This window comes from Gemmatimonadota bacterium (assembly GCA_026706845.1).
In the GTDB taxonomy this organism is placed as follows: Bacteria; Latescibacterota; UBA2968; order UBA2968; family UBA2968; genus VXRD01.
Genome location: JAPOXY010000020.1, coordinates 1 through 57,671, shown reverse-complemented (window position 1 = coordinate 57,671; position 57,671 = coordinate 1). Strand labels below are relative to the sequence as shown.

General features: G+C 53.2%; 41 protein-coding genes (1 of these 41 running past the window's edge). 30 read left to right on the top strand and 11 right to left on the bottom strand.

Annotated features, from left to right (window positions below):
- The 7 genes from OXG87_01830 to OXG87_01800 all read left to right on the top strand — a co-directional run.
- Positions 1-438: the 3' portion of a phytanoyl-CoA dioxygenase family protein gene (locus OXG87_01830; protein ID MCY3868264.1), read on the top strand. 381 nt of this gene lie to the left of the window's left edge; 438 of the gene's 819 nt are visible here — the last part of the coding sequence; its start codon lies beyond the left edge, outside the window; the stop codon is at positions 436-438.
- The gene (locus tag OXG87_01825; GenBank protein ID MCY3868263.1) at positions 431-1,279 is read left to right on the top strand and encodes a phytanoyl-CoA dioxygenase family protein; all 849 of its coding nucleotides are present in this window, start codon (positions 431-433) and stop codon (positions 1,277-1,279) included. Before OXG87_01830 ends, OXG87_01825 begins: the two co-directional genes overlap by 8 nt.
- 45 nt (positions 1,280-1,324) lie before the next feature.
- Positions 1,325-2,524, top strand: a complete 1,200-nt coding sequence (locus OXG87_01820; protein MCY3868262.1) for a Gfo/Idh/MocA family oxidoreductase — start codon at positions 1,325-1,327, stop codon at positions 2,522-2,524.
- 18 nt (positions 2,525-2,542) lie between these two features.
- Positions 2,543-3,604: an oligogalacturonate lyase family protein gene (locus OXG87_01815; protein ID MCY3868261.1), complete on the top strand. Its 1,062-nt coding sequence runs from the start codon at positions 2,543-2,545 to the stop codon at positions 3,602-3,604.
- Between the two features lie 111 nt (positions 3,605-3,715).
- Positions 3,716-5,458 (top strand): phytanoyl-CoA dioxygenase family protein, encoded by a 1,743-nt coding sequence (locus OXG87_01810; GenBank protein ID MCY3868260.1) that lies wholly within the window; start codon positions 3,716-3,718, stop codon positions 5,456-5,458.
- Positions 5,459-5,476: 18 nt separating this feature from the next.
- The gene (locus tag OXG87_01805) at positions 5,477-7,897 is read left to right on the top strand and encodes a tetratricopeptide repeat protein (protein ID MCY3868259.1); all 2,421 of its coding nucleotides are present in this window, start codon (positions 5,477-5,479) and stop codon (positions 7,895-7,897) included.
- Positions 7,898-7,904: 7 nt separating this feature from the next.
- Positions 7,905-10,520 (top strand): GWxTD domain-containing protein, encoded by a 2,616-nt coding sequence (locus tag OXG87_01800; protein ID MCY3868258.1) that lies wholly within the window; start codon positions 7,905-7,907, stop codon positions 10,518-10,520.
- Between the two features lie 55 nt (positions 10,521-10,575).
- Here OXG87_01800 and OXG87_01795 read toward each other — a convergent pair whose 3' ends face one another.
- Positions 10,576-11,268: a dockerin type I domain-containing protein gene (locus OXG87_01795; GenBank protein ID MCY3868257.1), complete on the bottom strand. Its 693-nt coding sequence runs from the start codon at positions 11,266-11,268 to the stop codon at positions 10,576-10,578.
- A 309-nt stretch (positions 11,269-11,577) separates the two neighbouring features.
- Between OXG87_01795 and OXG87_01790 the strand changes: the two genes are divergently transcribed.
- The 4 genes from OXG87_01790 to OXG87_01775 all read left to right on the top strand — a co-directional run bounded on the left by OXG87_01790 (position 11,578) and on the right by OXG87_01775 (position 19,340).
- Positions 11,578-12,321, top strand: a complete 744-nt coding sequence (locus tag OXG87_01790) for a hypothetical protein (protein ID MCY3868256.1) — start codon at positions 11,578-11,580, stop codon at positions 12,319-12,321.
- Between the two features lie 37 nt (positions 12,322-12,358).
- Complete coding sequence (locus OXG87_01785) at positions 12,359-15,706, top strand: carboxypeptidase regulatory-like domain-containing protein (GenBank protein MCY3868255.1); 3,348 nt, start codon at positions 12,359-12,361, stop codon at positions 15,704-15,706.
- A gap of 63 nt (positions 15,707-15,769) precedes the next feature.
- Positions 15,770-18,268, top strand: a complete 2,499-nt coding sequence (locus OXG87_01780; protein ID MCY3868254.1) for a hypothetical protein — start codon at positions 15,770-15,772, stop codon at positions 18,266-18,268.
- Positions 18,269-18,326: 58 nt separating this feature from the next.
- Positions 18,327-19,340 carry a PorV/PorQ family protein gene (locus tag OXG87_01775; protein MCY3868253.1) on the top strand — a complete coding sequence of 338 codons (1,014 nt, stop codon included), beginning with the start codon at positions 18,327-18,329 and terminating at the stop codon, positions 19,338-19,340.
- A 41-nt stretch (positions 19,341-19,381) separates the two neighbouring features.
- On the opposite strand, the gene OXG87_01770 is transcribed toward OXG87_01775, so the two are convergent.
- Positions 19,382-21,214 (bottom strand): ammonia-forming cytochrome c nitrite reductase subunit c552, encoded by a 1,833-nt coding sequence (locus tag OXG87_01770; protein MCY3868252.1) that lies wholly within the window; start codon positions 21,212-21,214, stop codon positions 19,382-19,384.
- Positions 21,215-21,287: 73 nt separating this feature from the next.
- Here OXG87_01770 and OXG87_01765 point away from each other — a divergent pair, with 73 nt between their 5' ends.
- Genes OXG87_01765 through OXG87_01745 form a run of 5 tightly spaced genes read left to right on the top strand, consistent with a single transcriptional unit; the run spans position 21,288 to position 27,852 of the window.
- Positions 21,288-21,704, top strand: coding sequence for a hypothetical protein (locus OXG87_01765; protein ID MCY3868251.1), 417 nt, complete (start codon positions 21,288-21,290; stop codon positions 21,702-21,704).
- Entirely contained in the window at positions 21,683-22,852 is a 1,170-nt protein-coding gene (locus tag OXG87_01760; GenBank protein ID MCY3868250.1) for an ABC transporter permease, read from the top strand. Before OXG87_01765 ends, OXG87_01760 begins: the two co-directional genes overlap by 22 nt.
- Before the next feature lies 1 nt (position 22,853).
- Complete coding sequence (locus OXG87_01755) at positions 22,854-23,507, top strand: ABC transporter ATP-binding protein (protein ID MCY3868249.1); 654 nt, start codon at positions 22,854-22,856, stop codon at positions 23,505-23,507.
- 1 nt (position 23,508) lies between these two features.
- Positions 23,509-25,881 (top strand): FG-GAP-like repeat-containing protein, encoded by a 2,373-nt coding sequence (locus OXG87_01750; protein ID MCY3868248.1) that lies wholly within the window; start codon positions 23,509-23,511, stop codon positions 25,879-25,881.
- Between the two features lie 18 nt (positions 25,882-25,899).
- Positions 25,900-27,852 carry a hypothetical protein gene (locus OXG87_01745; protein ID MCY3868247.1) on the top strand — a complete coding sequence of 651 codons (1,953 nt, stop codon included), beginning with the start codon at positions 25,900-25,902 and terminating at the stop codon, positions 27,850-27,852.
- Positions 27,853-27,854: 2 nt separating this feature from the next.
- Here OXG87_01745 and OXG87_01740 read toward each other — a convergent pair whose 3' ends face one another.
- Together OXG87_01740 and OXG87_01735 are read right to left on the bottom strand one after the other, a co-directional pair.
- A complete protein-coding gene (locus tag OXG87_01740) occupies positions 27,855-29,471 on the bottom strand; it encodes a CRTAC1 family protein (protein ID MCY3868246.1) in 1,617 nt (538 codons plus the stop codon).
- Positions 29,468-31,486: a tetratricopeptide repeat protein gene (locus OXG87_01735; GenBank protein MCY3868245.1), complete on the bottom strand. Its 2,019-nt coding sequence runs from the start codon at positions 31,484-31,486 to the stop codon at positions 29,468-29,470. The genes OXG87_01740 and OXG87_01735 overlap by 4 nt, the downstream gene beginning before the upstream one ends.
- Positions 31,487-31,672: 186 nt before the next feature.
- Between OXG87_01735 and OXG87_01730 the strand changes: the two genes are divergently transcribed.
- From OXG87_01730 to OXG87_01715, 4 genes are read left to right on the top strand one after another with little or no spacing between them, the layout of a single operon-like run.
- Positions 31,673-34,090 carry a GWxTD domain-containing protein gene (locus tag OXG87_01730; protein ID MCY3868244.1) on the top strand — a complete coding sequence of 806 codons (2,418 nt, stop codon included), beginning with the start codon at positions 31,673-31,675 and terminating at the stop codon, positions 34,088-34,090.
- Complete coding sequence (locus tag OXG87_01725) at positions 34,087-34,968, top strand: UbiA family prenyltransferase (GenBank protein ID MCY3868243.1); 882 nt, start codon at positions 34,087-34,089, stop codon at positions 34,966-34,968. Before OXG87_01730 ends, OXG87_01725 begins: the two co-directional genes overlap by 4 nt.
- A gap of 14 nt (positions 34,969-34,982) precedes the next feature.
- Positions 34,983-35,942: a fatty acid desaturase gene (locus OXG87_01720; GenBank protein MCY3868242.1), complete on the top strand. Its 960-nt coding sequence runs from the start codon at positions 34,983-34,985 to the stop codon at positions 35,940-35,942.
- Positions 35,943-35,955: 13 nt separating this feature from the next.
- Positions 35,956-37,506, top strand: a complete 1,551-nt coding sequence (locus OXG87_01715) for a tetratricopeptide repeat protein (GenBank protein ID MCY3868241.1) — start codon at positions 35,956-35,958, stop codon at positions 37,504-37,506.
- A gap of 1 nt (position 37,507) precedes the next feature.
- Here OXG87_01715 and OXG87_01710 read toward each other — a convergent pair whose 3' ends face one another.
- Complete coding sequence (locus OXG87_01710; protein ID MCY3868240.1) at positions 37,508-38,500, bottom strand: hypothetical protein; 993 nt, start codon at positions 38,498-38,500, stop codon at positions 37,508-37,510.
- A 101-nt stretch (positions 38,501-38,601) separates the two neighbouring features.
- Here OXG87_01710 and OXG87_01705 point away from each other — a divergent pair, with 101 nt between their 5' ends.
- Genes OXG87_01705 through OXG87_01670 form a run of 8 tightly spaced genes read left to right on the top strand, consistent with a single transcriptional unit; the run spans position 38,602 to position 47,498 of the window.
- Positions 38,602-40,386, top strand: coding sequence for a HEAT repeat domain-containing protein (locus tag OXG87_01705; protein MCY3868239.1), 1,785 nt, complete (start codon positions 38,602-38,604; stop codon positions 40,384-40,386).
- 30 nt (positions 40,387-40,416) lie between these two features.
- Positions 40,417-41,625: a Tm-1-like ATP-binding domain-containing protein gene (locus tag OXG87_01700; GenBank protein ID MCY3868238.1), complete on the top strand. Its 1,209-nt coding sequence runs from the start codon at positions 40,417-40,419 to the stop codon at positions 41,623-41,625.
- A 17-nt stretch (positions 41,626-41,642) separates the two neighbouring features.
- Complete coding sequence (locus tag OXG87_01695) at positions 41,643-42,473, top strand: phosphoenolpyruvate hydrolase family protein (GenBank protein ID MCY3868237.1); 831 nt, start codon at positions 41,643-41,645, stop codon at positions 42,471-42,473.
- 9 nt (positions 42,474-42,482) lie between these two features.
- Positions 42,483-43,514, top strand: coding sequence for a tRNA (guanosine(46)-N7)-methyltransferase TrmB (trmB, locus tag OXG87_01690; protein ID MCY3868236.1), 1,032 nt, complete (start codon positions 42,483-42,485; stop codon positions 43,512-43,514).
- 14 nt (positions 43,515-43,528) lie between these two features.
- A complete protein-coding gene (locus OXG87_01685) occupies positions 43,529-44,479 on the top strand; it encodes a DUF523 and DUF1722 domain-containing protein (GenBank protein MCY3868235.1) in 951 nt (316 codons plus the stop codon).
- Between the two features lie 11 nt (positions 44,480-44,490).
- On the top strand, positions 44,491-45,249 hold the full coding sequence (locus tag OXG87_01680) for an ATP-binding cassette domain-containing protein (GenBank protein MCY3868234.1): 759 nt from the start codon (positions 44,491-44,493) through the stop codon (positions 45,247-45,249).
- Entirely contained in the window at positions 45,246-46,772 is a 1,527-nt protein-coding gene (locus OXG87_01675; GenBank protein ID MCY3868233.1) for an ABC transporter permease subunit, read from the top strand. The genes OXG87_01680 and OXG87_01675 overlap by 4 nt, the downstream gene beginning before the upstream one ends.
- Before the next feature lie 30 nt (positions 46,773-46,802).
- The gene (locus OXG87_01670; GenBank protein MCY3868232.1) at positions 46,803-47,498 is read left to right on the top strand and encodes a thermonuclease family protein; all 696 of its coding nucleotides are present in this window, start codon (positions 46,803-46,805) and stop codon (positions 47,496-47,498) included.
- Between the two features lie 41 nt (positions 47,499-47,539).
- Here the strand turns inward: OXG87_01670 and OXG87_01665 are convergent, their stop codons facing one another.
- The 4 genes from OXG87_01665 to OXG87_01650 all read right to left on the bottom strand — a co-directional run bounded on the left by OXG87_01665 (position 47,540) and on the right by OXG87_01650 (position 52,549).
- Positions 47,540-48,589 carry a D-cysteine desulfhydrase family protein gene (locus OXG87_01665; protein ID MCY3868231.1) on the bottom strand — a complete coding sequence of 350 codons (1,050 nt, stop codon included), beginning with the start codon at positions 48,587-48,589 and terminating at the stop codon, positions 47,540-47,542.
- Between the two features lie 65 nt (positions 48,590-48,654).
- Entirely contained in the window at positions 48,655-50,202 is a 1,548-nt protein-coding gene (locus tag OXG87_01660; GenBank protein MCY3868230.1) for a hypothetical protein, read from the bottom strand.
- Positions 50,203-50,204: 2 nt separating this feature from the next.
- Positions 50,205-51,464: a mandelate racemase/muconate lactonizing enzyme family protein gene (locus tag OXG87_01655; protein ID MCY3868229.1), complete on the bottom strand. Its 1,260-nt coding sequence runs from the start codon at positions 51,462-51,464 to the stop codon at positions 50,205-50,207.
- A gap of 29 nt (positions 51,465-51,493) precedes the next feature.
- Positions 51,494-52,549 carry a Gfo/Idh/MocA family oxidoreductase gene (locus OXG87_01650; GenBank protein MCY3868228.1) on the bottom strand — a complete coding sequence of 352 codons (1,056 nt, stop codon included), beginning with the start codon at positions 52,547-52,549 and terminating at the stop codon, positions 51,494-51,496.
- 134 nt (positions 52,550-52,683) lie between these two features.
- Here OXG87_01650 and OXG87_01645 point away from each other — a divergent pair, with 134 nt between their 5' ends.
- Complete coding sequence (locus OXG87_01645) at positions 52,684-53,622, top strand: aminotransferase class IV (GenBank protein ID MCY3868227.1); 939 nt, start codon at positions 52,684-52,686, stop codon at positions 53,620-53,622.
- A 9-nt stretch (positions 53,623-53,631) separates the two neighbouring features.
- Here OXG87_01645 and OXG87_01640 read toward each other — a convergent pair whose 3' ends face one another.
- The gene (locus OXG87_01640; protein ID MCY3868226.1) at positions 53,632-54,678 is read right to left on the bottom strand and encodes a C45 family autoproteolytic acyltransferase/hydrolase; all 1,047 of its coding nucleotides are present in this window, start codon (positions 54,676-54,678) and stop codon (positions 53,632-53,634) included.
- Positions 54,671-56,224 carry a PcfJ domain-containing protein gene (locus tag OXG87_01635; protein MCY3868225.1) on the bottom strand — a complete coding sequence of 518 codons (1,554 nt, stop codon included), beginning with the start codon at positions 56,222-56,224 and terminating at the stop codon, positions 54,671-54,673. The genes OXG87_01640 and OXG87_01635 overlap by 8 nt, the downstream gene beginning before the upstream one ends.
- 241 nt (positions 56,225-56,465) lie before the next feature.
- On the opposite strand from OXG87_01635, the gene OXG87_01630 reads away from it, so the two are divergent.
- On the top strand, positions 56,466-57,671 hold a 1,206-nt coding region (locus OXG87_01630), incomplete at its 3' end, for an ABC transporter permease (GenBank protein MCY3868224.1).

Below are 57,671 nucleotides of genomic sequence, written 5' to 3'. Positions count from 1 at the left end.
ATAATTTTCCCATTGCCCGATGATATATCCAAGCACAATAAAAAAATCCCGTTACCGTGCTTTGTATTGAACGTCTTATTCCCCCTGAGCCGGGCCGACGCCATCGAATACGGCGTCACAGAAGTGGTCCCCGGCAGCCATTACGCGGGCAGGAGACCGGACAAAACGGAAGCCCCCGAGTTCGATGGACAGGGACCCGTATCCATGATTGCCGACCCGGGAGATCTGTGCATGTTCCACAATCAAGTGTGGCATCGGGGATCGCAAAACAAATCCGACCAGGTCCGCTATGTAGGCTCAGTCGTGTACAGCCAGCGCATCATCGCACAGCGATTATACCCATTTATCGACTATCGAATGCCAGAATACGTCTGGGCAGGAGCCGACGCGCGAATGCAGCGGTTATTGGGCCGGCATGAGAAAGGTGCTTATGGATAATTCGGACCAGCATTTACAGGATTATTTATTCGACTTGCACGGCTATCTGCATCTAAAAAGCGCGGTGTCGAAAAAGGACGTACAGGAGATGAACCAATGGGTAGATGACCATTGGGAATACGTACATGGCAAAAAGCGTCGGGGTACGAGTGATGATTCGGGTGCGTGGATCGGCCATGTGGAAACGCATACCTACCGCGAAAAAGACGGATTGAACTTTCAGAACATCATCGAAGCTGGACCGGTATTCGAGCGATTAATTGATCATCCATCCTGGATTGACCTGGCCAAACGCTACATCAACGACGAAGTAAACGGCATCTCGATCCACGAAAATTTTTTAACCGTACGCGGACCCGGCGGATTTATCTATATCCACAGTGGCGGTCACGCGCCCCGGTGCTATTTCACCTTTCGGCAACACAACACAGGCGCGTGGATGGTGGGCCAGATCAACGTACTGGTCGCATTGACGGATATAGAACCGGGAGATGGACCAACAGTCCTCGTACCCGGCAGCCATAAAAGCACAGAAATACATCCCAAATTGCTTGTAGATGACAAGGGCGTGGTGAGTTCTGGCACAGAACCCGCTGGAACTGCTGTAGGTATGAAAGAAATGTACATGAAAGCGGGCGACGCGTTATTTTTCACAGATTCGGTCGCACATGGATCAGCCGAACGCACGAACAAAGGGTATCGCCGCACCGTAGTCTATCGGTATTCCCCGCGATTCATCCGCACGCGGTTTCACTACGTCCCATCGGACGGATTACTGGCGCGATTGACCTCCGAACAGAGAAAAATTATCCAACCAATACCACCGCGACTACCGCCGTAGGTCCATTTACACACAAACCCTTCAATCCGATGAGAAAGGACCGCCATGGCCGCAAAAGAAAAATTGGGAATCGCCCTCGTGGGCTGCGGTGGCCGTGGGCTGGGGGTGCGACTCCCCGCAATCTTGTTGATGTCGGATGTATTCGAACTCGTCGCAGTATGCGATGTAGATGGGGAAAAAGCGCGAAAAATAGGCGCCGAATACGGTGTACCCGCATATTCTCGGATACAGGACCTGGTCGCACATGAAAAACTGGACATTGCGGCAATAAGCACACCGGCCGACTCACACCACGCCATCGGTGCATATCTGGCTGAACACGGCGTAAACCTGATCGTAGAAACCCCCATTTCACCCACCCTGCAAACCGCAGATGTATTGATCAACGCGGTAGCACGCAACGGCGTAAAACTCGAAATAGCAGAGCAATATTGCCGAGACCCCCTTCACCAGATCAAACGACAGGCCATCGACGCCGGAGCCATTGGAGACGTACTGCGGGTCTTTGCCCTATTTCAAACCGGCGGCTATCACATCGTCAGCAGTGTGCGGATGATGGTAGGCGATGCGGCGCCCATTCGAGTAACGGGATTGGTGATGGATTCGCCAATCCCACGCGTGAATGTGAGTGAAATTCGGCAATTCACCACCGAACACTGGACAATGGACCTCGTCGAGTTTGAAAACGGCGCACTGGCGATAATGTCCTACTCCTCGATGTATCACGGTCGGGCGCTCGGGCGAAAAAGCCAGACATTATTCCAGGTGGATGGCACAACCGGAACAATTGTAGAAAATGAAATACATATCACCACACAAGCACAGCGATTGAGCGGAGGACGAGCCACCGCCTATCCCATCCACACGGAAACCCGAGAAAAAGACGGGGTACAGATACTGGAACGAATGGTAATCGAAACCGATCCCCCGCTGATATGGGAAAATCCCTGGCCCCAATACAAAACATCGCCGGGAAGACTGGCGATTGTAGAAGAAATGGACAGCATTGCCCGAGCGGTTCGGGAAGGCCTGCCCACGCGCTATGACGCGCAAAGAGCGCGACGGGATATCGAAGTCCAGGTCGCAGTAGAAGAATCCGGACGCATAGGGCGAAAACCGGTCGATCTGCCATTGAAAGAACCGACAATACACGAAATAGAACACCTCGAAAAATTTAAACGGAATTATGGATGTGACCCATTTGATGTGGAAGCGTGTGTGGATGTATTCTTCCCAAAGCGATGACCAATGGAGGCATCAGACATGGCAAAAGGACAGACGTATTCTTCGGAAGTAAAAGCATTAAAAGACAAAAAAACGGGCGCGCCGATCCGACAAATGACGGACCACCCCGCAATCAGCCACAACCTGTACTTTTCAAATCCATCCTGGATGCCGGATGGAAAAACCATTGTATTCACCTCATATCGCTCTGGACACCCCAACCTCTTCAAAATGGATGAGAACAGCGGGGAAATGACGCAATTAACCGACGTGGAGGGATTCGGTGGATTTGCCGCCTGTCCTGCCAAAGACGGACACCGGGTATTTTACAACACAGGCGGACAGGTTCGAGCCGTGAATATCGAGACACTGGAAGAATCCATCCTGGCCGATTTTGGCGAAAGCCGCGTGGGTGGATGCAGCCTCTCGGCAGACGGAGAACGGCTGGTAACCCCCTTGCAACACAACGGGCATTCGGCGGTAGTCTCGGTGAACACAGACGGATCGGGACACCGGATCGTCCGCGAACCCCCTCGCGCTGTGGGCCATGTGCAGGTTTGCCCGACTGATCCGGACCTCATCCTGTATTCCAGCGATATCAATCAGCGAATGTGGGAAGTGCGAATCGATGGGAGCAACGAACGCCCCCTATTCAAACACGACAAGACCGTGTGGATTACCCACGAAACATTCCTGGGGCACACCGACGAAGTCATCTTCGTACACTGGCCCTATGCGTTGCGGGGCATTCGGGTGGGTGAAGACAAAGATCGAAAAATCGCCGAATTCAACACCTGGCATCCATCGCCCAGCCCAGATGGATCGCGCATTGTATGCGACACCACATGTCCAGACATCGGGCTACAATTGATCAATCCAGAAACAGGTGAACACAAAACCCTGTGTTACCCCCGCAGTTCCAATGGAGGAACGCAGTGGGCCGAAACAGTGCCCGCGGACGACGACAAAGTCCAGGCCGATACCTATGGACCCCAGTGGTCTCACCCGCACCCATCGTTCAGACCCGATGGAAAACGGGTCATCTACACATCGGATCAAACCGGTAGCAGCCAGATTTACGTCGTCGAAGTGCCAGATTAGACTGTATTTCTCTTGTTTTTTAATATAATTTAACACATGTTTTAGATTAATTAATGATTGGCTTCTCAGCCTTGTCAATAATCCTTATTTCCAACCTGGGGGAGGTTTGAAATGGATCAAGAACTCATGAGCAACGAAGAGAATTACTGTTTTGATATAGCTGGCTACCTTCATGTACCGGGCGTATTGAACCGCGGCGAAGTCGCGCAACTGAACCAGACCATCGACAAAGCCGGTCAACTATCGGGCATGCTGGGATGGGAAGGCGAATTGAAAGAACCATTCCGGGAACTGCTCGTCCATCCGCACCTGGTGTGGTATCTCAATCAAATTGTAGGAATAGGCTTCCGCCTGGACCGGGAACCCGAAATCTTGTGCGATGAGACCTGCGATACCACAGCACCACTAACAGGCGGCAACGAACCGAGAATGCCGGGCATTGCGTATTACCACCAGAACGACCGGCGTTATTGCGAAGGCGTGCGCGTAATCTGGGCACTGGAAGACGTGAACGAGGAGGATGGCGGTTTCGTACTCCTGCCCTGCTCGCACAAAAGTAATGTGGCATCGCCAGAAGACATAACCACGGGCGAAGACGACATGGGCCTGACATACCAGCCCGTTCTGAAGTCGGGTGATCTCCTGATAGTAGCACTATCCTCATTACAGGGAATGCGCCCGTGGCAGGGAGATGGACAGCAGCGACTGCTATCTTATGAATACGTGGGCAGGGGCGTGATCCGATCTGCAGGAACAGGCCCACAGACAGAGGAAGAACCGCACCCGGAATGGCACGACGCTTTAAGTGAAGAACAGCGTGCATCGCTTTACAAGCCCGGTTACAAATCCACGACACCTCCCCCGACCATTGTCACGGATGGAAAGACGGTAAAGATGGACGAATCGCGCGAGGTATTTCATCCATCGATCTACAAACTGGACCCGGACTCGGGGATTGATTACAAAGAATTCTATTTCTGGGACTTGAACGGATATCTGGTACTCCGCGGCGTAATGGACGAAGAATGGCTGGCAGCGGCCAACGAAACCATCGATAAATTTGAAGATCGCATCGTAGTAGGCGAAGAACTCGCGCGAGGATCGAAAAGCCTGGCTGGCACAGGGCGACCTCTCCTCTCTGGATTGCTCGAATTGCCAGAACCGTATAGCGACCCATTCCGGCAAATGATTGCACACCCAGTGGTCGAGCATCGCTTGAACTGGATGGGCGCCAGCGGGGGGCGGTGCGGAGGCGCCACGGCATTCTGCTCGGTCCTGGGCGGCAGCGGACACTCGCTACACAGCAACAACGAACCCCTCTATCCACCGATGGGCTATGTGTTTCAAAACGGGCGCAGTTACGATCAAGCAGTAACCGTGGCCTGGCAGCTGCGAGACGTGGAACCCGGTCTGGGCGGATTCGCCTGCGTACCGGGCAGCCACAAAGCGTTTTATCCCATGCCGCCGGGCATCCGCACCTGCGACGACGATATGGGGCTTGTGGTGCAGCCAGTGATGAAGGCGGGCGACGTGCTCTTTTTTGGGGATGGGGCGACGACCCACGGTGCTCTCGCCTGGAAGAACCCGGTCTCGAGACGGGGCATCCTGATCAAATACACATCCCGGAACTTCCACCGCAGCGGAGGCGACATGGTGCATCCAGAAAGCCGATGGGGCGACCTGATAGCGGGCATGACCGATGCACAAATCGCCGTAATGAGAGGACCGGACCGGGATGTGGGCACAAATAATGTACCCCGTTTACAGGTAGAAAATGGACAGGTAGCGGTATCCTACGAGCGGGGAAGCGCGCTCTACAGCAAAGAAGCGCCCACGGGACCGTTGGCAAAGTAGATACACAGGCGATTGAGCATGTCGAAAATAGGCTGGCATATCGGGTGCATTGCACTCGTCCTGAGTTTTGGAATATTCTGGACTGTTGCACCAATTTGGGCTGATCCTAATGCCGCGGATTCCCTCTATCTCCTGGGTAATCAGGCACTCAAAGCAGGAGAAATAGACCGCGCAAAAACTTTGTTTGAGCAATCTCTACAAGCAAACAAAAAACACGCCCCAACCCACTGTGGATTGGGGCATGTGTATCTGACCCAGGATCAGATTGGCAAAGCCAGAAAAGCCTTTCGAAATGCGGAAAAATACCAGCGAAAAATGCCCGAAGCCTACTTTGGCATGGGCCTCGTCTATGCCCGTGAGAAAGGCCAGTGGGTGCGTGCCATTGATTATTTTTGCCGCGCCCTGGCCGAAAAGCCCGACTATGTAGAAGCCCAGTACCACATTGGCCTGACGCATCTGAATCTCATGAATCGCGACGCCATCAGAGCTTTCGAACAGGTGGTCGAGATGGACCCGGACCATCCAGATGCGTATTATCGCCTGGGCTTTATGTATGAATACGATCTACTAAAAAAAGACGGCGCCATTGAATTTTACGAAAAACAACTGGCGGTCAATCCCGCACACAAAGACGCCATGTGGCGACTGGGACAACTCTACCGCGTCCTATCTCGCACAGACCAGGCCGCGCGCACCCTGTCGCGGCTCATGCAAACTCAGGGCACAAACCAGCGGCAATATATGCTGGAACTCGCCGAAGTTTATCTGGAACGAAAAAATTACGAAAAAACCGAGACCCTTTTCGAAACCTATATAGCTGGCCTGAGCACCAGAGAGCGGACGCCTTATGAAGATATTTCTCTGTTTGCCTCAGAAAAGGAAACAGAGGCACTTCAGCAGGCAAAGGACAGACAAGTACTACTGCAACAATTCTGGAAACGCCGAGACCCCACACCCATTACAGACGTCAACGAGCGGAGAGTCGAACACTTCCGCCGGGTAGCTTATGCGCGGGAGCATTTCGGAGCGGCGGTTTTTCCGTGGGATCGACGGGGCGAAGTCTATGTGCGCTACGGCACGCCATCCCACAAAAGTGCTTCCGCGAATCGGCAACGCGAATCCCATCCCGAAGACTGGGATGTCAAACAGCGGCTATTAGACCGCGTAGATTGGGCAGCCGAAATACTGCTATCGGATTACGCCGCTGATAGCGACAGTGCCAATGTGACCCACCGCGGAGCTGGCGCAGAACAGGCACAACGCCAACTGGAAAGACAGTTCCAAAGACTGTACAGCCGATCATCCGAGCGCAATGAAAAAAGCGAACAGATCCGAAAGCGAGCCGAATCAGCGATGGCCGTGGGGGGACTGGGTGCATTTCTGGGACGCCCCATCTTCCCGATCCAGGATCGCCGGGCGTGGGAATACTGGATCTATCCCGGATTGGGAGAAGGCGTGGAAATCGCGTTTCGCCAGATGCCCGGCGCGCCCGATGGCGTTTTTGACTACGCCGTATTGCCCGCGGAAATGGCGACCAAAATGCGCCACTTGTGGGGACCTCTCGTTCCCGAACAAATTATAAGCCAGGCTCCCAGGGAAATTTACGTACCGGTATTTCTCGCCGAACCACTGCATTACGCGGCCTATCCCGCCACATTTCGAGGACTGGGCGACAGCACACGCGTGGAAATCTACTACGGATTTCCCGCCTCCGCATTGACGCGAGATGGCGGGGATGTTCGGATAAACCGGGGAGCTGTTCTCTACAATGCAAAAGGCGATCCGGTATTCAAAGCAGCAAAACGAGTAGTACTGCGGGTAGATGGAAAAACCGGGATCATTCCCGATGTAATCGCACTGGATGTAAAACCTGGATCGTACTACCTCGCCGTGCAGGCCATCGAAGAGCGGTCTGGACGCACGCAGGTCTATGGCATGCCCTTGCGGGTTCCGTCTTATCGCCACGGCAAACTCTGGCTGAGCGATATCGAAATGGCGGCTTCAATTGAACAGACCACCGGAAAAGGACATTTTGTCAAACAAAATTTGGAAATCATTCCACTGGCCACGCGGCATTATACACAGCGGCATCTGGTCTATCTTTACTACGAAATTTACGGACTGAGCCAGGATGCATTCGGACAGACGGACTACCGGATCTCCTACCGCTTAAAACCGCGTTCCGGTCAGTCGTTTGGCGCAAAAGTACTCGGTGGCCTGGGAAAACTGGTGGGCATAGACCAGAACGAAGAACAAATTGCGATTTCTTATGACCAGACGGGCGATGCCGACAACGTGGTCAACTATCTGGCACTTGACCTGTCCGGTTCCGAGCCGGGAGAATACGTCATTGAGGTCGCTGCAATGGACCGCATAGACGGGCAAAAAGTGACCAAAGCAGCGACCTTTAAATTGGAAACACCCGACGAGATCGAGTGAGGACACCATGAAAAAACGCGTTCGGTTTTTTGCAATTCGATTGATTCCCATATACATCTTTCTGATTGCATGCGGAGCAAAGGCAGAACAGCCCTTCATAACCCTGATGACCCGGTCGGATTCTCTGATGCTGGCTGCCGATGTGCGGATCGAGATGGACAGTGCGCGACACGCAATAGATCTGTTGCAAGAAGCTGTACACCTGGATCCGGAATTGGCCGAAGGCTACGCCCGCCTGGGCACGGCATATCTGGAATCTCGCGAGCGGAAAAAACAATGGAAAAAAGCCAGACAGGCATTTGAAAAGGCACTGAGCTTAAATCCAGATCTCGCAGAAGCACACGACGGACTGGGGCAGATCGCGCTCTACCAGAAGGAAGATATCCGCGGAGCACGGACACATTTTGAAAAAGCAATCGCTCTTGCGCCCCAATCGCAGAAAATACGCTATCACCTCGACCTCGTGCGACTCCTGCAAGAGGATCGGTCTTTGAAACGGGCATCCGAACGGGCACTTGAGCGCGACTCGACGGATGTCGCAGCCTGCAAAATCATGGCGGAACACCACAAAAAAAAGGACGAGTGGGACCGGGTAATCAACCTGTACGAGCGCTGTGTGCAGCAGACCCCCGAAGACCTGGATGTCGCCTATAAATTGGGGATAATTTACGCCATGAACGAGCGCTTCGCCGAATTGAGAGACCTGCTGGTTCATTTGGGCAATGCAGCCGAAACGCGCCATTTTCTGCCTCTAATAGCCCAGGTCTTTCTCTATGAAGGCGATGGCGAACGAGCTGTACGCATCTTTCGCAATTACATCAGGCTTCTCGATGCCGCAGAGGCGGCACTCTACCGGGATATTTCTTTATTAGCCTCCATACCCGAACTGGAATCCCTCTCCAGAGTCACATCGGCTATAGAGCGCGAAGCATTTCTGCGCCGCTTCTGGATTCGGCACGACCTATCGCGCGTATCCGGCGGATTTTTGCGCCAGGCAGAACACTACCGCCGGGTCTGGCACGCGCGCACGCACTTTTCCAAAGCCATATACCCCTGGGATCGACGGGGCGAAGTGTACATCCGTTACGGTGAACCCGATTATCGATCAACATCCGACCGCCTGAATGCCGACATGCCAGCCAAGGCACAGCGCATCAAAGAGCGAATGGCCGTAGATCTCTACGGACCGGACGCAGTGGGCGAATTTTTCACGGGACCGGTATATCCCGTTCGCAGCAACCGGGCTTTCAGCCCTAAAGCGCCCAATCCCCAGGACCTGGGGTTGACCTCGGATGAGATCCAACTCATATTTTTGCTGGAAGACGCTCAGGATGCTGAACGCACCGAATTGTCGGAACGAGTGGAAGCTGCCGACGCGGGCGAAGGCGACCAGGTGACCCGAATAGAGGATCAAGAGCAAACCCTCGCCGCACTGGGCGATGTGAACACGGGCGATCTGAGTTTCTCCCCGTCGCGGGTGCGCCAGGAGCGGTTTGTCGATCAGGCGATGGGCCTATTCATGCCTGTAACCAACCGCGAAGACGCCAGCATAGTACCCTGGGAATCATGGGTATATACCATGGTCGCGGAGGGCCTGGAGGTCACATTTACCGACGAATACTTTCAGAGCAATTTTGAGTTTGCCCCCGTACCCACGCATGTCCCCAACGAATTAAAAGAGCGCTATGTCGCCGTGCGAGACCTCACGGATTTTCTGTACCATTCACCAGAACTGGTACTAAACAAAATGGCCGGACGCATTCCCGACTTTCACGACTTTGCCCGGGATGCCCAACCCCTGGATTTCTGGTATCGCACCGCCAGCTTTAAGGGAAAAGACGGTCGCACACGCCTGGAAATCTACAGCGGCATCCCGCCGGATTCGCTGCTCAAAAAACAGGAGGGCACCTGGGTCATACGCAGCGCGGCACTAACAGATCCCGAAGTGGATCAAACGTACCGGGACGAGCGAAAATTTTTCCTCGATGAAACCTTTTTACAAACCTCTGTCGATACATCCAGCGGATGGCAAAACCTGGTACTGGACATGGCCGCCATAGAAGCACCGCCGGGAACCTATGAACTCGGCCTGCGGGTTCGGGAGGCGGAAACGCGGCGGTTTCAGATCTACCAACAACAGGTGGTATTGGAAGACTATTCCAGAGCCGACTTGAATTTGAGCGACATCGAGTTGGCCTGGTCAATCTCAGATGAGACACCATCAGAAGGTGTTTTTGTCAAACAGGGATTGAACATAATGCCCATGTCGGTATGGGCATTCCCGGAAAAACATCCGGCCTTTCTCTATTTTGAAATCTATCACCTGAGTAAAAATGAATTTGGACAAACGCATTACCGCGTGACCTATGACATCCGATCTAAAGACCAAATGGGCCAGGGTGCCCGCGTACTCGCTGGACTGGGTCGTCTGCTGGGAAAAGCGGAAGGGGAACAGGGCGTGAGCGTAACCTACGACCAGATCGGAAATACCACAGATGGTCTCTCTTATGTGGAACTAAATCTCGACGGGGCTGGAAAAGGCGACCATGAGGTACAGATAACCGTAGAAGATCTGGTAAGCGGCGTACAGGTGAGGAAAAAAACGACCTTTGGGATTCGATAAGAGGGAGATGTTTTACTTATTAAAAAAATAAGTAATATTATATCGAGTTCATAGTCTATGAACCACCAAACGCAGTGACAAAGAGTAAAAAGTCAAACATATCAACGGTCCCGTTGCGATTCATATCCGCCAGCACACTGTATTTGGCATCTCCTGACCGGGTATTAAACGCAGCAACAAATAATAAGAAGTCGGTCATATTGACAATCTCATTACCGTCAAAATCGCCGGGAAAAGGAGGAATTTCCATAAAGGATATCGCCGCGTCGGACGCATCCATATCTTGAATCCCATCCTCGTTTGCCCATGCTGCTGCTCGAATAATCAGAACAATATCTGAAGTTAGCGAATGTGCTGCGGTCAGTGTAATCTGGCCCAAGTAGCCGTTCGCCGGAATCGTTACCGTGGCGAGAGATAGCATAGCTAAAGTCGGATTGCCCGACCTGGCGCGAGCAAAGCGCATATTTTTTTCAGTCCATCCAATTCCATTGATATCGCCGATATAACTGTCAAACGCTTTGCCCGGCAAAGCCAGTTCAACGACATAACCGTGACTCTTTTGCCCTGCAGCATCAGGCGCGAAAATCTGAAATTTGATGGTATCACCCGGTTGTTTCTCTGTCAACTCCTGTAAGTTATTGTTATACGCGGGATTTTCAATCAGCGTATCGACATAAAGCCGTGGAGGGTCAGCCAAAGAAGGAGTTACAAAAACCAATAACGCAAATACGACAAGCACCCAGGGCATGTTCGAATCTCCTGAACTGGTAGTGGGTGCTCTGATTCCCTTTTATTTATATACTGAAATCATAAGCAAATGCAAGCACTTTTACTTATGCTAATTTCCGTTCTGCCAAATGGCAGAATTTTTTGTACCGAAACCGCTTGACATCTGAGTACAGGCGTTTTAAATTTCCGGTGAGCTAATACTTACTATCATTAATTCTATCAGTATTATTTATTTTTAAAGCGTACTTTTATCAGTTATAAGAATAAATAGTGCTTCGCAACAATTATCCCCACTCGCATTGAGTGGGCGTCACAAGGAGGGTCGCGTATGAAACGAGGGATAATTTCCGCAGTTTGTTTGATGTTCTTCGCGCTTCCGGGCAATAGCTATGGCGATGCCCATGGACAGGACACGGGCGTAGTGGGGAAAGTTGGCTTGGGTTTGAGCGGCAACTTCAACTTCCCCGTATTCGGCATGAGTGATCGTTTCCGCGCACAGGAAGCATTCGGACTGTATTTCACCTATGCGCGGGATGCGCGCAATACCTTAGAGGTGGAATTTCACCGCACGCGCTTTGATCCCGGCAAAATTCAAGAAGCGACTTTTTACTGGCCCGAAGACAAGCCGGAGGAGTGGCAGAAAATCACAAGCCCGCTGGCGCGCAATTACATGACCGTCAATGCGTTTACGATCAACGGCCTGTATCATCTGAAAGCGCGAACAGGTGGTTCGGATGGCGTGACCGGAGGTCCTTTCATCGCCTATGGCGGTGGGTTTTACCACTATAAAAATTCGGTATCAGGCCTGATCTTTGCAGGACAACCGAATCTGGGCGGGGGGATCGATACGACATTGGAACTGGCGCCGTTTGACGATACGGATGTGGCTTGGGGGCTCAACGTGGGTTTAGGAGTGGAGGTATTGGCAGGTAGTCGCGCAGCCGTTGATGCACGGGCGCGGTGGAACCTGCTGATCGGGGAATTGCGTCAGCTGGAGTCTTATGGCTTCGCGCGGACCTTTCCACTGCACTATTTCGAGATCGGACTTTCGGTCAAATACTACGTGATGTAAATGTAATAAACAACCCTTTATATAAGGAGGCATAGAGATGATAAGAAAGCTATCAATTTTGTCCGTTTTGCTGGTATGTGCCTTGGGTGTGCAGGATTGGGCACAGGCGGCAACAACGGGTAAGATAGCTGGCAGGGTAATGGATACAAAAGGCGATCCATTGCCCGGTGCCAACGTCGTAATCACGGGAACAAACCGGGGTGCGACCGCAGATGCAGAAGGATATTATATCATCTTGCTGGTTCTGCCGGGAACACACAGCATGGAAGCCTCGCTGGTGGGGTACCAGAAGGTCGTACAGCAAGATGTGAAAGTGGTGGTGGGCTATACCTCCACAGTGGATTTCAGCCTCACCGAGACAGCGCTGGAAGCCGCAGAACTGATCGTAACGGCAGAGCGTCCACCCGTAGAGCCGGACAAGACCGCGAGCAAATACTATGTAACGGCTGACGAGATCGACTTGCAGCCCGTGGTCAAAGATGCTCGGGCGTGGGCGGGCTTGCAGCCGGGCGTACAGAAAGACGGACGGTCAGTGCGGCAGGGCAACTTTCAAATGGACGAAGGCGAACGCCGTGCGGGCTGGTACACGACAACGCCAAAGCCCATTTCACTCACCTATACTGTTGATGGTGTGCGGATGGTGAATAATGACCGCCGCGCGGCAAATATGTTCACGGGTGTGAACCGCGCATCCATCCAGGAAATCTCTGTGGTAACCGGTGTTCCAGAAGCCGAATACGGAAATATGGACGCCGGGATCATCAATATCGTGACGCGAGAGGGTAGCCGGGACTACCACGGATTCTTCGAGTATCGATACACGGTGCCCGGAAAGCGGCATTACGGCTTCAATGCCTATGATCCAATCATTCACCTGAACCAGGGCACGGGCAAGAGCCGCATCCGCCTGGACGATCCGGCATGGTTGCAGGAAAAGGAAAATATTGGTGCCGATGGATTGCCCGGCACAGCGGATGATTCAGGACGTCTGATACATATCCAGCCCGACGATTACACAGATGTATCGGGACATCGCCTCGAGGGATCCATTTCGGGTCCGATTGGGGACAAGACCTCGTTCCACGTGAGCGCGCAGACAAATCGACAACCCGTGCAGCGTCCCGACCCCGCACTTCAGGGCTTGCCCAATTATCAGGTGACAGGTAAGCTGACATTTGGCGTAAAGCCCAATATCAACCTAAAGGTGGGCGGTGTGTATGGAACGAACCAGAATTTCCGCAATACGCGAGAGTCGGCATTATCAGCCGGTCGAGACCTGTATTTGCCCATAGATATAGATGGTGCGGGCAAAGAGATCGAATGGAACTCGATGTTGTACGCGTATTTAACGCATTCCCTATCTTCCCGCACCCTGTACGAGTTGCGTATCTCGCGTGCAGACAGCGAGCAGGACTCATCGGATATTCCTATAGAAACGTTCAATGTGGTTCGGGACCACGACAGGTGGTTTACGGCAACACCGCGTCCGGTTCGGGACTTCCGATTGAATCGTCAGACGCGCAACAATTTGAAATTTGATTTCTCCAGTCAGGTTACAAAGGGAAATTTCTTTAAGGCAGGAGCCGAAGCAACGTGGTTCCAGACCTACCAGTGGGAATTACAGAGTCGTGGAAACCCGGGCAGTTATCGGCTATGGTCGATGTACGACTACTATGCATCGGCTCAGAACCGGTTGGGTGCAGATGGTCAGATGGACTACGTGCCCGCCACGACTGTGAACGGCATCAAACTCCCCGATTTAAGCCGGGCAAGCAGTCTGGACGATCCGGCCTGGAACAGCTACCGGGATTATCCGAGAAAAGCATTCCAACTTGCAGCTTATGCACAGGACAAAATGGAGTTTGAGGGGATGGTCGTAAACGTGGGCGTGCGTCTGGATGCGTATGATCACGGCGGTCAGACGCGCCCCGAACCCGTGTGGTCGGTGCTGCCTCAAAACCGCTGGTTTGCCGATGCAGATGCGTCGTTGGCGCGACAGGGTCAAACGCCCTATCCCAACAATCCACAGTCATTCCCGACATATGATGGTCTAAATATGTTCAAACTGTCGCCGCGCTTTGGGGTGTCTCACCCGATTACCGCGCGGTCTGCGATTCACTTCTCCTATGGCCGGTTCTTCGTCCTCCCGATTTTCTATGCGATGTACGGGCAAACCTGGCAGGTGGCTTCGGGCCGGAGCATAGCCCAAGACCTGAACGCGGACGACAGATACAGTTCTTATGAGTATTACGGCGGCCTGGAAATGGGCTCGACCAAACGCGGATCTACAAATTCGCGTCCGGGCAGTACCGTGAACTACGAAGTGGGCGTGGACTGGAACTTTGTTTCGGACTACACGGCCAACGCGACGATGTTCTACCGCCGCACAGAAGACTATCTCCAGCAGAACAACACGTTTTTGCACGATCCGGTAGAGAAGCAGATCAAGCGCGCGCACTGGTATCAGAATGCGTACAGCGGTGAAACGCGCGGCCTGGAATTGGCTGTGAGCAAGCGGTTCACCAACTTCTTCTCATTCCGCGCGACGTGGAGCTGGTACTGGGAGCAGAACAACTTCTACGGCGGTCGGGAATGGGTAGGGCGCTGGTACGTGGATTCGGACTTCCTGGCCAAAGACGCGTATCGCTTCAAATTTGAAATTGACCCAAACACGGGTGAGCGCATCTGGCAACCCCTGTCGAGTGCCGAAGTCGATGCCATTGGCATGTTTGCCAATCAGCTGGTGCAGCAGCAAATCGACGCCAACCGGGAATTGTGGATCACCGAAAAATTTGCCAATCAGGTGCCGGATGCACAGGTTGGATTCCCCTGGACCGACGAGCGGAATATTGCAGCTACTATATTCACGATAGGGGGCGTGCGCGGTCCTGCCAACATGCGCGATGCCACGGGCGATGGAAGCATCACATTTTTGTTTGCCACGCCCGAAGGATATGGTCCAGAGGTGGGCGGGAGCAAGGTGCTGAGCGATCTGAACGTGAACCTGGTGCTGCGAATCGAGCCGGGCACATTCTTCCGCTATAGCCAGCCCACGCCATCTCCCTCGACTGCCAACAAGTTGATCAGGAACCAGTTGCTGTTCACCAATCCAACGGCATTCCGCACGGATCTGGGCATTCAGAAGGGCTTCCGAATTGGAAAATTGCGTCCGACCCTGTTCTTTGAGGCGACCAATTTGTTCAACGCCAAAAAGCCGCGTTCGATCCGCAGGTGGAATTTCTTCCACGACATACCCAAGTACGGTCTGGCTGAAAACCAGCCCACGCCAGTAGTGGTGCGGGACAACAACCAGATCTGGGATCAGTGGAACAGCTACACGAATCGCACACGGGAAATCTATTTCGGCGTGCGCACGAGTATGTAAACCGGTGGGTCAGAGTACCTGTTCTGGTGCTCTGACCCTGGCGCCTCTATAAGGAGTGAATTTATGTTTAGACAAATAATTGGTAAGGCGCTCGCTGGCATTTTCCTGACTGGACTATTTTCAGCAGGGGTTCAGGCGGTGGATGAGCCAGTGCCAATGAAGCAGATCGACCGGTCAAAGCTGTCGGAATCGTTTCGCAACACAGGTCAGCAGGGCGGGACATTTGCCCTGGGGTCGCAGGGATATGTGGCGCGGGAAAACGGTTCAATGACGTATCCGTATATTTATACGGGGTCTTCGACATCGGGCAGTTTCGGCGGTCGAGACCAGGACTACGACAACTCGAAGGGCCAGGGGGTGTGGATACTCGCGCGGGATGCGAGTGGAAATACCTATGTCACATCCTCGGGACCAGTGTCCAACACCGGAGATGTGGAGCAGGTCGTGCCGGATCTGACGCCTGGATCGGGCAATTTGCGCTTGCGGAACGGGCAAGACCCGCCGATTGTAGCAGCCCGGCTGGGGTATGATACCCAGGATGCCAACGTGTGGTTCAACACGGACCGCGGTGGAATCACCGAGCAGCCCAAACCGATTTCCGAAGAGCCTGTGGAAGTGGATAATTACCGAGAGAACGGGTCCTATACGCTGCCTCAGTTCGATCACTTTCCAGAAGAAATCGTGATTTCGAGATGGCGCAGCAATACGAATATTGAGCCAGACGGGACCGGCATGACAATGACGCGGACAGCGTATGGATGGAGCCACCCGGATTTCGACGATTTTTTCTTTGTCGAACTGGTCGTGGAGAATACCTCAAACCGGTCCTATGAAGAAGTGTATATGGGGTATTTGAACTATTTCAGCGTGAACAAACCCGGGCACTCCTATCGCAAGTGGAACGGCTACTGGTTTTCCGAGCCGGGGCGTCGGCTGGAAGACGACCGGTATCAGTTTACCGAGGCCGCCAATTACGGTGGGAAGTATCAGGGCAAAAAGATATCGTATCAATACGATGGCGATGCGCCCACCAGTTCAAACAACGACAGGGGCGAACCCCGGTTCGGCGCAGAGGCCATTGGCGTGATCGGGATGCGGGCAGAGCAAGAATTGTATTCTCCGCAATACATAGGCTGGGGACCTGTGGATGTGACACCGCCCTTTATCAACGATCCAGACGTCTATGTACCGATTACGGGCACGGCTATGGGGGGCGAGGATATTCCCAGCAGTCAGCCTGCGTATGCACACTGGTGGAAGCGCCGAAGCCGCACCAATATCGAGTTTGAGCCACACGTATCGATTGATACGGTTGAGGATATATGGAAGAAGTTTATCACCCCCGGCAAGCCCTATGACGACAACCCGATTGAGGGTGGCCCAAGCCCCGGTGAGCGAGAGTTGCAGGAGCAATTGCACTCGCAGATGTTCGGTCCCTGGAAGTTGGTACCGGGCGACAAGGCAAAAATCGTGGTGGTTTTTGCCGCGGGTATGGCGTCTGAAAATGCGGGTCCGGGCGGTGAGCCAATGGACTTCCGCATCTGGGCAATGACGCCAGGCGCGCAGTCGCAGGTGCCCGGCGGTGAGGATATTTTGTTCAACCACATCGATCGCGCGCGTCAATTGTACGCAATGGGATTTGACCTGCCCAATCAACCGCCAGATGTGGAATCGCTTGCGCGCGCCGAAACCGATCGTCCTATTTTGCTTCGCAGCAATGCAAATGGCAATGTGGAACTCTCCTGGAGCGACGGTGCCGACGATGCGGTACACCCGGATTATACGGGCGGCGAGGCTCAGGATGTGGCCGGTTACAAAATTTACGGGAACACGGCGCTGATCCAGACAGATCCCGTGCAGCATGCTGGCGCGCCTCTTGGCCCGTGGAATTTGATCGCCAAGATTGAGGCAAAAGATCCGAGGTATTACGATGCATCGACCGGAATTTATACTTTTGCCGATGAGAATTCAATTACGGGATTCGGGTATCGGTATAATATCGTAACCTATGCCAATGGGCATGCGAACTGGGAGAACATGAATGCGCAGAAAAATGCGATTTCAGGCGCGCAAATGCCCGTCCCGACAACACTTGCAGATCTGCCCCCCGTGGTTCAAAACCATATCCGCGCGGGGACCGAGTCGAGCCATATTGTGACGGCTGCGCGGCACAACACAAGCGGCGGTCAGTTTACACCCGTTGTGGCTGCCTCAGATGGGTTCGATGCCCTGGAAGAAAAAGTGCTCGTAGTGCCAAATCCGTGGAAGGACGATGGATTACACTCCTTTGGGGCGCAGGGCGACAACAACAAGCGCATGCGGTTTACCAACCTGCCGCGTCTGGCCCGAATTTCGATTTTCACGTCTGCGGGAGACCTGGTTATGGAAATAGTACACGATGGGACGCGCGGAGATCAGCACACGGCAGAAGTGAGCTGGACTCAACGGGCGCGTTCTGGCACGTCGTATGCATCTCCGGGGATTTATTTCTTCGCCGTAGAATCGCTGGTGCCCGGACAAGAAGGCAAGGTTCAAACAGGCAGTTTTCTGATTATCCAGTAAGACCGACGGGAGGGGCGGAACAGAGCGCCCGCCCCTCTACAAACAAAGGAGAGTAGATGTGAAACGATTAACTATTTATACGATGCTCCTGGCCGTCGGGCTTTTGGGGTCAGACGCCTGGGCACAGCAATACCAGTTGCCGTCCGGCGTGCGTGCGGGTCAGCACCGGACAAAAGAGTTCCACGGAACCGGGCGGGCTTCGTTCCACGCATTGAAGGTGGGACAGAGCGCGCGGGCAGCAGCAATGGGCGATGCGTTTACAGCCGCAGCCGACGACATCAATGCGATGTTCTGGAACACGGCGGCATTGACCCACATCGAGCGGTTCGAATATGCCCTGGGATATACGCGCTGGATGGTAGATTCGAAATTCTTCAACGGCGCGGTCGCCTGGCGATACGGTCAGCAGACCTTTGGACTATCCATCGTTCAGTTTGACGCAGGCACCTCTCGCGAGACCACGCCTATGGATCCGCAAGGGCGTTTCACGCGGGATATATCGGCCGGCGATATTTTCATAAACTTCGGTTATGCGTACAAGATGACAGACAAATTGTCGCTGGGTGCGTCTATAAAGTGGATTCAAGAGACACTGGACCAGGACAAAATCAATAGTGCCTCATTTGATTTTTCCAGTATTTTTTACACCGGATTTGGCAGTTCGCGCCTGGCCATGACGCTTCGCAACTTCGGCAAAGATCAGGAACTCGTGATTCCCGGTTCTCTCCCACAGGGCACGTCGATTGCCCAGCCCTTGATCTACACTATTGCCCTGGCAATGGAGCCTTATGGGCGCAAGGGAGACCCCACATATCTAACCGTGGCAGCCGAACTCGTACACCACATTGACGACCGCGAGCGCTGGCATGTGGGCGGCGAATTGTGGGTAGCGAACACGCTGGCACTGCGCGCCGGTTATCGGGGGCGTTACGACCTGGGTAGCTGGACACTGGGCGGCGGCGTCCAAAAGGATCTGGGCGTGGGACGGAGGGTTGGTGTCGATTTTGCATATATGAGCTTCGGAACACTATTTGATCCGCCCCTGCGCGTATCCATAACCGGATCGTTCTAACCGACGCTCCAAAACAAAAAAACGACCGGTGGGTTCTCTACTCATCGGTCGTTTTTTTCTGAGTTATGTATCTGCGCCAGTCCTCTGGCCGCATCCTCAATACCGGGCCAAATCCGCAACGCCCGCTGGAAAGCGCGTTGGGCCAATTCGGTATTCCCTCGCCTCACATAAGCCCATCCGAGAAACGCATGCACATAAGGGTCAGTCGCCCAAACCTCTTTACTCGCCTGTTCATATTCGGCAAAAATGGCCTCATAGCGCTCGTAGTCCTGGTCCTTGAGATGGTGTGCGCCCAGATTTTCGACAGCTGGCACGAGGGCAAACCGCACAATCCGAATCGGATCGTCTAACAATGGAACCAACGCGGGCACAACCCGCACCTGACCGACCAGACCCAGACCTTCTACCGCCTTTGCGCGGATAAGCGGATGCGGATCTTTCAAAGCTTTGAGGAGCACGGGAACAGCCTGCGAGGAACGGGTACGCCCCAAAAGCAAAGCCGCAGAAGCCCGCCGCGTGGGATTATAGGATAGATCGAGCAACTCGTCTTTCAGAGGAGACACAGCCATCGGATTTCCCTGTCGCCCAAGTGCAACAACCGCCGTTTGCAAAAGATAATCATCCTGTTTCCCCCACCAGGCTTCTGTCTTTTCCACAGCCCATTCGGGCGTGCGGTCCCCGTGGCATTCATCGCAGGCATTTGGAATGCCAAAACGCACCGTATTTGCCGGAACCGGAGGCGCAATGCGGTGGTCAAACACGCGCACCCGGCGCACTTCGGGAATCGGGGGCATGTGGCAATCGACACAGGCGATGTGCTGCTCGTGGCGGCTGTGTTCTCGAGGCTGTATATCCCGATGACACTGCATACATATACCGTCGAAATCTGCCCTTGTCTTCTTTTCTCCCTCCGGACCATGGGACGGGTGACAGGTCAAACACGTCACCCCGCCCTCTGTATAACAGGGACTGAGCGTGAGCGCCGTATAATTATACGCGAGATGCCGGTAGCGACCATCGGGCCACATACCTTCAAAATCCAGAACAACAGGTTCGTAAAAATCGTAAAAATTGTCGCCGGGTCGATAGCCCAGCTTCAAAATGCGCTTCGTCGCGTGGCACTGCGCGCAAAGCTCTACGGATTGTTCTGCGGAGAGCATTCTCAAATTCACCAGCGAAGTATCCTGCATACCGGCAGCATCTGCATCTGTCAGCGCTCTCTCCCAAAACGCGACATGACCTTGTCCGGGACCGTGACAGGTTTCGCAATTGACGCTCAAATCTACCCAGCGGGAATCATAAGTACCCGCATCGGGATCGTAATTGACCTCAATCTGACTGGCGTGGCAGTCAAAACACTGCGCGCTCCAATTGCGCCCAAAATGCATCCAGAACGACGTATCGCGGGGATCTAAGGGCCGTTCGGATGGCGAGGCGATAATACCTTCAACGGGATTGTACCAGGTATTTCTGCGAACATCGAAATAAACCGGAAGAATCTGCAAATGGCCTCCGGGAAGCTCAGTGATATACCACTGCGTATCCCGGTCGCCAATCGTGTATAGCACCTCGTGGGTACCTTGCGCCCCATCGGCCCCCGGCGTCGTGATGTAATAGCGACCATTTTGAAGGCTCATCGTTGAAGTAACACCACCGAAAGTATAGGTATTATTCTCACTGAAATCGCCCTTAACAGTCTGCGGAGTCGCTTCTTGCATAGAGGTCGCATGCGTCGTGCGCTGCCATTGTTGATACGCTTCCATATGGCAACTCGCACAGCGATGTACACCGACGAACTCCGTAGATACATCGGGTTGAGATGGCTTACACGCCAGACAGGCACCGACCAGAAGAACCCATATCATTTTTTTCATCGGCATATTCCCGTCACAAAAAACAGATGGGAGAAACCCTTGATTTTATCCCCTAAACAAAATATCATCTCATATGGCAGGCGTCACGCAAAAACTGAAGATATACCTGATAATACTAATCCTGATAGTCGGATGCGACTCTGCGAAAGTACATCAAGTGGGCGAAGCCGTGCCCGCCAATCGCGCGACCCGGATCAAAGAAGTCCTGGATCGTCCATCCGTATTTCTGGAACAGCGAGTCGTGCTATCGGGTCGCGCGGGACAGGTATGCCAGCACATGGGATGCTGGTTTGTACTACAAGACAGCACGCAACATATACTGATTGACCTGGAACAGGGACGGACCATAACCGTCCCCCGCAATATCTCTGGCGACTCCCTGCGCGTCGTAGGCGTCGTAAAACGCATCGCAGGCGATCTGCGCCTGATGGGAAAAGGCGTAGAAATCCATCGCAAAAGGGCAAAAATTTGGTCATTTTTCAATTTATAAGCGTCGTCCTGAAAGAACTGCGCCGACACCGCACGCGAAGTGCTCTAACCATAAGCGGCGTGGCCCTATCCGTCTGCGTCCTGGTCAGTCTCCTGGGTCTGGGAATCGGATACCGCACATCCCTCATCCACAGCATTGACCGCCTGGGCTATCACGTACTGGTCACCTCAAAAGGATGCCCCTACGAAGCCGCGACCCTGCTGATGCAGGGTGGGGTAATACCAATGTACATGGATGAAGCCATCCACCGGGAAATTCTTCGAGACGCCGATGTGGCGACCACAACGCGGTTATTCCTCGGATCGCTCCCCGTACACCGGGAGGGATTTTCCCTGATAACGGGAATAGAAGACAGCTTTCTGGAAATGAAACCCTGGCTGACCTTCCAGCGGGGCGAGTGGTTCAACGAAGGCGCGACCGACGAGGTAATACTGGGCTACAGCGTAGCGGCGTATTATCGGAAAAACATCGGGGACGACTTTCCGCTCAAAGGACTGGGACAAACATTCCGCGTACGCGGGGTTTTTGACCGCAGTGGAACGCAGGACGACGGCACCATCTTCGTCCCACTCGGGGTAGCGCAGCACCTCTTCGACAAAAAAGAGAAACTCACAGGCATCGGCGTAAAATTAAAAGACCTGTCCAGAATAGACGAATTTTCGGAACGCGTATTCGAAATACCCTCGGTACAGGTTATCACCATGGCGCAGGTCCAGCGAACCCTTCTCGACCTCCTGGGCACGGCGCGGTTTTTCATCGGAACAGTCGCCATCGTAGCCGTGGCAATTGCAGTACTCGGCGTAATGAATACCATGCTAATCGCGGTCTTTGAACGGACTCGAGAAATCGGCGTAATGCGAGCAATTGGCGCATCCCGGGGCGACGTATTTGCATTGATCTGTGCAGAGGCACTGACAATCTGCACCATAGGCGGAATCGCAGGTGGTGGAATAGCGGTCCTGGGCAGCCGCCTGGCATCTGAAGCCGTACGCGCGATCCTGCCATTTGCTCCCTCAGGCGTACTGGTGCAAATTGATGGCATACTACTAATCGGCGGGATCTCAATGGCAGTCGGCATGGGCATACTGGCTGGAATCATACCGGGGTGGCGGGCTTCCCGCCTGCATCCCATTGCGTGGATGCGCTAAAATGTCGGCTATTCTCGCACAGAGACTCACGCGGATATACCGCCGTTCAGCCGAAGAAATCGCAGCGTTATCCGGTGTAGATCTAATCGTAGAACCCGGCGAATTTGTAGCCATCACAGGCGCGTCGGGCGCGGGAAAAACAACCCTGTTGAATCTTCTGGGGTGTCTGGACCGCCCCACATCGGGCCTCTTGAAATTGCTGGGTCGAGATGTATGCGCTTTGCGCGGCAAAGACCTGGAAACCATGCGACGACAACACGTGGGATTCGTATTTCAAGACTATTGCCTGGTACCCACATTGACCGTCGAAGAAAATGTGGCACTCCCCCTCCTCTTTTCCCGCGCCCTACATCAACGCGACCGGATAAGGGACTTGCTGGCGCGCGTGGATTTGCAACACCGATCAGATCACCTGCCCCGCGAACTATCGGGGGGCGAACAGCAACGGGTAGCCATTGCACGCGCACTCGTAAACAACCCCGAGATCTTGCTCGCAGACGAACCGACTGGTAACCTGGATTCAAAACGAGGAAATGAGATTGTGGCATTATTGCGAAATATGAACCAATTGACAATCGTGCTATCCACGCACAACCAGGATCTGGCAAATCGAGCAGATCGACAGATAAAACTCGTAGATGGACGGGTGGTCTGACATGATTGTACTCCTTCTGGCGCTAATTGCCCTGTCAATCGGATGCGGTGAGCAAAAAACACCTTCTCCGGGCATGCGGATGGATTATACTACGCATCTCCAGCAGGGAATAGAAAGCATGCGGCGGGCGCAGTACGAAGCGGCTGAAGCCGAGTTCCGCCGATGTATTCAAATCGACTCCACACAAAGCGCGGCCTATCTTCACCTGGGCAAAGTACTCGCAATCCAAAACCGCTCCGAAGCGATAACCGCATTTGAGCGAGCAGTAGCTCGCAATCCGGATGCAGTTGAAGCGCGAACCTGGCTCGCGCGGCTTTACCGATCACAGCGGGAACCCGCCCGCGCAGCAGCACAATTTGAAGCGGCCCTTGCGAGACAACCCCTCATGCTGGACGTGCGAAAAGAATACGTCATCTGGTTGCTGGGCGGGGAAACCATCTGGTTTGAAAATCAAAAAATGGGAAGTAGCGGACAGATCCTGCCCCTGAACGACTCCCGCATCTTGCTGGAACGCGCATTTCACCACGCCGATAAATTATCCGACAACGCCATAAACGATGCAGAAGCGCGCTATCTGGCTGGCCTCGCCCTTCTGAGAATGGGAGATTACGAAGCGGCAATTGAACGCTTGAAAGTAGCGATGCAAATGCAAAAAGACCGCCTGGACCTGCGCGTACCGGATCGGCTGGGCGTAGCCTATTACCGCGCGGGACATTATCGAAAATCAGCCGAAACATTCTTAAATTTGTTGCGCGCCCTGCCCGAAACAGACGAATGGTTTTTCCGCACCCAGTGGAATTTGAAACAAGCCTATGACAAACTCGGCGGTTATCCCTGGTCGTTGTGGTCCTATTATCGCTTTGACCAGCGCCCCGAATCCACAGACACGCTCGTGCGCTTTACAGATGTGGCCCGCGACCTGGGCGTAGCCAAATTGGACGGAGCCGGACCGAGTGCCTGGGGAGATATCGACGGCGACGGCGACCTGGATCTGCTGGCGCAGGGATGCGACACATACCTCGCATTTTACCGCAATGACGGAACGCGATTTGTGGATATCAGCAACCAGATCGGCCTGAAAGACGTGGATTCGGGATTTTCGGGAAATCTCGTGGATTACGACAACGACGGCGACCTGGACCTCTACATCGCCCGCAGCGGGTGGTCTGGCCCTGGGCCAAACGCGCTCTACCGCAATGACGGCGGCCAATTCACCGATATATCCGCATCTTCGGGCACAAATGATGGGGGATCGGGATTTGTCTCCCTGTGGGGCGATACGGACAACGATGGCGACCTGGATTTATTTATAGCAAATGGCATTGCCGGAGACGGCTCCTCAAATGCGCACTACCGCAACAATGGAAACGGAACATTTGTCGAAACCACAAACGAAGCGGGCCTTCATTTTGACCTGGGCACAGTGGGCGCAGCCTTTGGCGATTACGACAACGACGGAGACCTGGACCTCTTTACAACCGGCTTTGAGACGCCCAATGCCCTGTATCGAAATCGCGGCGACGGCACATTTGTCGATGTGGCCCAAGCCTCCAACGTCGCCGGAAGCGGCACACTTCGAGGCTATGTATCGTTCTTCTTCGACTACGACAACGACGGCGATCTGGACATCCTGACCACCTGCCTTGCCGGATTCAAAGAGAGCTTAGAGGGACAGCGAATCAGCTATACTGCGCCCACCGACCCGGCCTATCCAACGCCCAAGCTATACCGCAACGAGGGCCAGGCCGAAGGCTGGCGCTTCACAGATATATCCTACGAAGCGGGATTTATCTATGCCCACGGCGTGATGGGCGGCAATGTGGGAGATATAGATAACGACGGGTACCTGGACGTGTACTTCGGGACGGGTGATCCGGACCTGGGACGGCTGGAACCAAACCGGTTTTATCGCAACAATGGAAACGGGACATTCACCGACCTGACCGAATACGCGGGAATGGGACACCTGGGCAAAGGACACGGCATCACATTTGCCGATTACGACGCAGATGGCGACCTGGATGTGTACGCCCCACAAGGCGGATGGTACCACGGGGACCTATTCGAAAACGCGCTTTACCGCAACGAGTCGGAAAATCAGAATCGCTGGTTACAGGTCACACTCCAGGGACGTCAAAGCAACCGATCAGGCATAGGCGCAAAATTGCGCCTGACAGTCGGAAACCGCACCCTGTTCCGGGAGGTTCCCGGAAGTGTCGGATTCGGGTCAACCGATCCCTATGCGATCCATTTTGGACTGGGAGAAGCCGACCGCGCAACGCGCCTAAAAGTAATCTGGCCCAGCGGAACAGTGCAGATCGTAGAAAACCTGTCCACAGGACAAATTGTGAATATTACAGAACCCATACCCTGAGAGATGGGGTTTGCGAACATGGCTTCGGCACCGGAACCTGAAAGAAAAGCATCAACAGCATCTGAATCGCTCACCATTCGGGCTTTTGTACTGGGGCTGATCACAATTGCGGGCATGTGTTTGTACGCGACCTACTTCGGGCGAAATCTGATGAAAAGCTTCGTGCCCGTCACCGCGTTGCTGCCCCTGGTATTGTGGGTGGGAATCAACACATTTTTAAAGTTAATTTTGCCTCGCTTTGCCCTGTCGCGCACAGAGGTAATGGTGATTTTTGGAATGGTCTGGATGGTGGGCACCGCACCGGCAGTGGGCTGGGCCGGGTACTTGATCACAGATATTTCAGCACCATCCGCTTTTTCTTCACCGGAAAACCGATTCTGGGAGGTCGTAGGAGCCTATATGCCCCGCTGGCTGTTTTTTGAACCGGGAGATATGGTGGTAGAAAAGCTGTACGTAGGACTGGGATCAGAGGAATCCATCCCGTGGCGCAACTGGCTAACCCCGCTGTTCTGGTGGTTTGCCGGAACTGTAGCACTGGTAATGGCTGGCTTTTTTGCAAGTGTGTTGTTTTACAAACAGTGGGTGGAACGTGAACGGCTGACATTTCCCCTGGCGACAATGCCCCTGGAACTGCTCCGGGAAGAACCCGCACACCGATTGCCCATCGTGTTCCGAACGCCCGTTTTCTGGATGGGTTTTGCGTGTACAGCCGGCGTAATTTTCTGGAATATTGCCGGGTATTTTATTCTCACAATTCCGCGCATCGGGATCTACGATCACTACTTGACCAAAGCCGTGCATATCGGGCGCGATTTTCCGACCTTATACCTGAGGATTCAGCCCCTTTTGATGGGACTGGCCTACCTGTGTCCGCTAAATATACTGCTGAGCGTGTGGACCTTTTTTGTGCTCAATATTTTCAAACAAGCACTGATGGATCGAACGGGATTTACAGTGGGCATGCAGGGACAGGCAGCAACTTCGGGAGAAATTCGGATGCTGGAGGCGCACGGCGCACTGGTATTTCTCGTGATCTGGTCGGTCTGGGTGGCCCGCGGACATCTAAAAGAAACCCTGCAAAAGGCATTATCAGACGACCGGAGCAAAGACGATGGAACGCCCGTGACCTACCGCACGGCCTGGCTGGGATTCAGCGCGGCATTTGCATTTCTCACGGGCTGGATGATATCTCTGGACATGCGACCCATCGCGGCACTGCTACAGCTTTCACTGTTTTTCGTGATCTACTTTGGCGTGACCAAATACGCGGCAGCCACGGGATTCGTATTTCTATCACCCCAGGGGCAGAAAGGAGGACCGATACTAAAGACGCTTCTGGGAACAGCCAATTTTTCTCCCTCCGATCTGACGGGGATAATGGTGTTAAACCGCGGCGGATTGGCTGCGCATTCGGGTCGAATGCTATCGATACCGGCCATTCCACATTTTTTTCGACTATTGCAACAAGCCCTGAAGCGCCGTTTTCTGGTGGTATGTGCTCTGCCTATCTCTCTGCTCGCCGCCTATGCCATAGCCTGCGGTGCCCAGCTTTATTTGTGTTATACGGAGGGCGGCCTAAACGCAGCCTATATGTACGATTGGACCGTAATGCTGAGGCAGGTAGGCATAATTGAGGGGACAGAACCCACATATTTTGACTTTCAAAAACTGCTGGTCTGGCTATTCGGAGTCGGAGAAGCGGGCCTGCTGACATTGCTGAATACCCGGTTCGCTTCCTGGCCGATTCACCCCGTGGGACTCGCCTTCCCGAGTCATACGTACGGATTCGCTATCTTTCTCGTATGGCTCGTTAAGGCCCTGACCCTCAAATTTGGAGGCGTAGGACTTTACCGGCGATCGATGCCATTTTCCTATGGAATAGTAGTGGGGTACCTGTTGGGCGTGGGCGTATCGAGTGTCGTAGATGCGATCTGGTTTCCCGGAAGTGGACACTTTGTACACGGATGGTAAGCCTATTCCTCAATGACCAGAATCTGATTCGGAGACAGATTGCTCAGAGTTTGGGTGCGCCCAGAGGGCCACCAGACATCGAGGCGGTCAATCTGTTCGGCATCGCCCAGACCGAAGTGGAGGCGCGGATCCCCTGAAGAGAGATACCCGGATTGACTTCGCACCTCTCGAGATTGGGTACGCCCACCTGTAGTAAGAGTGACGCGAGCACCTATCGCACTGCGACTCACGCTTTTTAACTGGACAATGACCCATGGATGGACAGGTAGGGTATCATTCCGATAGAGATGCGGACGGGCATCGGCGACGAGCACAACCAGATCCAGATCACCATCGGCATCTATATCGCCCAGTGCCGAACCCCGGCTGACAGCGGGCAATGTGAAACCCGCCGATTCGGAAACGTCTTCAAAAACACCTGCGGTATAGCGGAAAAACTGATCGGTCTGAGGATAGGACTCGGCAGAAGAAAAATCCGATACATTGGGAAAAATATGACCATTGGCGACAAAAAGATCCAGATCGCCATCGCTATCCGCATCGAAGAGATGTGTGCCAAAACCCAGGGGAAGAGTACTCGGTCCCACAAGACCCAGGCGGGCACTGGCCTCTGCAAAAACACCCTGTTCTGTGTGGTGATAAAAAGCATTTGACTCATAGGAAAAATTGGTAACAATAAGATCCGTGCGCCCATCGCCATCCACATCGCCAGCATCCACGCCCATGCCAGCCTGTGGACGACCCGAAGCACTTGTGCTCACACCCGATTTGTGGCCGACCTCAGTAAAGCGATCGCCATCATTTCGATAGAGAAAATTGGGCGTCGTATCATTGGCGATATAGAGATCGGTATCGCCATCCCGGTCGTAATCCAGCGTGAGCACGCCCAGACCCTTGCCCCGGGGATCGGCGATACCAGCCCGCTGAGAAATATCTTCAAATGTGCCGTCACCATTATTCAGATACAACAAATCGGGAGCACCTCGAAACCGATACGGCGCGCAATAAGTCCGCACACCACTGCGTTCACACACCGGCTCTCGGGCGGGATCGTAAGTGAGATAGCGCACCACATAGAGATCCAGATCCCCATCGGCTTCAAAATCGAAAAAAGCCGCCCCCGCGCTCCATCCGCCTGCGGCTACATTCGCCTGCCGGGAGGCGTCTTTGAAGGCGGCGTTGCCATTGTTCACATACAGAATATTTTCGGGATAACCGGTAACATAGAGGTCCAGATCTCCATCATTATCCGCATCGCCCACAGTGCAACCCATGCCATAGCCCCGGCCGGGCGCACCTGAAGATTCGGTAATATCGGTCAGGCGAATCGTTTTATCCGTATCATTGCGATACAGCGCATTGTTACCCTGAACCGGTTGCCCGGGCAGATTGGCACCATTGACAAGATAGAGATCCAGGTCCCCATCGCCATCCGCGTCGAAAAGCGCACAGCCGGAACCCATCGTCTCGATATAGTGCCATCCGCCCCTGGCTCCGGTACTGTGGACAAAATGGATCCCCGCCTTCTCCGCCATTTCAGTAAAACGGATGGCATCAGCGGCAACAAAATGGGGCACACAAAACAGGAACAGGAACAACGCGGCGCGAATCATGGTCATTGTCCCTCTTCCATGCGGCGAATAAAATCACGGATGAGATTTGCATCGGGATGATCCGGACGAAGCCTGAGAACCTTCCGAAAAGCGGGCAGCGCGTCTTCCGGACGATTCGCCCGCAGACAAGCCATGCCCAGGGCGTGTTGAATATCGGCATTCTCGGGACTGAGACTGGCGGCTTTGCGGTAGGAATTAATCGCTTCGTCCAAAAGCCCGGCATCCTCAAAAGCGCGGGCGCGGTTCAGATAGGTACTGACCTGCTCAGGCTGCTTCTGCAACCGCGCGATCTCGCGGGCAATAGCCAGAGAATCGGGGTGTCCGGGACTGAGTTGAAGACCCGTTTTGAGAGCAGATACAGCCGCGGTTTTTTGCCCAGCCTGCAAATAGACCATGCCCAGACCGAGATGTGCGTCTCCATCGTCGCCCTTAAGCGCAATGGCTTTTCGGAAAGCCTGAATCGCATCCGGATACTGCTTCAAATAAGCCAGAGCCTCGCCCAGATAGCGGTGAGCATCGGCATTTTTAGGCGTCAGGCGCACAGCCTCTCGAATGGATGAAAGGCCCTGCTCATAGCGTCCCATATCCAGTTGCAGACTCCCCAGAGACAGGTGAATATCGGCCAGATGGGGATTGAGACGCAGCGCTTCTCGAAAAGCATTTTCCGCCTCTTCAAAACGCGCGGCATTTCGATAGGCAATACCCATATTGTGATAGATGAGCGGATCTTGCGGATAGATCCGGCGGGCAGTGTGCAGAGTGCGAATAGCCTCCTCAAAACGCCCGGCCTCGGTATGGGCAATGCCCAGATTAAAGTGCAAATCCGCATAATCGGGATTGAATTGAGCCGCCTGTTTGAAGGCAGCGACCGCTTCATCATAGCGGCCCAGAGCTTCATAAGCGCGTCCCAAATTAAAATGGGCATCGGCGTGCTCTGGATTGTGCGAGATGGCTCGCTCTAAAACTTCGGTCGCCTGATCGCGATGCCCCATCTCGATATAGACAACACCCAGATTGTAGTGTGCATCGGCATTTTCGGGAGACAGGCGAATAGCCTCTTTAAGCGCGTCTTCTGCGCGGGTGAGGGATTGCGTATTGGCAAGGGCAATGCCCAGCGTCAGATAGGCGACCGCGAAATCCGGCTTGAGACGAACCGCCGTCTGCAAAGGCGCAATAGCAGCCTCGTGATTGCCCTGAAGATGGTGTAGAATACCCAGATTGTAGTGGGTAATGGGATCATCGGGTTTAAGGCGGATCGCGTCCCGAAACGCAATAGCCGCGCGATCGGGCTGCCCCAAACTGGCATAAGTCACTCCCAGATTGTAGCGGGTCAGCGGATCATCCGGCTTGAGGCGGACCGCCGTCTGCAATGCACCGAGTGCCTCTTTGAACCGGCGTTGCGCGACAAAGAGCAAACCCAGGTGACTGTGGGCATCGGCATAATCGGCATCCTCGGCAAGGGCGCGGTCGAGGTGATCGCGCACAACATCCGGATCCTTGGCATCGCCAGTCAGCATACTCCGGGCGCGCACCCAGTGGGCATAAGCCCGAACCGATCGGGTGGGTCTGCGAAGAATCGCCGTCCATTCCATATCGGTAGCACTGAGATCAACGCCGTCCAGGAAGCGGCGAACCACGCTATCCTGCAGGGCAAACAGGGAATCGAGCGGACCTCCCACCCCGCCCAGTTCCAGAATATCATCGGTATCAACCCGCAAAACGCGGGCAGAGATCTGGATCTGGTCTCTCTGCAGCCGACAGGCACCGTACAGGACCAGTGTCGCACCTGCCGACTGGCCAATCTGCACAGGCGTCTGATATTTAGACAAAGCGGCATTCAGCCGATCGGAATCGACCATTTGCAGCCCCGACACGCGGCGGAGCTTATCCGACAAACCCCAGGCCATACCCTCCGAGAGCCAATCGGTATTCGCCTCTTCAAAAGGCAAAACCGCGACCACCGGGCGACTGTGAGCCGACAGAGGCATTAGCAGAATAAAAAATAAAATAATGACGCGCATGAAAAACTCCTGGACAGTTCAATTCACAATCTAAGGCGTGTATGCAAAAAATGCAATTGCCGCCTTACCTGAAGAGATCGTTTGTCAATCAGCCACCACCTGGAAAAAACAGCGATTCCATTTTGGTTTTTTGTTATACTTTATATACACCTTGCGGAGAATCACATCTCTTGTGAACACAACACAATGAAAAATTATCACTTCTATTTTGCGCTTGGCCTTTTTATCGGACTGTGCGGAGCCGGAACGGTACACGCCCAGGACGCCGAGTCGATTTACGCTCGAGCCTTGAAAGTCTCGCACAAAGACAGTTTAAAACAGGCCATCAAAGACCTGGAAAAAATCGCCGAACAACAACTCCAGCCTGCGCGGGTGCTGACCCTGATCGGACAGCTTCACCTCCAATCTAAACAGGCCGACGACGCTATCAAAGCATTTCGCAAAGCAGTGCAGGCCGATTCGGCGTGGGTAGAGGCACACCTGGGCTCAGGGCTCGCCTACCTGGATCTGAAAAACGACTGGCGGGGTGCCCGCCCCCATTTGCAAAGAGCCGTAGCACTGGATTCGACCCGGGCAAAAATGTATTACCATCTCGCCCGCCTCTATCGAATATCAGAAACAGGCGATGCCATAAAAGCGGCGGGACGGGCGATTCAGATCGACCCCGAATACGCACCGGGATATTTGCTACTGGGTCAACTCTACCAGGACGACAAATTGGATCAGGTAGCGGTTTATTATTACGACCAGTACCTCAAACGCCAGCCCAAAGACCAGGAAGCGGCCTATTTGTTTATCCGCAGCCTGGCCGAATCGGGCAAAAAGGCAGAAGCCGAACGCCTGCTGGGTCGGCTGGAAGACCCTCGAGGCTATGCGGTCCTGGGCCAAATACTCATGGAGCGGGGTAATTTCGAAGACGCGCTCATAGCTTTTGAAGAGTATATTTCCACACTATCTGAAGAGGAGGGAGGACTCTACTGGGATATCTCAATTGTAGCTACGCCCAGAGAAACGGAGGCCTATCGGCAGACCCCGCCAGAGCGTCGGAGAGATTTCCTGCGAAGATTCTGGCTGAGAAAAGACCCCTTGAAAGCCAGTGGCGGATTGATGCGCTGGTGCGAACACTATCGGCGGGTACTCCATGCGCGGGAAAACTACGGACGAAAGCAGTTCCCCTATGACCGGCGCGGAGAAGTCTATATCCGCTACGGAGAACCAGACCACCGCTCCACTTCCCGCTCATTAAACCTCAACATACCCCAACCCGTTGAGATCATCCAGACGGAACTCGCCCGCCGACTCTACGGTCCCGATGGTGTACACCACACATTTCTGGGACCTGTATATCCAGTGCGAACAGAACGATTTATAAACATCATCGACGAAGACAACCCCGAACTGGACGACCTGCCCCGCATGCCCTTTGAAGGCTCCATGCAAGCCCGCGCGGGCATGGCGGCTGAAGACACCCTGGGATTTTACGGATACAAACCAGTGACAACGGGCATTGCCGGGATGACCGTAAAGTGGGAAGTGTGGTTTTACACCCGCATCGGCGGAGGCATTGAAGTGGTATTTACCGACGAATTTACCTCCGGGCGTTACGATTACGCGCCGCCGCCCGTTCTGACCACAGAAGACCGAAACCGCCTGGAACGGGTTGGGCACGACCAGACACTGCGGATATCGCGACTGTTCTCGGAATATTCGCCAGCCACCTTTATGCCCCGCATCACCCGGGATATACCCGAGGTCTATAACATCAGTTATTACGAACCACTGGATTTTCATTTTGATACAGTGGATTTTAAGGGAACAGACGACAATACAGAAATTCGGGTATTTATGGGCGTCCCCACCCGCAACCTCTATGTACAGGGTGCTGGCGATACCGCGCGGGTACAGCGGCGGGTAGCCCTGATCAACGAGCGCTCTGGAAAAGTCTATCGCGTACAGGGCGATGTGGAAGTCATGGCACCACGGGGCAGCAGATCCGTACTGGTGGAAGAATTTCCAATGGACGTACCTCCGGGCGATTATATGCTCGCCGTTCAAGTCTGGCGCCCAGAAGCGGATTTGATGGGCGTTTATCAAAAAGCTGTACCGGTAGATTCATACAACCGGGATACACTGATGGTCAGCGGCGTCCAGGTAGCCCGCGCAGTGGCTCAGGTAGATTCGGGAACCACGGGCCAGTTTGTGAGATTGGGCTTCCGGGTAGATCCCTCACCGGGTCGGATATTTTACCAGGAAACATCGCTTTTTATTTATTTTGAAATCTACAATTTGCTGCGCGATTCATTTGGACAGACGCGCTACGAAGTCGCCTATACAGTGCGGGACGCCAATCACACGCCGCTACTGATCCGCGCGTTGTCCGGACTGGGCCGGATGCTATCGGGCGGTAGCAGAGAGGAAGTAACAATTCGGTACGAGCAGACGGGAACACAAACGAAAAGCGAAAATTTTGTAGAACTGGATTTAGGAGATATCGCACCCGGTCAACACGAAGTAGTCGTAGCCGTAAAAGATCTAAACCGCGACATTGAAGTATTCAAAACAGCCCGTTTTTACGTAGTGGAAGCAAAGGCCCAAAGCGAATGAACAATTCTATGGAACAAAATGGATTCCGCGCCTTTGTGGTACTCGCGCGACCCTTCACACTACTGGCACCTGCCGTCGGATTTCTCGCGGGATCGGCAATGGCTACCGGCGGAGAGATCCCTACAGCAGGTCTAATAGGCACGCTGGCTGTTACAATCCTGAATGCGGGATCAAACATCATCAACCAGTGCTGCGATCTGGAAATTGATCGGATCAACAAACCCATCCGTCCCATGCCCTCGGGAAGCGTATCCATGCACGGGGCGGCACTGCTGGGAACCGCGTGCTATATCATCGCCCTGGGCCTCGCCTATCTGGTGCATCCCCGGCTGCTGGGCATCTTCGCGGTGGGCGCATTGCTCACACTGGCCTATTCAGCACCGCCCTTGCGGCTAAAACGGCACGCACTCTCTTCGAGCCTGGCACTGGGATTTGGACGGGGATGTTTACTACCCGTAGGAGGATGGGCGGCTGTGGAACCTATATGGCATCCGGCGCCCTGGTTTGTGGGCCTGGTATTCGGCCTCTACGTGTTTGGCGCCAGCAACACCAAAGATTTCGCAGATGTGGAAGGAGACCGCGCCTTTGGCATGAAGACCCTACCCGTACTATTGGGACCCCGGCGAGCAGCCTGGATGATACTGCCTTTTCTGGTATTGCCCTTTGCGCTCATTCCCATTGGTGCGATGTGGGAATGGGTGCCGTCGAGCGCGCAGTGGCTGGGCTTTCTGGCACTTTGGGGCGGGTATGTCGGCTGGTTGATGTTGAAGCGTCCCGAGGCTTTGACATTTGAATCCAATCACATTTCATGGAAACACATGTATTTGCTATTAATGGCGGGACATGTGGGGTTTGTGTACGTATTTGCAATCGGCTAACGCGGAGGTTTGCCATGGCGACGGAACTGACATATCACGACCATGCGCGAGACTTAAACCGGGAACTGCGGGCGGCAATACCAAAAGAACGGTTGACACACCTGCACCAGCGGCGACCCTGGCGACATTTTTGGATCGCCTTCCGGCAGACAGCACTGCTGGTGGGACTACCCGTCTGGATTTACCACGTCGATTCATTCTGGGCCTGGTTTCCCGCAAGCGTACTCCTGGGATTCGTAATTTTCAGCTTCTCCGTTTTGCTACACGAATCCGTACACCGGTGCATTTTCCGCAAGAAACACCGCCTCAACGACCTCCTGGGGCTTGTGTACGGGTGGATTTCCGGGCTGGCATCTTCACAGTTCAAGCGGTGGCATCTGGACCATCACGATCACCTGGGTTCGACGCACGCCGACCCCAAACGCGCGCACCTGTCACCCCGCATCAACTCGCCTTGGTTCAAGCTGCTTTACTGCACGCCAATGCTATTCCCCATTTATTTTCGGGCAGTAGCCGAAACCTTCAAAGGCTATCCAGAGCAACTCTGCCGCCAGATCAAACGAGAACGCACAGTGGGCATCATCCTGCACCTGGGAATCCTGACGTGGTTCTGGACGCTGGACCCGTGGTTTGCTTTCAAAGCGCATATTTTTCCGGTATTTTTTATCTTTCCCATTGCTTTTACGGTCAACCGGTTGGGGCAGCACTATGTGATAAATCCGGATGAAATCGCCAACTGGACGACGCTAATGCGAGCCAATTGGATATGGAATTTTCTCTATCTGTTTTCGACATATCACCTGGAACACCACTATTTCCCGGGCGTACCATTTTACAACCTGAGGAAATTGCAAAAAGAACTGGAACCCTTTTTTCAACGAAAACAGATGGTATTTTTTTCCTACAGTCAGGTGCTCTATCTCTGGTTTATCAAAAATCACGCACCCCATACGCAGTCGAATCTCATAATATAAAACAAGAGGAGCCATGAAAACGCTTCTGCTTTTTGTGCCCTCTGCTGTGGCGATAGCTCTGCTGATGTGGCACGCCTGGTCCCATCGGGGCCGCCGCATTGCGCTGAGCTTTTTCATCTCGGCATTTCTATTTGGCGCCGTGCGGGGAAATGTGATTCACTGGATCACAGTCGAATCGCAGGGGGGCGTGATGCCCTATGTATTCACGCAACCGGTAGTGCAGATATTTTCAGCGTCATTACAGGCAGTAATCGGATGGATCTTTGCCCTCTATGTGAGCTGGTGGCTAGCCGAGCGGGTGCTGGCGCGGATACCCGCGCTTAAAGGCGATTTAATGGCCACTGTAGGGATGACTTGCGTGGGAATGGCAGCCGTGGGATATGGGGTAGAAGGCGGAGCAGCAGCCGCGGGCTGGTGGCTGTGGAGCATACCGACGTACAATCGTTTCTTTGCAGGTGTACCAACTGTGGGGATAGCGGAATGGTTTGCGGTGGGATTCGAGTTCTTTATCCCCTATTTTCTGGCATTCTGTACGCCCTATCGGCGCAGGGTCTGGGCGCACGCGCTGTGGGGCGTATTTCTTTTTCACCTGTTTTTACACCTGTTTTCCGAGCCGATTTCACGTGCGGTACCTACGCAACCCTTTGTAATCTGGCACTGGATAAGCATCCTGACTCTGGGCGTTCTGGCACTGACCGGTACAGGCTCCACAACTGTGGAAACAGCCGAAAGCAGGCAAAGATCGCGGCACGTATTGATGTGGGTGTGCATAGGCCTGTTCACAGCGGTAATAATCGTAGCGCAGGTGGGCATTGGCGGACGACCAGATCTGTTAATTTCGCTGATCCCCCTCGCCCTGCTATGTCTAATGGCATTGCCAAAAGTATCAATGCCATGGATTCTGGCCTCTGCGGTTATCGCCTGGGTAGCTGAGGGGTTCGGTACGGGTTTTGTCACAACACCGGTAGCGGCGGTCTTATTCCTGCAGGGCCGCGCCTGGTGGGGCAGACAATGGCTTTTCCGCATCGGCGTAGTCGCATTATTTGTGGGCATCGGATTGGGCGTTTATCGCTCGGGAGTGGCATTGAGCCAGCAGTGCGCGGTTTACATGATGCACCTGGAACGTGCGGCGCGCCATGCGGGAAATGGTCGGATGGACATGGCCGCACGAGAGCAAGCAGCAGCCGACGCGCTGGCTCCCGGAGATGTAGAAGCCTATTTGCAAATCGGATATGCACTGGATCGGCGGGGATTTCTCGGCCTCGCCATTGCCCAGTTTCGCAAAGCCCTCGACCTGGAACCCACGCTTTTCACAGCGCATTACGATCTGGGGATGGCCCTGGAAAGATTCCGAGATACGGCGGGTGCAGAAGCGGCATTTCGCCGCTCAATCGAGCTGGCCCCCCGGTTCTACGACGGCCACGTGAAGTTGGGAACGCTATTGCTCAATCAGGGTCGCACAGACTCGGCACAGGTGTATTTCGAACGCGCGGTTCAAATCGACCCGACCCATCCGGACGCACGGCAGGGCCTGCAAATGATTCAAAACATAAAGGTCAAATAAATCAATTCTTAATCACAAAAATATCATCCGCCACAAGAAAGGGTTCGCCCTGACCAATAATTGGCGCCGAGATAACAGTACGATCGCCAGTATCGATATCCACGCGGTAGATAACGGTGCGATCTGCCACCAGAAGCTCGTCGAGGATATTAAAAGCGAGACCAGAGGGAATATCGGGCAATTCACCCTCGCCGGTAAAAGGGCTTGAAATAATAGTGCGGGCTCCACTGATAGGATCAATTCGGATAACAGCGGCCTGACCGATATCCGTGACAAAAATAGTGTTAAGGGTGCTCAAAACAATCCCTTCCGGATCCATCAGTCGGGGACCCTCACCCATTTCTGGACCGGAGACAACCGCGCGGTCACCACTATTGGGATCAATGCGGAAAATACGTCCCTCGCCCCCCTGCGAAACTGAGCCGACCGCCAATAGGAGACTGCCATTGGCATCCAGGGCAAACTGTTTTATGCGGCCAGTAAAGGGCGGGCCATCACCTCGACCGGGACCAGAAACAACCGTGCGATCGCCACTATTGGGATCAACGCGAAAAATAGTAGCAGATGGCTGATCGCCGACCAGGAGTTGTCCAGATGTTTCTCGCACCAGGCCGACCGGACCCAAAAACGCGGGACCTGAACCGATAATCGGGACATTGGGATCAATGGGGCTACCGCCTGAAGACACAATAAAAAGATCGCCCGTTCGGACATCGAACCGCAGGACAATGGGCAGACCGCTTCCAGAGAGAGTCATCAGAAGGTCGCCATGGGCATCCCGGGCGATCTGCCGGGGAACACCGCCGATGCTACTGGTAACAACGGTGCGGTCTCCCGTGCTGGGATGGATGCGAAACAGCGCGCGCTGGGCGGCATCTGTGAGCAAAATATCGCCCTCAGATAGCGCAGGGATATCTTCGGGCTGGAGACCCTTATCGGACGAACCACAGGCGACCGCGAAACAGACCAACCAAACCAGTAAGAATCGATTCATGAACGCATTCCTCATCGACAAACAGTTTGTGAATACCCAATGATACCGCAGCGGGTAGTCGCTGTCAACATAAGACACAAAGCCTTTCTCAGGAGACGTATGTGATCACTAAAAGCGGTTTATGGCTAATTATTCTGAGCTTTTTGGGATGCGCTTCCAAAGCCGACGATTGGGTACAAATTTTGGAACATCCCAATGCTGCAGAGCGTGCCCGCGCAGCGATACAGATCGGGGAAATAGGTGACCGACGTGCGGTTCCAGCTCTCATTCAAACCCTCAAAGACCGAGAACCACAGGTAAGATTGGCCGCAAGCGAAGCCCTGGGTAAATTGGGAGATCGGCAGGCAGTGGATTCGCTGATTGCGATTGTTCACGACCCAAATGTCATGGTGGGGCTGACCGCGGTCGAAGCCCTGGGCAATATCGGAGGCGAAAAGGCTGTAGAAACCTTACTGAGAATCGCGCAAGAGCGAGAAGGGCCCCTGAGCCTGGGCGCAATTCAAAGTCTGGGTACCGCAGGTGGCGACCGATCCATTCAGGCACTGACCACCGCGCTGACCGATAGGGCACGCGATGTGCGGTGGGTCGCCGCACTGACCCTTACCCGTACAAAAAATCAACAGGCCCTGGCACCCCTGATTGAGGCACTGCCGCAGGCGGACAGAGAACTGCGCCGGGTAATGGTATGGGCACTCAACACCATCGACCCATCGTGGCAAACTTCTGCACCTGCTCAAGAGGCGATCAATCGCCTGATTGACGGATTGAAGACGCCAAACCAATCGCGCTACCAGGTAGTTCAGGTACTATCGGAAATAGACGCCGAGTGGAAAACGCGTGCGGGTGCTACCATGGACTTTTTTGTCGCACAACTGGCGAACGGAGACCTGATCGCACGGATGCAGGCTATCGAGACCCTGGGGCAGATCGGAGACGCCCGGGTCGTTCCGTCTTTACTCGAGGCACTAAAAGATCCGAACCTGCAAGTACAGTATATCGCTATAAAAGCACTGGGCGAACTGCGCGATACACGAGCCGTCGAACCACTGGTAGAAGCCCTCGAACATCGTGATCCAGGCATCGTTTCAACTGCTGCACTGGCACTGGGCGAACTGCGCGATACACGAGCCGTCGAACCACTCATGGCCATCCTGTCCAATGCAGAACAAGGCGTATTTCGTCTGGGAACGATACAAACTCTGGGTGTGCTGAAGGACCCCCGTGCAACGGCTTTGCTAACTGATCAGTTAGACGATACATCGGTACAGGTTCGGCGTATTGCGACCGAGGCCTTGGGGGAAATTGGAGACCGCGGTGCCATCGCTCCCCTGCTGAAAATGCTGAACGATCAGTCAGCCGAAGTGCGCTGGGCAGCGGCCGATGCCCTGGGATCAATCGGCGATGCGTCTGTGGCAGATACTCTCATCTCGATTATCGGAAAAGGAAGGATATGGGCGCGGCGAATGGTGCGAGTGCTGGACCGCCTGGATACCAACTGGCGGGAACGAGAAGCGACTCTGCGAATAGAAATCTATTTTCTGGAACACATCGACCATCCCGAGCCAGAAGTACAATGGCGCTCTGCCGAAGCTCTGGGAGAGATCGCCACGCCGAGGGCGAGCCAGAAACTCCTGCAAGCCCTGGAACAGAAACGCACCCTGATCGTAGCAGCCGCGCACGCCTTCTTCATCCGAAACGGAATATCCGAATCAGAACCCCTGCTCGTCCAGGCCCTGCATCAGTATGGCACCGAGGAAATGGCTCTAACATATCTAAATGCCGATCACCCCGTACTCGCCAGAGCCGCACACATCTGGGCGCGCAGACAGGGAATGATATTGCTATCTTCTCCCGAACCGGGTAATATTCGATGGAACAGCGGCTAAAAATCAACTTATCAAATCGAGGAGAGTATCATGAGCAGTATATACGCAATTGCGACAATGGATACCAAAGGTGAAGAAATCGGGTATGTCGCCGAATGCATTCGAAACGCGGGCGCAGAGGTGACAGTCATAGATGTAGGCACGCAGAGCGACGCGCAAGGCGGCGTGCCGGATGTATCGCGGGAAACCATAGCCGCCTGTCACGCGGGCGGAACGGACGCCGTAATCGGACATACGGACCGGGGCGAAGCCGTAACAGCGATGGGAGAAGCACTGTGCGCCTACTTGCTGCAAGAATACGCCAAAGGCGACGTAGCGGGTATTATTGGCATTGGGGGCAGCGGGGGCACAGCACTCATCACGCCGGCAATGCAGGCATTGCCCATTGGCGTACCCAAAGTCATGGTATCCACCGTCGCCAGTGGCAATACCGAACCTTATGTGGGGTGTTGTGATATAGCGATGATGTACTCCGTGGTAGATGTAGCCGGAATCAACCGCGTATCGCGGCAAGTACTGGGCAATGCAGCGCATGCAATAGCGGGAATGGTCGTAAACACCGTTGCAGAGGCCGAAGACAAACCCACGCTTGGAATGACCATGTTTGGCGTAACAACGCCGTGTGTAACCATGGTCCGCGAAGCACTGGAAAAAGACGGATATGACTGCCTGGTATTTCACGCCACGGGGACGGGTGGACAGGCAATGGAAAAACTCGTCGAAAGCGGGATGATCGACGGCGTTCTGGATATCACCACAACCGAAGTAGCCGATGAAGTCGTGGGCGGCGTATTCCCCGCCGGACCTGAGCGAATGGATTGCATTCTCGCGCGCGAAATACCTTATGTCGTGAGTCTGGGCGCGCTCGACATGGTAAATTTTGGTGCCGTAGAAACCGTCCCCGAACACTTTAAAAACCGCACACTCCACGTACACAACGCACAGGTCACATTGATGCGGACGACAGCGGACGAAAACCGCCAATTTGCCGCCTGGATAGCGAACAAATTGAACCGATCAACGGTGCCAATTCAAATACTAATTCCGGAAAACGGCGTATCGTTAATCGACGATGAAGGACAACCCTTTCACGACCCAGATGCAGATCAGGCATTATTTGAAACCCTGGAAGCGCGCATCGAACAAACGGAAAATCGCCAGATCAAACGGCTGGCGAACAATATCAACGACCCGGAATTTGCAGCAGCACTGGTGGCGAGTTTCCAGGAAATAAGATAAACCACAAGGAGACAACAATGGCAGCAGAGAGCCGAACATCAATATTAGAACGCTTGCGAAAAAAAATCGCAGACGGACTGCCGATCATCGGCGGTGGTGCTGGCACGGGAATCTCGGCAAAATGCGAAGAAGCGGGCGGCATTGATCTAATCGTAATTTACAACTCGGGACGCTATCGCATGGCGGGGCGGGGATCGCTCTCGGGCGTCCTGGCCTATGGCAATGCCAACGAAATAGTAAAAGAAATGGCTTATGAAGTCATCACAGCAGTAGAACACACACCCGTACTCGCCGGGGTGAATGGAACAGACCCATTCATGTTGCGGGATCACTTCTTGCGAGAACTGAGAGACCTGGGCTTTGCGGGAATCCAAAATTTTCCAACCGTGGGACTCATCGACGGATTATTTCGCGCCAATCTGGAAGAAACCGGAATGGGCTATCACCTCGAAGTGGAAATGATCGCAGCAGCCCATGAAATGGACATGCTCACAACGCCCTATGCATTCAATGTCGAAGAAGGACAACTCATGACAGAAGCAGGCGCCGATATCGTTGTGGCGCATATGGGATTGACAACCAAAGGCACAATCGGCGCGCACACGGCAAAAACGCTCGATGACTGCGTGGAAGAAGTAAAGGCGATTTGCAACGCCTGCAAGTCCATCCGGGACGATGTGATCACACTTTGCCACGGCGGGCCGATTGCCGAACCAGAAGACGCCTCTTATATCCTCGAACGGGTTCCCGAAGTCGATGGCTTTTACGGCGCCAGTTCAATGGAACGCCTGCCCACGGAAGTGGCGATGACGGCTCAGGTCAAACGCTTTACCGAAATCCGCAGGTGAGCTAAACGCATGATATCTCTACCGCTAAGCGAGGAAATACAAAAATACACAGTCCCATGGCTGCAACTGGATTGGCCGATAGACTGGCCGCAAATTTTTGATCAGCCAGGCGACCTCGTCCTCGAAATCGGATTTGGCAATGGACATTTTCTATCCGATATGGCAACAGCGCGTCCCGATGCGTGTTTTGTCGGAATCGAGCGCGCCTGGGGATCCATGCGCCGATTATTCAAGCGGTTAAACGCCCTGAAATTAAATCATGTGCGCACAATAGAGGGTGACGCCGCATTTTTATTACAACATGTATTTGCCCCACAATCCCTATCGGAAATATGGATCAATTTTTCAGATCCCTGGCCCAAAGAGCGACACCACAATCGGCGTCTGATTCAAGATACATTTGTAAAAATACTGGCAGAGCGATTAAAGCCGGACGGCGGAGTGACCATAGCGACAGATCACGCGGATTACGCAACGTGGATCACCGATATATTGACGCGACAATCGGACCTGCAATCCATTTACGCAACCCCATCTGTTCACCAGTTACCCGGACGCACCCCAACCAAATACGAACAAAAAGCAATAGATGCAGGTGTACCCATTCACTATTTTGTCTGGCGTCGGAAATCGGAACTATCAGTCGAAACGCACATTCAAAAGGTCGGGAAAATGCCAAATATCGTATTAGAAGGCGCATACCATCGCGAAGAAATACTGAGGCTTATCGAACATGCCACAGATCAAGTGTGGCGCGAAACCCATCGGAATACACAAATCGTAATCAAAATGACAGAAATCTACTGCCAATTGCCCGACAATCACGGCCTCATCTCAGTCATGGTACGCGAAGGAGAACTCGCCCAGTACTTCGGCATATCCCTCTTATTTCGCAAAAATAATCAGTTATTGATCAAACTGGCACCAATGGGTCAGCCGCGCCCCACATGGGGAATAAAAAAAGCAGTGCAAAAAGTGGCAGACCTGATCTTAGAAACACATCCCCATTTGTGGCTCGCGTCGAGCACAGTGGGTCTGTGAGGAGAATGGCCAGAATGCAAACATCAAAACTGCGGCTCGGCGTGAGCACGTGTTTGTTGGGCGAAGAAGTGCGGTATAATGGCGGGCACAAGCACATGCCATTTTTGACAACCGTATTGGGCAATTACGTCGAATGGGTACCAGTATGTCCAGAAGTAGAAATGGGAATGGGCATTCCGCGAGAAACCATCCGGCTCGAAGGCGACGCGGAATCACCGCGGCTCATTGCCCCAAAATCGGGCATAGATCACACCGCAGGCATGCAGACCTGGGCAGAAAAACGGCTCAACGAACTAACAGACCTGAATTTGCACGGTTATATACTCAAAAAAGATTCACCGAGTTGTGGGTTATTTCGCGTACGGGTATTTAACACAAAAACGCAGATACCCACGCGCAATGGTCGCGGACTATTTGCAAAAGCATTGACAGCCCGGTTTCCCTTATTGCCCATCGAAGAAGAAGGTCGGCTAAATGATCTGCCCTTGCGGGAAAATTTTATCGAACGCGTATTTGTCTATTACCGCTGGCAACAAATGTTGACCCATAATCCAGCACCCGGCGGCCTGGTAAAATTTCACACCGGAATCAAAATGAGCCTTCTATCACACAGCCCAGAACACTACCGCGAGCTGGGCCAACTGGTCGCACAGTCTTCCCGCGAAGATATAGCGCTTCAATACGGCAAATTGTTGATGGAAGGCCTGAAAGTAATGAGCACGCCGGGCAAACACGTAAACGTATTGATGCACTTGATGGGATTTATAAAAAACGAACTGACCACCGCGGACAAAAAAGAACTGCTCGACGTATTTGAATCCTATCGCCAGCGACTGCTCCCTCTCATCGTCCCAATTACATTATTGAAACACCATCTCAATCGCAACCGCGTACCAGACTGGGTACACGAGCAAACCTACTTAAATCCATATCCCATGGAATTGATGTTGAGAAACCACGTGTAAATGGAGACGTTATGTTTGAGGTGACAGGTGTTTCGAAAACATTTGGCGATTTGCAGGCGCTGCGCGAAGTTGACCTGAGCGTGCAGGCTAAACAGACGACGGTGTTAATTGGGCCGAGTGGATGTGGCAAATCAACCTTAATTCGATTGATGGTGGGACTGATCTGGCCCGACGAGGGCACGGTGAGTTATAGCGGACAAGCTCTGACGCCAGCAAATGTGTTGTCGCTGCGGCAGAAGATGGGTTATGTGATTCAAGAGGGGGGATTGTTTCCGCATTTAACAGCGCGAAAAAATGTAGCGTTAATGGCAAATTATCTGGGTTGGGCGGAGGATCGGATCGATTCTCGGATCGAGACATTGGCAACTTTAACGCATTTTCCAGCAGATGGATTGGATCGATTTCCAGGGGAATTGTCAGGTGGTCAGCGGCAGCGCGTGGGATTGATGCGGGCATTGATGCTGAATCCCGACGTATTGCTATTAGACGAACCACTCGGTGCCCTGGACCCGATGATTCGGGCGGATTTGCAATCGGATTTGCGTTCGATCTTTCAGACATTGGGCAAAACAGTAGTGATGGTGACACACGATATGGGCGAAGCGGGATTTTTCGGGGATCAGATTGTGTTGATGCGGGAAGGGGAGATCGTCCAGATTGAAAGCTTGAAAAATTTGATGCAGAACCCGGCGCATGAATTTGTGACGCAGTTTATTCATGCGCAGAGAAATTCGTTGGAAAGTATGGCGCCGGGAGAGATAGCGAAATGACGCGCACGCACTACACCACAACGTCAGTGAAATTCACCGCCCTGTGTATTCTATTTTCCTTTTTGTTCAGCACCTCAACCCAGGCACAAGAGATTGTCGTGGGGTCAAAGAAGTTCACGGAATCGGTCATTCTGGGTGAGGTACTATCTCATATCGGGCGCAGTGTAAACGCATCGGTTACGCATCGGCGCGAGTTGGGGGGAACGCGGGTATTGTGGAATGCATTGATTGCGGGCGATATTGATCTTTATCCGGATTACACAGGTACCCTGAGTCGGGAAATTTTGGCAGAAGAAAATTTGCGTAATGAAGCAGATATTCGCGCTTGGCTGGCAGAGATGGGCCTTGTGATGAGTCGCCCTTTGGGATTCAATAATACATACGTACTGGGCATGGTGGAAACAAGAGCTAAAGCACTGGGGATCCAGACTATTTCGGATTTAAAGAAGTACCCAGATTTGAAGCTGGGATTTGGTAATGAATTTATGGATAGAGGAGATGGGTGGCCGAGTTTGCGGAACCGATATGTGCTCCCGCATCAGAATGTGAGCGGATTGGATCACGACCTGGCCTATCGCGGGTTGGAGAGCGGTACAATTGATGTAATGGATATGTATTCGACAGATGCCGAGATCCAGTATTACGGGTTGCGGTCACTGGTGGATGACCTGCAGCATTTCCCCATTTACAATGCCGTCATTGTCTATCGGGTAGATTTGATAGACCGAGCACCTCAAGTGGTGAGAGAAATTTTAAAATTAGAGGGGCTGATCTCAGAAAAAAACATGATGGTCATGAATGCACAGGTCAAATTGGAGAAAAAGTCAGAAACCCAGGTTGCGGCTAATTTTTTAGCTCAGAACCTCAATGTACAGGTCAAAATAAAAAAAGAAACTGCTGGCGCTCGATTCTGGCGGCACACATGGGATCATTTGACACTGGTGGGAATTTCTCTTTTCGGGGCGATTGTGGTGTCAATTCCCCTGGGAATCGTGGCATTCCGATGGGCAAGAGGTGGACAACTTATCTTGGGATTGGTGGGCATCATTCAGACCATTCCATCCCTGGCGCTGCTGGTGTTTATGATTCCGTTATTGGGTATTGGCGGAGCACCTGCGATTGTGGCGCTGTTTTTGTACAGTTTGCTGCCCATAGTGCGAAACACATACGCGGGACTGCACGATATTCCAGTGGGGATACGAGAATCAGCAACAGCATTGGGTTTATCCGACTGGGCACAACTTCGATTGGTGACATTACCGATAGCCTCGCGGTCGATTCTGGCGGGCATCAAAACATCGGCTGTGATCAATGTGGGCACGGCAACATTGGGGGCGTTAATCGGCGCTGGAGGATATGGACAACCCATTTTAACGGGGATTCGGTTAGATGATATCGGTTTGATTTTACAAGGAGCTATACCTGCGGCATTGCTCGCGCTCATTGTACAGGGACTGTTTGAGTTATTCGAACGCGTATTTGTATCCCGCGGCCTGCGGTTGAAAGGCGAGATAAACGCTTAGAATTGCTATTTTTGAGAGGCGAGTAGAAACATGAAAAAGGTTTTGATATTTGGCAGCTTATTTTGTTTTTGTTCATTAGCGATTGCCCACGGAGGCGGGCAAGATTCACAGGGCGGTCATTTTGACACATCGGATAACACCTACCATTGTCATGCGCCTTCTGGATGCGTTGACCTTGACGACGTGTATTTTACAGTAACCGACGTGAAAGACGGCGATACAATAGACGTTACGCATTTAGGATACACAGTGACCGTGCGCTTGTTAGGAGTAGATACGCCAGAGACAAATCACCCATTCGAACCCGTTGGTTTTTACGGCCCCGAAGCGAAAGAATACACACGACAAAGACTGTACGGAAAAAAAGTAAAATTATCTTTTGACCACCAGCAAAAAGACGCTTTTGACAGGTTGCTCGTTTATGTGTATTTAGACGGCGTCTTGTTTAACCTTGAATTGGTAAGGCAGGGATATGGAGTAGCAGACGTTGAACACGAATACGAAAAGCGAAATGAGTTTGTATCAGCACAAGAGGAAGCAAAGGCCCAAAACAAGGGCGTGTGGAGTGATCCGAACCGCATAGCTCCTATTTTTACCGCGACACAAGACTCTCTTTTCAGGGCGAGACATGGCGATTTAGATTTTGACGGGACAATAAGTATTAGCGATTTTCTTTTGTTTGTCGCAGAATTTGGAAAGACGCTTATCGATGGTGCCTACCAATAAGAAACAGACAAACCCAATTCGTCTCCAGTTCCAGAACCACCTCAACCCGTCACGAGATTTTGCCGATAATCCCCGTGTGAAATCAGCTCTGGCGCATACGCGAACAGCGCGGGATTCCCACCTGTATGCACGTACACCACTGTAGAACCCTCTGGAATCTCTCCCGTCTGAATCCGGTCAATCACCCCCGACATCGCCTTGCTCGTATAGACCGGATCGAGCAAAATCCCCTCTGTCCGCGCCAGCAGGTGCAACGCATTTAGTCCCGCCTCCGTCACAATCCCGTAATTCTCACCCACGTACGCATCCGTATTCTCCAACTCCTCTGCCCGCAATCGAACATCCAGATCCAGAAGCTCTGCCGCCTCGTTAGCCACCTCTGCCAATCTCGCCTTCCGCTGTGCCTCATCCCCCTTGCTGGGCGAAAACCCCTGCGTCTGAATCGGCAACCCCAGCGCCTTCACGCCCAATGCCAGCCCCGCATGTGTCCCGTGCCCAGACGCGGTACAGATAAAATCCGCCCGTGCATCCATCGCTTCAAGCTGCGCCACAATTTCCAGCACACAGCCCACATAAGCCACCGTACCCAGCACCACCGCACGCTGCCCGATCAAATAGGGCTTCTCTCCCTGCGCCGTCAGTTCCTCCACAACCCGCTCCTTCACCTCATTCTGATCCACGCCATCCACCACCAGCCGTACATCCGCCCCCAGAATATTGTCCAGCAACTGATTGCCCTGAATACCCATCTGGCTGCGGTGATCGTGTCGGTTCACCAGCACGCACTTCATCCCCAGCCTGGCAGCCGCTGCCGCCGCCTGCCGCGCGTGATTCGACTGTGACGCCGCGCCCGTTATCAACGCCGTAGCCCCTTGCGCCACCGCATCTCCCAGCGCCAGATCAAACTTTCGCGTCTTGTTCCCTCCAAAAGCCAGCCCCGTCAAATCATCCCGCTTCACCATCATCCGCACCTTCCCACCCAGCGCCTCTGAAAACCGCGGACAATTGTCCAACGGCGTCGGCAAATCCGCCAATTCCGTACGCGGAAACCGATCAATAGCAGCCTGTAAATCCTCCCGTGTAACAGCCATGAGTCCCTCCAGAATTAGAATATATGTGCAAAACAGCCCGCAGGTCCTGACCCTCCTCGCACGCACTACCGTTCCACTTCCTTTGACAGCAACCCCGCTCGCAACGGTCCATACATCCCGTATTCCCACTGAAACTCGGCATCCACCACCACTCGCTCCACCTGTTCTCGTCGAACTGGCGCCGTCCCCAGGAGTTTCCCTTCCTGCCTGACACTGATCTCCGCCTCGCCAACCGTGAACAACAGCGTCGTCGGCTCTTCGCGCCACACAACCGGCACAGAAACATGCCCGGGCTTTTTCAACCGATGCACCACGCGGTACTCATCCCAAACCTCGTCATCGTGCAAAAACGCAAGCCGCATATCTCGCTCGGGACAACCCTTAGCACTCACGGAAAGAAAGAGTCCATCCCCCATCGGAGATAGTCCCGTAACGCGCTGCCCCCACTCATTGATCACGATATCGCCATCGTATTCTTCATTATACGCCACAACCCGATCTTCCCACGGATGATTCATCTCATCCGTAATTGGCGGACGCCGGAACATCCGCTTCACAAACTGCCAGTGATCCCTGTGTGCATCGTACCGCCACAACTCGGACCACGGCCAAACGCCCACATAGAGATCCCCGCCGTAAAACCCCGTTGTTTGCGCCTCTCGCACCCTATCCGACACACCTGGCATCACAGGCGGCCAATCCTCTATATGACGAACCTCCTCCCCATCGTAAATGAACAAATTACCCGTTGGATACTGCGACATCAACAGCTTATCATACCAATTCAGCATCGAATAAAGTTGAAAACTCACCCCCTCCAATGATGCGCGCAACACCTTCCACCTCTCCCCGTCAAACGCATATATCCCGCCCATATTGGACGAATTTACAATCTCATTCCCAAGCTGCCCAATGGCAAACGGCGTCTCCCGATCGTACTTCAGATCGAGCACCACCGCCTTCTCCAGATCAACCGCCCCATCTCCCGGCACCCAGGGCACCGCGTACAATTTCGTGTACGGCTGTTCCACCTCCTCATTCTTATAGAAAAACGTCAAATACCCCAGCGCATAATAAAAATGATGATAATATCCGGACACCGGTCTTGCGAGAACTCGATCCCCATCATACCACACCTCACCCCTCTTAAACTGAAGCACCTTCCCCCCAACCCGCATCTTGCCCTCCCCGCTCACCGTCTCACCCACGCCAAAACTCTCATCCACCTGCCAGGCACCTGCTACATCGTCCCACGCTCTCGCGGTCCGATCCTGATGATAGCTACACGCGTACACCTTGCCATCCAGATCGAACAAATAACTCCCCCCATCCTCCGTCGAAGGCGGCAGCGTCTCAAAATTCATCTCCGCTTCATCATCCCGCACAAAAAACTGCAACGTATATCGATCCATGCGAAACGCCGTATTATACACACCTGTAAACCCCGCGCCCAAAACCACGCGACCCTCTGCATCTCGCGCCTCAAACAACGTACCCCAGTTCTGCCCCACATCTTTTCCAAAATCAATCGTCGTCGCAATCTGCATCAATATTCTCTCCTCCGCCTGCCCACACAGGGGACACAGCAACAATACTGTTAAAAACCATCTCATCTTCACCCATCCCAAATCGGTGCATCTTGCGCCTGCAAATGGGTCCACAGCCTGTCAAATTCCTCACTCCCATCGTCCTCCCACTCATCCAGACGCACGCCCGGCGCAAACGACTCATCCACCCCCTGTTTCATCAGCCGCTCTGCCTGCTGCAAATTTCTATAAAAATGTTTGACATCGCCCGGCAACGTCACCACCGAAACATGCCGGGGCCATTCCACAGCAGGTGTATCCAGGTACTTCGCCACGGCATCCTCATCCAGCGCCACGCCCAGGCCAGGTCCCTCTGGAACCTTCATAAACCCGCGCTGCACCGAATGTGCATCCACAATCAAATCGTCCTCATAAGAATGGCTCGCCGTCACCCCCGGCAGCGTCGCTGTCGGCATCACCGCTCCCAACTGAAGCGCAAACGCCGTCGTAATCCCCGTCCCCACATACTGCAACAAAATCGGCGTATTCGCCGCTGCAAAAGTCCAGGCCGCCGCCAGCGCATCCCGCACACACTCGTGGCTGCAAAGCGCCCCATCAAAATCCCCCGCTCGAAGCCCTATCCACGGTCCCGACGGTTGTCGAGACGCCGCCTCACACAGCACCCGCACCCCGTGCAGATAGAACGGTATTCGAATCGCCTCATGCAGCCTGCGCCACCCTTCAACATCATACGCAAAAATTGGCTCCTCCACCCCCTTCACCACCGGAATCTTCTCCAACTCCCGCAGCACCGGCAACGCTTTCTCCACACAAATCAGCGCCCCGTTAAAATCGAACTCCACCCGAAAATCTACCGGCGCAACATCCTGGATCGCCTGCGCGCATGCCACCACATCGTAAAACGCCCGCGCCTTGCACTTCAAACCCCGGAACCCCCGCTCTGCCGCTACCTGCACCTCTGTCGCTGTATCCTCCACCGACATACACGGCATCCACCACCCCATAGACACCCACTGACGCACCTGCTGCCCCATCAGCTTCCACGCTGGCAACCCCAGATGCTTGCCCATCAAATCATAGCACGCCATATCCAGATTAAACCGCCCCTGCCCCATCACATGGTCAAATGGATCAGTCCCGATATAGATATCCAGCATCTCCTGACCAAAGGGCGACCCCACATTCTCCCCCAATCCTATCAGCCCCGTATCCGTATGAAACTTATACACCGTCACCTCTTCCCGCATCGCAAAATGATAATACGCCTTCCGGATACGCGCCTCATACGGGACCCGAAGCGGAATCACCTCGATCTCTGTGATCTTCATCGCCATCCTCCTTAATCAATGACGCACACTCACCAACCCTCCCGCCCCACGTACAGTTCTCGGTTCTCCATCGGCAAACTTACCCGCACGCCGCCCAACCGGTGCGACTCAATAAACCCCATCACCATCTCCTGGCTCCGTCGCGCCAGATGAACCGGCCCCTTTGTCTCCCGCCCTGTATCCAGCGCCTCCGCGATATCCCGAATCCCATTCACCGTACCGCTCTCGCACGGAACCTCTGGAAATGCCTGCTCCTCCAGCACATACCGAACACCGCTTGCCTTTCGAAACTGATAGGCAAGCGCATTATTAAACGTTCTCAACTTTCCCTCCGAGCCACAAATCTCAAACTCTGAGCCGCTGCCCGCCGTTGTATATCCGTGAACCCCATTGGCAAACCGAACGTACCCGCTGGCTATGCCCGGATCCACATTCAGGCGGTTGCCCTCCCAATCCTCATCCTCACACACAATGGTTCCCTGCACGTACTCAATCTCGGCATCTCCGGCTAATAACAACATCATATCCACCCCATGGGTTAACCCCCACAACGCCGCTGTCACCCCATCCTGCACAATGACAGCCTGCACCGTACCCAATTCCCCGGCATCCGCCAATTCCCGCATCTTCCGATAAACCGGAATATATCGCCGCTGCGTACCGTAATTGAACTTCACGCCGTACTTCTCAACCGCTACCACCATAGCGTCTGCCTCTGCCATCGAACAGCACAACGGCTTCTCGCAATAAATCCCCTTCACCCCATGTTCGGCCGCAAAAACCGTTATCTCTGAATGGGTCGCTGGACGGGTCGCGATACACACAATATCCGGCTTCTCTTTCTCAATCATCTCCCGATAATCCGTATAACAAACCGGAACCTCGTACCGCTGGCGAATCGCCTCTGCCTTCTCTGCTACCACATCCGAAACCGCTACGAGCTCCGTCCGCTCACACGCCACAGCCGCTGCTGCATGTGAATACGGGAGCCACAGATGCCTGTCGGGACGATCCTGTACCTCATCGTCAATTGTCGCCCCCATCCTGCCGCATCCGATTAACACCGCTCTATATCGTTCCGCCATTGTCTCAATCCTCTCTTTCGGTTTATAGTTCGACCTCCGTGACCTCCATCGCCATCCTCACTTGAATTTCAAAAAAATTGTCGTATATATAACAATCCATTTCCCAATCTTCGACTCTCACGAAAGGCCTCCCCATGCCCCAGCGCCTCGTCTATTTCAACGGAAACTTCATGCCCGAACGCGAAGCCCGTATCTCCATCTTCGACTCCGCCCTGATGTTTGGAGACATGGTATTTGAAATGACCCGCTCCTTCAAGCAAAAACCCTACTGCCTTCGCAACCACCTGAAACGCCTGTACGCCTCCATGAAATACGCCGAAATCGACTGCGGCCTCAGCATCGACCAGATGGAAGACGCCACGCACAAAACCATAAAAAAAAATCTGCCCGCCCTGGAAAATCTGGACTTTCAGATCATGCACAACGTCACCCGGGGTGCCCTGGGCTTTTACGACACCCTCGTCACAGAAGGTGCCAGTCCCATCGTCACCATCAACGTCATCCCGCTCGTGCGCCACATTGGAGGCAGTGCCCACTATTACGAACAGGGCACTCACTTCGTCATCACGCCCCAGCAATCCGTACCCGCCCGGTACATCGACCCCAAAGCCAAAAACCGCAGCCGCATCTACTACCAGATTGCCAACCTCCAGGCTCAACGCATGGAAAAAGGTGCCAACGCCCTCCTCACCGACGAACGCGGCTTTATCACAGAAGGCACTGGCACCAATTTCTTCATCGCCCGCAATGGCGAAATCCACACACCCAAACCACACGACATCCTGCGCGGCGTCTCCCGGCAGGTCTGCATGGACCTCGCCGCAAGACTGAACATCCCCGTCTATGAGACCGACATCGAACCCTACGATGTGCGAGAAGCCGACGAAGCCTGGTACACATCAACCACCATCTGTATGGTACCCATCACCCGCTTCAACTTCCAACCCGTCGGCACCGGCAAACCCGGCCCCCTCTATCAACAGCTTCTCGCAGCTTGGTCCAAAGAAGTCGGCGTAGATATTCCCGCCCAAGCCCTCGACTACGCCGAACGCGCCAAAACCTGGACCCCCTGATGTAAAACACTAAATCTCATAAGCCGTCCATGTTCCCGTACAGCCCAGTCCTCGCCGAACGTGGAGCAACCCCTTTGCGGGTTCGGCGATATAACCCGAAATAGAAAACATATCTACAGCACCGTGGCGACATATCGCTGCCGGGTCGCCATCGTGATCCGAGAGAATAGCCTTCATCGTATCCACCGTGATATTGCCCCAGTGTTCTTTAACCAGGTCGCGCATCCTATCGCGTCGGGGGCAGGAATCGGCGAGACTATTGGTTTCGCAGGGTGCAAATTCGGGGGTGAGATAGTGATTGGCATGAACAATCGCATCGGGATGTGTATCGGTAAATTGCATCACACCTTCGGGACGGATTTCCAGATCGGCAATCTGCCCATCGCCAAAACAAAAAACCATATTCCCGGCCGAACAGGTGGGATGTTGTCTGAGAATCCGAAGACAGGTATCCAGACCCTTCTGCTCCAGCATAATGCGTTTGAGCGGATAGTGAGGCAAGCCCATTTGCCAGGGACAATCGTAAAGCGCATTGGCAAAATGAGCCAGACCGTACTGATTCATACCCGAATAACCCAATTGTCCGGCAAAAGTGAAGAGCAATGCCCGGGGACGACCATCAGAAGGACAAACGTGCAAGAGAATGGCGACATCGGCATATTCGACCGCGAGATCCTGATTTTGACCAGCCAGGGGGTACCCATCGGCAGTCGCAGAACCCGTAAGCGCGAAAGCCGTACACCCCTCGGGCGGAACACTGGCGGCTTCACCCCGCGCCTGACACAAAAGCGCCTCGTCAAAAGAAATACCCGCACCATCTGCAAGCCCGTGAATCTCGTCCATAAGCAGCGGACTCAGCTTTTCAATTAAGGGATGAAAAGCGCGCGCATTCTGGCAGAGTTCATCGCGAGATTTGCCCGTAAGTTTATCGATCCACACGAGATATTTGTGAACGAGATCTGCGGCCTGTTTGCCGTGTTGATACCCCATGTCATACGCCGTACCGGATACTTCGACAAAGGGAAACGCGTGACCGGCTATCGCCGTATTATCCATGAGACAATCCTTCGCGGTTCATCCACAGGCGCATAATCGTCGGCGCTTCGCGGAGGAGATGAAGGTAAATATTCCCCGTTTTGCGTTGCTTGGCGAGATGCTTTTTGCCAAAAGGTTTGAGATTGAATTTGCCAGCGTTTTGAACGACGGATTTTTTCTTATTATCGACCTCAATGGTAAGCACGTGTTCCTGCACCTGATTCTCTTCGGCAGCGTCGAGATCGAGCGCGCGCAAAGACCAGAGAGATCTCTCACCCGCCGCACAGCGTTTGGCATAAGACCCCGCGCAGTGATGCATAATGCGCCCCTCGGTGTAGAGTTGTTGCGAAGTAATGAGTTCGTGAACCGTCCAATGAATATTGCGTTTGAGCTTGGGATCCAGCGCAACGTGTTCAAACTCCCTGAATCCAGAGGAATCCCAGATTTCCAATTCGATATCTTCCAAACCCGTGAGTTCTTGATGCCACTCATCGACCTGACGGAGAAGCTTATTAATACTGCGGCCCTTCATACAAAAATTGGGATGTGGCGGCGGCCCTTCGGTCTCCGTACCATCGGGTTGTGGAATGCGCTGAGGCGTAAATTTTTGATTGCGGATATAGTCTATGATGGGATTGATATAGCTGCGTTCGAGAAAAGCCTGATTGGCGAGAAATTGGACAACCGTCTCCCAAAAATCTTCGTTTTTGAGTTTTTCACCCAAAGGCCCGTGCGCGAGAGTCCAGGCAGATTTCCCTGGACCGCCATAAGCTGCGTATTGAACTTTGCGAAGACACTGAACAATGGTGTGGTGGTAGCCTCTCTCTTGCATGAGCAGATGCGCCATGCGCTTTGTGATCCGCATAGGCACACCGGCTGTGCGGATATTTTGCCCCATGCCAATGTGTATGAACCACGCTTGCTCCTGTTGCGCCTGTGGTGTATTGCCTTGCAGAAATGCCGTATCAAAAAATGCGGGCACATCGTATTGGGCCAGAAGATGACGCGCAAGGCTATAGAATTGTCGCACTGGTTTGGTTCCGAGTTGCCGATGTGTCCAGCTATCTGGTCGCCAATCCTCGACGGGACGAATCCAATCCGCGTGATTGCGCGCGAGTTGCTCAAGAGCGGCGATATAGGTATTGACAACCGTATGACCAAAGCGCTTGCAGACGCGCGCGGGCCGCATCAAATCGCCATATTTTTCAACGTGGAGAACCAGGCGCCCCAGTGCTTGTTGCGCGTCGGGATCACCGTCGAGATTATTGTAAATCGCGCGAATGCGAAAGAGCAAATCAGAGACTGTCTCATTCTGAAGCTCGCCTTTAAAAATACGGGCGATAAATTTGGCGCGGTGGGCATTGTGCCTCGGGCTAACATCGGGATCGCGCTGCTCAACCTCGCGTTGCAAAAGATCAATTTCTGCCCTGCGTTGAGCAGCGGTTTTATCCAGACCAGTATCCAGCCCATTGCGGTAACACCAGAGCTTATAAGCGAGCACCCTGTCGAAGCCGAGCGTCTTAAGATGAGATTCGACATCGGGTTTATCGAGAAGAATATTTGACATCGCACAATCCTGTTATTTAGAGCTATAGAGGTCTTAATTTACTACATAAAAAGACAAAACGCTCCGCGATAAAGTTTCATAGCATAGTATTCTGAAATACTCTCACACCCCTCATTGTCAAAGTGCATCCTCTACGATGTAAGAATGAGTAAATCTATTTGAGATCAACCATCCCAATTGAGAGATCGCTGTGTACAGAAACTATATTACTATTGCTCTTCGAAATCTATATCGAAATAAGATGTATTCGATCATCAATATTGTGGGACTATCAATAGGTATCGCCTGTTTCACCATGCTCATGCTATATGTGCAGCACGAACTCGGCTATGATCGCCATCATGACAAATCGGACCGAATCTACAGGTTAGTCTCCCAGATTAAGGATAGAACTTGGGCATCTATCGCGGCTCCCATCGCACCGGGCTTGGCAAGTGAATTTCCCGAAATCCTTTATACGCGACTGTGGCCCTGGAAACATTACACCCTCAAGTATCGAGATCAAAGCCATTATGAAGACATTGTCTTTGCCGACGCTTCCATTTTTAAAGTATTCTCATTCTCGCTTCTTCAGGGCAATATAAACACAGCCTTACGGGAACCCAATACAATTGTCATATCAAAGCAAATGGCTATCAAGTATTTTGGAAACACAAACCCGCTCGGACAGACACTTGTTTTTGAAACCTTTCAAAAAAATTTCAAAATTACGGGAATCCTGAAAGATATACTCTCCAATTCTCACTTAAAATTCGACTGCTTAATTTCCTTCTCCACGCTTGAAAGCGCGAATAAGCGGGCAATATCCCGTAAAAATTCTCACCATTTCTACACCTACCTGTTACTCCCTGAAAATTTGAAATCAGAAATGCTTAATGTGTCATTGAACCTTTTAGCACAAAGTTCATATGGAGACAACTCAAAGCTTATCTTGCAGCCCTTAACGGATATTCATCTCCACTCAAATCTCGAAAACGAAATCGAACCCAATAGCGATATTCTGTATATCTATATACTATCCTCTATTGCCGTATTGATTCTGCTTATTGCCTGCATCAATTTCACAAATTTGACAACAGCACAATCTCTCAATCGAACAGACGAAATCAGTTTAAGAAAAGTCGTTGGAGCAAGCCGCACTCAGTTGATTAAACAATTCTTAGGGGAATCCATTTTATTTGCTTTCCTATCTGTCCTATTGGCCTGGGGAATAGTTTATTATTTTCTTCCCTGGATACAGCTATTTGCGACCGTAGAGATTGGCTTCAACTATCATTTTTGGGATATCGCCCTCTTCGTGATTTGTTCTGTAATAGGCGTCGGAACTATGGCGGGAATATATCCAGCCTTCTATCTATCTAAATTTGAACCCATCAGAGTTGTGAAAAAAGATTCAGAAACGGGATTAAGAGGAATACGATTCAGACAAATCCTCATCGTTTTTCAA

What these genes read in the sequence shown, in the direction of transcription:
- OXG87_01735 (MCY3868245.1), bottom strand. Translation starts at nt 31,486, where the DNA reads ATGCGCGTCATTATTTTATTTTTTATTCTGCTAATGCCTCTGTCGGCT.
- OXG87_01750 (MCY3868248.1), top strand. Translation starts at nt 23,509, where the DNA reads ATGATTGTACTCCTTCTGGCGCTAATTGCCCTGTCAATCGGATGCGGT.
- OXG87_01715 (MCY3868241.1), top strand. Translation starts at nt 35,956, where the DNA reads ATGAAAACGCTTCTGCTTTTTGTGCCCTCTGCTGTGGCGATAGCTCTG.
- OXG87_01785 (MCY3868255.1), top strand. Translation starts at nt 12,359, where the DNA reads ATGATAAGAAAGCTATCAATTTTGTCCGTTTTGCTGGTATGTGCCTTG.
- OXG87_01820 (MCY3868262.1), top strand. Translation starts at nt 1,325, where the DNA reads ATGGCCGCAAAAGAAAAATTGGGAATCGCCCTCGTGGGCTGCGGTGGC.
- OXG87_01800 (MCY3868258.1), top strand. Translation starts at nt 7,905, where the DNA reads ATGAAAAAACGCGTTCGGTTTTTTGCAATTCGATTGATTCCCATATAC.
- OXG87_01700 (MCY3868238.1), top strand. Translation starts at nt 40,417, where the DNA reads ATGAGCAGTATATACGCAATTGCGACAATGGATACCAAAGGTGAAGAA.
- OXG87_01680 (MCY3868234.1), top strand. Translation starts at nt 44,491, where the DNA reads ATGTTTGAGGTGACAGGTGTTTCGAAAACATTTGGCGATTTGCAGGCG.
- OXG87_01710 (MCY3868240.1), bottom strand. Translation starts at nt 38,500, where the DNA reads ATGAATCGATTCTTACTGGTTTGGTTGGTCTGTTTCGCGGTCGCCTGT.
- OXG87_01635 (MCY3868225.1), bottom strand. Translation starts at nt 56,224, where the DNA reads ATGTCAAATATTCTTCTCGATAAACCCGATGTCGAATCTCATCTTAAG.
- OXG87_01640 (MCY3868226.1), bottom strand. Translation starts at nt 54,678, where the DNA reads ATGGATAATACGGCGATAGCCGGTCACGCGTTTCCCTTTGTCGAAGTA.
- OXG87_01815 (MCY3868261.1), top strand. Translation starts at nt 2,543, where the DNA reads ATGGCAAAAGGACAGACGTATTCTTCGGAAGTAAAAGCATTAAAAGAC.
- OXG87_01725 (MCY3868243.1), top strand. Translation starts at nt 34,087, where the DNA reads ATGAACAATTCTATGGAACAAAATGGATTCCGCGCCTTTGTGGTACTC.
- OXG87_01660 (MCY3868230.1), bottom strand. Translation starts at nt 50,202, where the DNA reads ATGAGATGGTTTTTAACAGTATTGTTGCTGTGTCCCCTGTGTGGGCAG.
- OXG87_01720 (MCY3868242.1), top strand. Translation starts at nt 34,983, where the DNA reads ATGGCGACGGAACTGACATATCACGACCATGCGCGAGACTTAAACCGG.
- OXG87_01685 (MCY3868235.1), top strand. Translation starts at nt 43,529, where the DNA reads ATGCAAACATCAAAACTGCGGCTCGGCGTGAGCACGTGTTTGTTGGGC.
- OXG87_01730 (MCY3868244.1), top strand. Translation starts at nt 31,673, where the DNA reads ATGAAAAATTATCACTTCTATTTTGCGCTTGGCCTTTTTATCGGACTG.
- OXG87_01780 (MCY3868254.1), top strand. Translation starts at nt 15,770, where the DNA reads ATGTTTAGACAAATAATTGGTAAGGCGCTCGCTGGCATTTTCCTGACT.
- OXG87_01770 (MCY3868252.1), bottom strand. Translation starts at nt 21,214, where the DNA reads ATGAAAAAAATGATATGGGTTCTTCTGGTCGGTGCCTGTCTGGCGTGT.
- OXG87_01825 (MCY3868263.1), top strand. Translation starts at nt 431, where the DNA reads ATGGATAATTCGGACCAGCATTTACAGGATTATTTATTCGACTTGCAC.
- OXG87_01755 (MCY3868249.1), top strand. Translation starts at nt 22,854, where the DNA reads ATGTCGGCTATTCTCGCACAGAGACTCACGCGGATATACCGCCGTTCA.
- OXG87_01765 (MCY3868251.1), top strand. Translation starts at nt 21,288, where the DNA reads ATGGCAGGCGTCACGCAAAAACTGAAGATATACCTGATAATACTAATC.
- OXG87_01740 (MCY3868246.1), bottom strand. Translation starts at nt 29,471, where the DNA reads ATGACCATGATTCGCGCCGCGTTGTTCCTGTTCCTGTTTTGTGTGCCC.
- OXG87_01790 (MCY3868256.1), top strand. Translation starts at nt 11,578, where the DNA reads ATGAAACGAGGGATAATTTCCGCAGTTTGTTTGATGTTCTTCGCGCTT.
- OXG87_01695 (MCY3868237.1), top strand. Translation starts at nt 41,643, where the DNA reads ATGGCAGCAGAGAGCCGAACATCAATATTAGAACGCTTGCGAAAAAAA.
- OXG87_01665 (MCY3868231.1), bottom strand. Translation starts at nt 48,589, where the DNA reads ATGGCTGTTACACGGGAGGATTTACAGGCTGCTATTGATCGGTTTCCG.
- OXG87_01675 (MCY3868233.1), top strand. Translation starts at nt 45,246, where the DNA reads ATGACGCGCACGCACTACACCACAACGTCAGTGAAATTCACCGCCCTG.
- trmB (MCY3868236.1), top strand. Translation starts at nt 42,483, where the DNA reads ATGATATCTCTACCGCTAAGCGAGGAAATACAAAAATACACAGTCCCA.
- OXG87_01655 (MCY3868229.1), bottom strand. Translation starts at nt 51,464, where the DNA reads ATGAAGATCACAGAGATCGAGGTGATTCCGCTTCGGGTCCCGTATGAG.
- OXG87_01650 (MCY3868228.1), bottom strand. Translation starts at nt 52,549, where the DNA reads ATGGCGGAACGATATAGAGCGGTGTTAATCGGATGCGGCAGGATGGGG.
- OXG87_01810 (MCY3868260.1), top strand. Translation starts at nt 3,716, where the DNA reads ATGGATCAAGAACTCATGAGCAACGAAGAGAATTACTGTTTTGATATA.
- OXG87_01645 (MCY3868227.1), top strand. Translation starts at nt 52,684, where the DNA reads ATGCCCCAGCGCCTCGTCTATTTCAACGGAAACTTCATGCCCGAACGC.
- OXG87_01795 (MCY3868257.1), bottom strand. Translation starts at nt 11,268, where the DNA reads ATGCCCTGGGTGCTTGTCGTATTTGCGTTATTGGTTTTTGTAACTCCT.
- OXG87_01745 (MCY3868247.1), top strand. Translation starts at nt 25,900, where the DNA reads ATGGCTTCGGCACCGGAACCTGAAAGAAAAGCATCAACAGCATCTGAA.
- OXG87_01670 (MCY3868232.1), top strand. Translation starts at nt 46,803, where the DNA reads ATGAAAAAGGTTTTGATATTTGGCAGCTTATTTTGTTTTTGTTCATTA.
- OXG87_01805 (MCY3868259.1), top strand. Translation starts at nt 5,477, where the DNA reads ATGTCGAAAATAGGCTGGCATATCGGGTGCATTGCACTCGTCCTGAGT.